The sequence below is a fragment of the Pseudofrankia sp. DC12 genome (assembly GCF_000966285.1).
Taxonomy (GTDB): Bacteria; Actinomycetota; Actinomycetes; order Frankiales; family Frankiaceae; genus Pseudofrankia.
This window is the reverse complement of the sequence record NZ_KQ031391.1, coordinates 823,968-879,540: the sequence shown is the minus strand read 5'-3', so window position 1 is coordinate 879,540 and position 55,573 is coordinate 823,968. Positions and strand designations below refer to the sequence as shown.

Below are 55,573 nucleotides of genomic sequence, written 5' to 3'. Positions count from 1 at the left end.
CGACGACCCGGCGGGCGTGCCCGGGGGCGGTGCGGATGCCCTCGCGGCCGCGGCCGCCGGACCGCTGACGCTGGTGACGCATGACGGCGCCACGACCCGGCTGCCGCTGCCCGCCGCGGGCGGGTCGCCGTTCTACCGGGACCTCGCCGACGGCCTGCTGTCGGGCTGGCCGCTGAGCCCGTACCGGGTGGAGACGGCTCGCAAGGTCGTCGCCGTCGCGGAGGCGGCCACCCGCTCGGCGGCCGCCGGCGGTGTCCAGATCGGCCCCGCCTGACCTGGCTGTCGTGGACCTGGGCACCCGGAACCCGTGAACGCGTCAATCGGGAGTGTTCACGGCCTTGAGGAGGCCTCCACGTCCTGTTTAATCTTGACCATGGACAGTTGGTTGCCGTTGCCCGATGTCGCCGAGGCGATGGGCGTCCCGATCACCCGGGTACGCCAGCTCGTGCGGGAGGGCAGCCTGCTCGCGCGCCGCCAGGACGACGGCGTACTGCGGATCCCGGCTGACTTCATTCACGGGGATGTCGTCACGAAGGGGCTTCCCGGCACGCTGACGCTGCTGGCCGATGCCGGCTACACGCCCGACGAGGCGATCGACTGGCTGATGCGCGAGGACCCGAGCCTTCCCGGCACCCCCCTGCAGGCGCTGCGGGACAACCGCGGCCGGGAGGTCAAGCGCCGGGCCCAGGCGCTTGGCTTCTGACGCCGTCGGTACCCGACGAGCGCCCTGGCCACTCGCAGCCGGCCAGCGGCGGCCGGCTCAGGCAGGCGTCGGCGCTCCCGCCGCGCGTAGGGTCGGAAGGGTGGTCGATGCGTCTGTGGCTGGTGCTCCTGGAGCGAGCGAGCCTCGCGCGGTGGTCGCCGTCGTGGTGAACGGCCGGGAACGGCAGGTGCCGGACGGCCAGCCGCTGCCGGAGCTGATCGTCGAGCTGGGGCTGCGGGTCGGCTCCGTCGTCGTCGAGTACAACGGCGAGGCGCTGACCACGGCGGAAGGCCGCGCCGTGCTGCTGCGCGCCGGCGACCGCCTGGAGCTCGTCCGGGCGGTGGCCGGTGGTTGACGACCTGACCGCTGGGGCCGGGCCGGAGGATCTCATGGACGCCCCGTCGGCGGTGGACCTGATCGCCGAGCAGGCGATCGTGGACCTGGCCCTGGCCGACGCGCCGGCCGCGTCGCTGACGCGCGCCGAGCGGCTGGCCCGCCTCGCCGACGCGCGGCTCTACCTGTGCACCCCGCGCCGGCCGGGGTTCGACGCCTTCCTCGACGGCGTGCTCGCGCCGGCCGGGGGGCCAGGCGTCGATCTCATCCAGCTGCGCGAGAAGGGGCTGGAGTGGCGGGCGGAGGCCGCGGCGCTCGGCCGGATGCTCGCCGCCGGCCGACGCCACGGCGCGCTGGTCAGCGGCAACGACAGGGCCGACCTCGCGTCCGTCGTCGGCGTCGACATCCTGCACGTCGGCCAGGACGACATCCCGCCCGCGACGGCCCGGCGGCTGCTCGGGCCGGACGTCGTCATCGGGCGCTCGACGCACGACGGGTACCAGCTCGCCGCGGCGGTCGAGGACCCGGACGTCGACTACTTCTGCGTCGGCCCGGTCTGGCCGACGCCGACGAAGGAGGGCCGGCCCGGCGTCGGGCTGGAACTGCTCGCCGCGGCCGTCGCCGCCGCGCCCCCGTTCGCGCCCGGCGCCAAGCCGTGGTTCGCGATCGGCGGGATCGACGCCGACCGCCTCGACGCGGTGCTCGCGACCGGCGCCCGGCGGGCCGTCGTGGTCCGGGCCATCACCGGCGCCGCCGACCCGGCCGCGGCCGCCGCCGCCCTGGCCGGCCGGCTGCGCGCCGCCTGCTAGCCCGCGGCCCCTGCGTGCGGCACCTGAGCTATCTCGCGGTGCTGGCCGCCTGCCTGCTCGGCACGGCGCCGCTGGAGATCTTGCTGCGGACCCGGGTCTACGCCCGCTGGCGGCGGCTGGTGGCCGCGCTCGTGCCGGTGCTGGTGGTCTTCACGGGCTGGGACCTCTACGCGGTCGCGCGCCACCAGTGGACGTTCGACCCGCGGAGCGTCACCGGAATCCGGCTGCCCGGCGGCCTGCCGATCGAGGAGGTCCTGTTCTTCGTCGCCGTGCCGGTCTGCGCGGTGCTCACGCTGGAGGCCGTCCGCGCCCGCCGGCCCGGCTGGCTCGTCGGTGACGAGTCGCCGCAGGCGCCCAAGGCGTGGCAACCTGAGGCCGGCGTGCGTGAGGCCGGCGTGCGTGAGGCCGGCGTGCCGGCGGGGGAGACCCGGTGAGCTACACGGCGCTGGCGGTCGCCGGGGTGGTGACGGCCGTCGCCGCGGACCTGGGGGTGTTCCGGGCCAGGCTGGTGGCCCGCAAGGCGTTCTGGACCGCCTACGCGATCATCTTCTGCTGCCAGCTGGCCGCGGACGGGGTGCTGACCGGGTTCGGCGTCGTGCGGTACGACCCGGGGACGATCCTCGGCCCGAGACTGGTCTTCGCCCCCGTCGAGGACCTGCTCTTCGGCTTCGCGCTGGTCCTGTGGACCCTCGACTGGTGGGTCTGGTGGGGCCGGCGCGGACTCGGGCGCTGACCGCGGGGCGTGGCTGGCCGGTGCCGGGCACACGACCCGGCACCGGCCCCCGGCGGCCTACGCCGACCGGCGGTTGCCCTGCATGTCCGCGTTGGTGGCGGCCTTGGCGACCAGGCCGGGGATGACCTCGCCGAGTTCGCCCGGCTCCCACTTGCCCTGCCGGTCCACCGACGGGCCGTTCACCCAGCCCTCGGCGACGCTGATGAAGCCGCCGGCGACCGAGAACACCCGCCCGGTCACCGCGCTCGACCGCGGCGAGGCGAGCCACACGACCAGCGGTGAGATGTTCTCCGGGCCGAGCGGGTTCCAGGCCTCGTCCTGGCTCGCCTCCCGGGCGTCCTCGTCCTGCTTCTTCACGAAGCCGAGGTCCTCGGTCATCCGGGTCAGTGCGGTCGGCGCGATCGCGTTCACGGTGACCCCGTAGCGGCTCAGCTCCATGGCGGCGATGACGGTGAACGCGGCGATGCCGGCCTTCGCGGCGCCGTAGTTCGTCTGCCCGACGTTTCCGAAGATCCCCGACGGCGACGAGGTGTTGATGATGCGGGCGTCGTTCACCTCGCCGGCCTTGGAGCGGTCGCGCCAGTAGGCGGCGGCGTGGTGCGCCGGGCCGAACGTGCCCTTCAGGTGCACCTTGATGACGGCGTCCCACTCGGCCTCGGTCATGTTCGTCAGCATCCGGTCGCGCAGGATGCCGGCGTTGTTGACCACCACGTCGAGGCCGCCGAATGCGTCGACCGCCCTCTGGACCAGGGACAGGCTGCCGTCCCAGGTGGAGATGTCCTCGGTGTGCGCGACCGCCTCGCCGCCGGCGGCCTTGATCTCCTCGGCGACGGCCTGGGCCGGGCCGGCGGAGGCACCGGTGCCGTCCCGGGAGCCGCCGAGGTCGTTGACGACGACCTTCGCGCCCTCGGCGGCGAACGCGAGCGCGTGCTGGCGGCCGATGCCGCCACCCGCCCCGGTGATGACGACGATGCGCCCCTCGCAGATCCCGCTCACTGTGCCCACCGGGCTCGCTCCGTCGCTTCACTCGCTCCGCGGCCGTCCTCGTCCCTCGGACGACCACTCCACTCGTTCACTCCTGCGCTCACGCCCGGACTCCCTCAGCCACGTGTTGCGTTCCGTTTCCTCGCTGCGTACCGATCATGCGCCCGAACGGCTGGCGACTGAGCGCCGCGCCGGCCCGCGGACCGCTGCGCCGGGCGGCAGGCGGGTCGTGTCATCGTGTCGCGCCGTGCGGTCACGGGCCAGCGAAGGGGGAGTGACCTTGGACGTCCCCAGCTGTCGGATGTGCGTCTGAGCGTCCGGGTAGGCAGGATGGACGCGGCGCATCCCGTGGGGCCGCGCGGCCGGCCTGCCGGCTGCCGACCCACCGGCGCACGGGGTTCCCGCCGGCCGCACCCACGCGGGGCCGGCGCGGAGCAGGTGTGCCGTGATGCTGGATCGAGACCAGATTCGGACGGGTGCCGTGCAGGAGAGTGACTTCACCGAGGTTCTGGCCTCGGTACGCCGGTTCGTGCAGCAGCGGGTCGTGCCGCTCGAGCCGGAGATCGAGGAGACGGACGCGATGCCCGCCTCGCTGCGGGCCGACGCGGCCGAGATGGGCCTGTTCGGGTTCGCGATCCCGCAGCTGTACGGCGGGCTCGGCCTGTCGATGAGCGAGGAGGCCCGGCTCGTCTACGAGCTGGGCTACACCACACCGTCGTTCCGGTCGATGTTCGGGACCAACAACGGCATCGCGGGTCACGTCCTGCTGGAAGGTGCGACCGAGGAGCAGAAGAAGACCTGGCTGCCGAAGGTGGCCTCTGGCGAGTGGACCGCGTCGTTCGCGCTGACCGAGTCCGGCGCCGGCTCCGACCCGGCCGGCCTCAGCACGACCGCCGTCCGCGACGGCGACGAGTGGGTGATCAACGGCTCCAAGCGGTTCATCACCAACGCGCCGCTCGCCGACGTCTTCATGGTCTTCGCGCGGACCGGCCCGGACGCCGCGCCCAGCCGCGGCATCAGCACGTTCATGGTCGAGAAGGGCACGCCGGGCCTGTCGGTGGGGCCGCGTGACCACAAGATGGGCCAGGCCGGCGCCTGGACCGCGGACGTGTACTTCGACAACGTGCGGGTGCCGTCGTCGGTGCTGATCGGCGGCGAGGCCGGCGTCGGCCGTGGCTACGCGACCGCGATGCGCTGCCTCGCGCACGGCCGCATCCACATCGCCGCGCTCTGTGTCGGCATGAGCCAGCGGCTGGTGGACGAGTCCGTCGCCTACGCGGCGACCCGTGAGCAGGGCGGCGGGGTGATCGGCTCCCACCAGCTGATCCAGGGGCTGATCGCCGACTCGGCGACCGACCTCTACGCCGCCCGGGCGCTGGTCTCCGACGTCGCGGCGAAGTTCGACGACGGGAGCGACAGGCGGATCGGCCCGTCGTGCGCGAAGTACTTCGCGTCCGAGGCGGTTGGGCGCATCGCCGACCGCGCGGTCCAGATCCACGGCGGCTCGGGCTACATCCGGGGCGTGCCGGTGGAGCGGTTCTACCGGGACGCCCGGCTGTTCCGGATCTACGAGGGAACCAGCCAGATCCAGCAGATCGTGATCGCCCGCGGCCTGCTCGCCCAGGCCGGCGGCTGACCGCAGGGCCGGCGTCGGACGTACCGCGTCCGGAGGCCTGCCCGCTGGGGCAGGCCGCCGGACGCGGCGACGGTGGAGCCGCCCTCAGCCCGGCAGGACGAAGGTGGCCTCACCGCGCAGGTGCGTGCCACCGGTCTGGCGGGTGACGAGGAGAGCCAGGTCGACGAGTTCCCTGCCGGCCTCCTCGCGCAGCGCGGTGACGGCCGCGGTGTAGGTGAGTACGTCGCCCGGCCAGGCCTGCTCGCGGAACTGGACCGTGAACCGGCGCAGGTTCGCCGCGCCGAGCCAGTCCGTCACGTAGGTGCCGAGGATGCCGGCCTGCAGCATGCCGACGGCGAACACCGTCGGGAAGCCGGCGGCGCGGGCGAACTCCTCGTCGTGGTGGATCGGGTTCAGGTCGCCCGAGGCGCCCTGGTAGCGGACGAAGTCGGTGCGGGTCAGCGGGCGGTCGACGAACGGCGCCGGACCGGCCCCGACGGCGAGGTCCGCGTGGCGGGGCGCGCGAGCGCCCGCGGTCGCGGCTGCCGGCGTCATCGGCCGGTCTCCGTGCCGGCCAGGGCAGGCGGCTGGCTGGTGACGATGAAGGTCTGGCGCATGTCGGCGACCTGGCGGCCGTCCGTGGTGCGGAACTCGTGGACGACCTCGATGAACCGCATCGAGCCGCCGCGTCGGCCCTCCTTCAGGTAGTCGGCGGCAACCCGGGCCCGGGCGACCAGCCGGGTGCCGGCACGCGGCGGCTCGCCGTGGAAGACGAACTCCTGGCCGCCGTTCAGCAGCCGGCCGAGCTCGATGTCCTCGCCGCCGTCGACCTCCTCCCAGGGGAAGGCCGCGCTGGAGGACCAGAGGGCCGCCGTAGCGAGGAAGGTGGCGGGCGAGACCGGCCGGTCGGCCGCCAGGTAGTCGGGATTGCTCGACTTCGTTGCTCGGGCGAACTCGCGGATCTTGCCGAGTTCGACCTCCATCGTGTAGCCGGGGCCGGGCATGCAGGGCTCCTTCCCGCGCCGCGCGTCGCCCGGCGGCCGGGTCGCGGCCAGGCCGGGCGGACGCGCGGGGCGATCCGGCGGGCCGCGGGTGGCGTGGACCCGCCAGGTTGGTGATCGACCGTTCGGGGCCGGGTCCTGCAAGGCTGCCATGGAGCCGGCCCGAATGCACCGAGATCGCCTACCTGGCCGCGAAACCCCGCGTTAATGTCGACGACATGCGCCGTTCGGCGAGGTATCTCCGCCCAGGCGTCGAACGTGTGGCGAGTCACGAAGCGTCCGACCAGGCAGGACGCCCAACGCCCGGCCGACACGCCGAAGGATCGTCACCGAAACGAGCAATCCGCCCACGGTGCGCCGGGAGCGCCCCTAGGCTCGGCGGCGATGGAGCAACGATCGGCGGGGGAGCAGCAACGCGTCGGGGGCCTCAACCGGCGCGGCAATGCCATCGGCAGCGACAGCCCGACGGTCAGGAGCGGTTCCACCGGCAGGTTCGGCACCGAGGGCGTACGCACGACCGGCGCACGGACCGGCCCACACTCCGTTCCGCTCGCGATGCGCTCCGGTCCCGGGTTCGAACCACCACCCGGGCGCCACCGCTCGCCGTGGGGACGGTCGGGCCGGATCCTGCCGATCCGCTGGGGCCGGATCGTGTTCGGCTGCCTGGTGGCCCTCGGTGTCGTGGTCGGGATCGTCGGCTTCGCGCTGGTCAGCCGGAGCGGTGGCGGCGGGCACGCCGCCGCCGCGGGCGCGGGAGCGACCGGCCGCCGGCCGGGCGCCAGCAGCCCGGTCGCCGTGGTGGCGCCGTCCCCGGCGCAGGCCGGCGCCCCGTCCGGGGAGACCAGCGGCGTCGCCAGCCCGGCTCCGGGCGCGCACGAGATCCTCCCGAGCCAGCTCTCGTCTGCGCCGCCGCCGCCGACGTCGCCGCCGAGCCCGGCTGTCCAGGTCAGCCAGCCGGGCCCGCGCCCCGCCGGCCCGGTCCTCACCCTCGGCCGGACCAGCGTCGACCTCGGGTCCGTCGACTCGACCGACAGCGTCGACCTGACCGCGTCGGGCACCGCGGCCGTCGACCTGCGGATCGGCGGCGGCCTCCCGTCCTGGCTCACGGCGGTCCCGCGGACCACCCACCTGGACCCGGGCTTCCGGACCGAACTGGTGATCACGCTTGACCGGTCGGCGGCGCCGGTCGGCCAGATCAGCGTCCCGATCGACGTCACGGCCGCGAAGGGCAGCGGCGGCGGGACCATCCAGGTCACGGGCTCCGTGACCGCCGGCCCGAAGATCCTTTCGGTGACTTCACCGTCCCTGCGCCCGCAGGCGTGCGCCACCGACCAGGCGCCCGCGACCGGCCCGCTGACGGTGCAGGTCCAGGACGCGGTCGGGATGGCCGGCGGGACCGTCACGGTCACCGCCGCCGACGGCACGACGACGACGCTCGCCCTCCAGCTCGCCTCGTCGACCGACGACCAGTCCACCTGGGCCGCGCTGCTTGGACCGGCGCCGGCCGGCACGCTGAGCTACACGATCAGCGTCAAGGACCTGAACAGCCGGGCCGCCTCCCAACAGGGCGCGGCCACCGTCGCCGCCTGTTAGCTGGGCCGTCGCCGGCGGGTTCGCCGGTTCCGGCGCCCCATGACCTCGGTTTCGCTCCCCTGGTGGTCGCGGCCGGGGCCGATTCGCAGCCGCGAGCGGGCGAAGACGCTGATCAGGACGCTGCGCCGGACCTTGGTGGTCGCGGTACTGGCTGGGCCACGCGCGGCAGCGGCTCCCTGCCGCGGGCGCGGGTCCACTCGGCGCTCAGGTGAGGCCGGTTGACAGTCCTTCAGTGGTCGGGCCGTCGGGTTTCCGGCGGGGGAACGGCCATGCATTCAGACATTGTGTTGTGGCCGTCCGGCACGCCGTGTGGAAACGTTGGCGGGAACGTCCTCGGTGGGCTGGAAAAGCGGGTCGAGGCTTGTCGGACCCCGGGCGAGGTGCCACTATCCAAGGCGAGTGCCGCCTGGTACCCCCCGAGCCAGGCGGCACTCCCTTTACGGGCAAGTCCCTGTCGCCCCAGTGCTTCCCACGCCGGCGCCGGCGGGGGCCACCGCCGGCCAGGCCCCGGCCAGGGCTGGTCATCGATGATGACGCGAATGCGGCCACCGCCGCCGATTCGATGGCCAGGGGCAATTGCTCCGGCAACGATTGCCCGTCAATTCAGAGCTCGATTCGAACCCTTTCCGCGGATCGTCCGCACGCCGGCGCGAGTACGCGTTACAGCGGTGTTGCTGGACCGGCCGCGACCGTCCGGGCATGCGTTCCTCGGCCCCTCGATCGTCGTGATCCCCGGAGCCCGTGGCCCGCGTGCGGGAGTGCCGCTCGACGGCTGATCGGCGATCATGGTCGGGACGGCCGCGGCGCTCGACCCGGTTCGATCGGTGCCCCGGGCGGACCGCTGGCCGTGCAGGGCGCCGGCCACCATCGGGCCGGCGCCCACCGCGCGTGGCACCCGGCGACGCGACGGCCGGGAGGCTGGCCTCGGCTTTTCCGGCGAACGGCTTTACAGCCCTGTAGTCGACCCGTTGACGACAAGGCCGCTGACCGACCGGGCGGGCGGGTTCCGTCGTCCGATTTGTATCGGCGGTACTAGGCTTTGTGGGCATGGCCTCCGTGTCTTTGTCCAAGGGCGGCAATGTCTCGCTGAGCAAGGCCGCACCGAACCTGACCGCAGTCACCGTCGGCCTTGGCTGGCAGGTGCGCCAGACGTCTGGGGCGGCGTATGACCTCGACGCGTCCGCGATCGTGCTGGACGACCGGGGCCGCGTGCTGTCCGACCAGTACTTCGTCTTCTTCAACAACCTGATCAGCCCGGACGGCAGCGTGCAGCATCTGGGCGACAACCTGGTCGGTGGTGGCGGGGGCGACGACGAGCAGATCACCATCGACCTGCACACGCTGAACGCGCAGGCGACCAAGGTCGTGTTCGCGGTGTCGATCTACGACGCCGAGCAGCGGCGGCAGACGTTCGGCCAGGTCAGGGACGCGTTCATCCGGGTCGTCGACTCGAACACCGGCCTGGAGATCGCCCGGTACGACCTCACCGAGGACGCGTCGACGGAGACCGCGATGCTGTTCGGCGAGCTGTACCGGTATGGCGGCGAGTGGAAGTTCCGCGCCGTGGGGCAGGGCTACGCCTCCGGGCTGCGCGGCATCGCGGTCGACTTCGGCGTCAACGTCGCCTGAGGGCGGGCGGCGCCGCGTCCGGCGGGCCCGTACGACGGGCCGGCCGGACCGGAGAGCCTTCGACTGTCCCGGGATGCGACCGGCGGCGCGCCGGCGACCGCCCGACCCGGCGTCCCGCGGTGGGACCGGCGCCGCCCGCGACCGGTCCGGCGACCCGCCCTGGTCAGCCGGCGGCGGCGCGGATTCAGGTGACCGTTGCCGGGAGATTTCCTCGCCCGCTGGTTACCGGTTCTTTACTGTCCTTTCCCTGACGGCTTCTTTGGAGAAACAGGAAAGGCGTCCGGCGAAATCGCCGGTAGCGTCCAGTCCGACGGGAAGCCGGGTGGTCCGCGATGACCGCGCGGCCGGTGACGGCCCCGCCGAGCGCGGGCCGGCCGGGTGGACTGGGGAGCTCCCATGGCGGACAAGGCGGCGCCGGCGGAGGTTGTGCGGGCGGCGGAGGCCCGCGACCTCGGCGGGCTGGAGAGCTGGCATACGCCGGCCTGGTCGGCGGTCGTTCCGCCGGTCCTGGGCCTGGGCATGATCGCGTTCGGCGTCGTTCTGTGCGTCGCGAACCTGACGATGCTCGCGACGGTTCTCGGGGTGCTGTCCGCGTGCGCCGGCGGTGTCCTGATCCAGGTGGGCGTGAAGACCGTCGAGTGGACGTATGTCCATGAGGGCGGGCTGGTCTCGTATTCGTTGACGAGGCGGACGCCCCAGGCGTTCGCCTGGTCGGACGTCGTGCATCTCGGCAGTTCCTGGACGAAGCGTTACGTGAACGGCTCCTATACCGGCATGTATGGCAGCTACGTGTTCTACCTGCCGCAGGGACGGAAGATCTCGCTGACGTTCAACGCGGCCCCGCGCGACGTCGAGAAGCTTCCCCGGCACGTCGAGGGCCGGATCGCCGTCCGGCAACTCCCGAGCCGGGTCGCCTGGCTGCGCGCCGGGCAGGACGTCGATTTCGGCGCCTTCACCCTCGGGCCGGCCGGGATCAGCGTTGGCGGCCGTGACCTCGCCTGGCCTGGGATCGCCGCCCAGGGCTGCGGCAAGATAACAGTCCGGATTGATCAAACTACGCTTCCAGTCTGGTCGGGCCTGGAGAAGTACTTTGAGTTGATCCGGAAACCCAGTAACCACAGGCGGTTCACATCGCTGCCGGCCTATCCGTGCCGACCGAATCCGACTACCTTGAGTTGCCACACGCTACCGAGAGCGATCTCGCCGCAGCCCTGGATCGCCGCCGCGTACGTGACGAAGGGCATGCTGGCCATCACCGCGCGGTCGGGCGAGACGCTGCTGACGAAACCGGTGAAGAAGGTGCTCGACTTCCAGGTCTTCTTCTGGCTGTTCGAGCGGTTCGTCGGGCAGCCCACCTGGCAGCACGCGCTGGCCCAGCTCGAGCAGACCCGCGGGGCGTCGTGAGCCCGCGGGCCGGTCACCGCGCCCGGTAGCCGGGCCGTGGACGCGGGGCCCGGGGGCTGCCGGCCGTGTGCCGACCTCCGGGCCCCGCCTACCTCCGGCACCGCTGCCGCCTGAGCGCGGGTGCGCAGGCGTGGTCGGGTGCCGGCCTCCGGCCCCCGGTTACCTCGGGCGCCACCCCTACGTGAGGCTCGTCCGCGCCTGGAGCGGGCCGGTCAGCGGAAGCGGTCGACGAACGGCAGCCCGGACCGTGGCTCGGCCAGCCGGCGCACGACCCGGGGACGGTGGCCGACGACCATGACCCGGATCGTGCGGGTGTTCGCGTCGACCCGGTAGAGGATGCGCCAGTGGTGCCCGGTCGCCTCGAACATCGTCGACGACGGGGTCGCGCCCCGCTCGCCGTGGTCGCGGTCGGTCCTCGCCGTCTGCTCGCCGAGCGGCCTGCCCGCCTTGTACGGGTCCCGCGGCAGCGGGCCGTCCAGGAGCCGCCGGACGTCGACGGCGACCAGCTCGGGCAGCCGTTCAAGGTCCTTCTGCGCCGACGGCGCGAGGACGATCTTGAACTTCTCGCTCACGGCCCGGCGATCCCGGACCGCGCCGACGCTCGCGGCGCCTCGACGGGGTGAACAGGCACGAGCCGATCATAGGTGAATCAGGGCGCTCAGGTCCTGGCCCTGGCCGAGAGCCCGTCGTCCTCACAGCGGCCGGCCTTCACCCCGCCCCTGGGCCTGGCTCGCCGGGCGGTCCTGGCACATCGGTCCTGGCACCTCAATCCTGGCCCGGCCGTAGGCGGCCCGGATCGTGGCCGGCGTCAGGTCGCGGACGTGCTCGACCCGGGCCGCAGTGAGCGCGACCGACTCGGCGGATGGTGGGAAGTGCCGGTTCGGGACGACGATCACCGGCATACCGGCGGCGACCGCGGCGCGCACGCCGTTCGTCGAGTCCTCCACGGCGACGCACCGGTCGGCCTCGACGCCGAGCCGGCGGGCGGCCTCCAGGTAGACGTCCGGCGCGGGCTTGCCCCGGCCGACCTCCTCGGAGGAGACGAACGTCCGGAACGTGTCGGCGAGCCCGGCGGCGCGCAGCACCCGCTCGATGATCACGCGTGGCGACGATGACGCGACGGCCAGTGGCAGCCGGGCGGCGATCGCCCGCGCGGCGCCGACCGCCCCGTCGATGAGCGGCGGCGCCTCGCCGTACCGCTCGCCGAGCCGGCGCAGCACCTCGCCGGCCGCCTCGTCGGCTGTCATCCCTATGCCCAGCCCCGCCAGGTAGCCGGCCCACTCCGGCGTCGACATGCCCATCATCGCCCGGGTGCTGTCCGGCAGCCAGGTCCCGCCGCGCTCGTCGACCAGGCCTCTGCGGATGTCGTCCCACACCTGCTCGGAGTCGATCAGCACACCGTCGAGATCGAAGATCACCGCTGCCGCGCCGCCGGGCTCGCTGTCCGCCGTCATGCCGCCGAGCCGCCCATCGTCATGGCCCCATCGTCGCGTGCCGGGACCGCTCGCCGGGCCGCGGGCCGGGCGGGCCGGCTACCAGCCGACGAGCGGGGCCTCGATCTTGGGGCAGGTGTCCATCACGACCCGCAGGCCGGCCTGCTCGGCGCGAGCCGCCGCCGCCTCGTCACGCACACCCAGCTGCAGCCACACGCCCCTGGCGCCGGCGGCGATCGCGTCGTCGACCACCGGTCCGGCGAGCTCCGAGCGGACGAACACGTCCACCACGTCGACCGGGAACGGGATGGCGGTCACCGTCGCGTAGCCCTGCTCGCCGGCGATCGTCGGCTTCGACGGGTGCACCGGGATCACCCGCTTGCCGTGCTCCCGCAGGTACCGCGCGATCTCGTAAGCGACCCGGCCCGTGTTGGCCGACAGCCCCACGACGGCCCAGGTGTGGCTGTCGGCCAGCAGCCCGCGGACCGTCTCGTCGTCTCCGTAGCGCATGTCGGGGCCAACCGCCGCGGCCCGCCGTGTCATCCCACGCGTGGCGCGGGCTGGCCGCGCCCGCCTCGCTCCGGCCGAAAGGCGCCCCGGCTCAGCCGAGCCGGCGGGGTGGCGGCGGGTCGGCTCGGCGGGACAGGGCGAACTGGCGGATCGCCAGGGCCGCGGCCGGCGGGAAGAGGACCAGCGCCGGCAGCAGGTAGCGGTAGTCGAAGCAGACCGTCGCGGACGGGACGACGAGCACCGTGACGCCCAGGGCGACCAGCAGTGCGCAGTCGGCGCTGAGCCGGCGGCGCTCGGTGACGGCCGGGTCCTGGCTGGCCCGGCGACCGCGCCGCGCGGCCCGCCGCTCGGCGCGGCGGGACGGCGGTGCGGACTCTTCGGCCCGCCGCGCCGCGCCGCCGTCACCCCGGTCCCGGACGACGGTCACCGGGTCGTCGGCGAAGGACTCGCCCAGCCCGAGGGCCGCCAGGCCCTCCAGCGCGGGCCTGGCGGGCTTCCGGGGAGCCGGCCCAGGCCGGGCGTCGGATCCCGCCGTGACGGTCGCTGGCGGCGCGGCCAGCACCCAGGGCCGGCGCAGGCGCCCGTGGGACAGGCGGGGGCGGGGGAGGCCGAGGCCGGTGGCGACCAGCGCGAGCACCACGAGAACCGCGAGCAGCGGGCCGGGCGCGTAGCCGAACCGCTGGTAGGCGCGCAGCCAGCCGGCCTCAGGCTCGTTGATCACCCGGGCCGGGTGCCCGCCGCCGAGGCCGAGCAGCGGGACGCTGGTATGCCAGTAGTCCGGCGGGTCCGCGGTTGGGAACTGCCAGGAGCCGACCGGCCAGTCCCGGTAGCCGGTGTTCCTTCCGGGCAGGAAGTAGTGCCCGACGTCGGCGGCGACCATCCGGGCGTAGTCCGCCGGCTGGCGCTGGATCACCTGGTGGGCGAAGCCGGCCAGCACCGCGTTCTTGTGCTGTTCGCTGCCCGTCACCTGGAACCGGGGGCTGGTATCGGCCCAGACGTAGTAGTTCGGGCCCGGCCGGTCTGCCGGCGAGTGCGGCGAGCAGAGGCCGAGCTGCTCGGTCGTCAGGTCCAGCCGGGAGCAGTCCGCGATCGGGGCGACCCGGCCGTACAGCCACGCGGCGTCGCCCCCGGTCAGCGCGTAGCTGCCGTGGTAGCTGTGGAACCAGCTCGCGTAGGCCACCAGCGGCACGGCGAGGAACACCCCGAACGCCCCGAGCCGCGGCCAGCCCAGCCGCCGCACCAGGACGTAGGCCAGCGCCAGCAGGCCGAGGACGACGCCGAGGGTCCGCACCAGGCCGGCTCCGGCGAGCACCAGGCCGGCCAGGCCACACGCGAGGACCGACGGCCGTGGCGACCAGAGCAGCGCCACCAGGGCCGCGACCAGCAGCGCCAGGAACAGCGTCTCTGCCATCACGAAGTGCTCGATGTCGATCAGGTACGCGTCCAGTAGTACAGGCGCGGTGGCCAGCGCGGCGACCACCGGTCGCACGCCGCGATGCAGGAGCAGCGCGTACAGCGCGACGGCGATGGCCAGCCCGACGGCGTGCTGGGCTGCCGGGACGATGGCGAGGCCGCCCGCGTCGCCGAGCAGCCGCAGCAGCAGCGGATAGCCAGCCGGGCGCATCGGGTCCGGCCGCGAGAGGTGGGCGAGCGTCAGGTACGCGTACGAGTCGCCGGAGAACTCGAACGCCGGCCGGTAGGCGTACATCAGCAGCACGCGCAGCGCCGCGCCGACGGCGAGCAGGACGGCGAACAGCCAGTGCCGCCGCGCCCCGCCCCCCAGCCGGGCCCACAGCGGGCGGTGCCGGCCCGGTAGTGGGCCGCCGGCCACCGTGGCCCCGGCGAGTGTCCTGGGGCTCGCCGTCAGGCCTATCAGCGTGGGCTCGTCGTGCGCGGGCCCGCCGGGCGCCGCGGCGCGGGCGTCGTGCCCGTCCGGGCCCGTCGCCACGGAGTCGGTGGTCATCGCGGGCCCTCCACCGTTCTCCCGGCCGAGGACTGCCGTCCCCGGGGCCGACCCACGCGCGTCTCGGCTGTGCCCCCGTGGCCGTCCGTCACCGGGCGGAGCGCACCCAGTCCGGCCGGCGCCGCGACGTGTCGTAGGGCGGCAGGTCGGTAACCTACCGTCGGCGCTCGGCGCGACCAATCGATGCGGCCCGCCTTGTGCCCGCGATGTTCTTCCGGCGGTTTGGTCCGGTTTCTCCGCGTCCCGTGCGGCTGCGCCCTGACCAGGGCTCGAACGAGATCGGTGCCGCCCAGGCCGGTGTGCGGCGCGTCGGGGCTGTCGGATTCGGGTCAGGGCCGGAACGAGGGCCAGCCGCCGTCTACTCCGCTGTGGTCCCACCGTTGGCTACGCACTGTAGTCAATTGACGATCTCTCTCGGGTCTACGGACACCCTCGGTGAGGGCCGCCGCGGCGCCGGCTACCCCTCTTTGGTGTGGTTTGGAACCCACCATGCAAACATGCCGACGGCGCAGGCAGCAGGTCGTTGTGACTGCTGTAACCGGTAGGCGTAACGTCTGTTGCCCGTGCAGGTGAGTTCTTCCGAGCGGACGGCTAGGGTGGGCGTCGCGAGCGGCGACTCCTCAGTCGCCGCCAACGCTGCCCATTGCTCCGCCCCTACGCCCAGTGACGATGCGGCGCGACACGGCCCCACCGGCGACACCGGTCACCCGTGTGCGCACCAGCCCGTCTGCCCGGCCGCGGACGCGCTCGACCGGGACGCCGCCCGGTCCGTGCGCACCCATCCCGGCCAGGGCTGGAGCCTGCTGTGCAACGGGGTGATCCTGTTCGAGGACACCGGCGAGATCCTCCCCACCGGCTGGACGGTGGAGCCCCGCCGCGGACCGGCGCGGCCCGCCGGGCCCCGTCCGGCGCGCCCGCCGGCCCCCCGCCGGTCGACGACAGGCGTGCCCGCCGCCGTCTGAGCCGGTCGTGGAGCGCGGCCAGCGGCGCGCGCGGTCCAGGGGGCGCGGGCTAGCGAACCGAGTGGTCCTGGAGCGGGATCAGCGCGGCCAGCGGCGTCGTCAGCCGGGCACACAGCACCGGGTCGAGCAGGTCCTCGACGAGCAACGCGCACGCCAGGTCGGCGCACAGCTCCATGACCCGCGCCTCCGACGACGGGTCCGCGGGCAGCAGCGCCCCACCGCGGCAGTCCTGGCAGGGCCGCCAGAAGCCCTCGGCGGCGCTGCGGCGCACCAGGGTCCACACTCGGCGGCGGCCGGTCAGCACGGCCGTGCCGAACGCGGCGTCCATCGCCTCCTGATGGTCGGACTCGTCCCGGGTCAGCGCCGCGACCAGGAGGCCCTCGAAGACCTCGGAGCTGCGCGTGTCGTGGCAGCGGACCGCCAGCTTCGGCAGCGCCGCCAGCACCCGCTTCACGTCCGCGGCGGACGGGCCCAGGTCGGGTTCGTGCGAGCGGACCCGCGGGTACACCGCCCGCCAGGGACGCATCAGCCCGGCGTACTCGGAGCGCGACAGGATCGGCCGGGCGTAGGCCGCGGCCAGGGCGTCGCGCATGGAACGCAGTGCCGTCGCTGTGACCGTCGGTTCGACCGACACGTAGTCGGCGCCGGACAGGTCGTCCGCGTAGATCGCGGACAGCGCGTCGAACGCGGCGAGTACCTCGACGACCAGCGGCGACTCGGGCGAGAGTGCCCGGTCGCGGGCGCCGGCGAGCGACGGTGAGTTGCGCCACTCGGCGGCGAGCTGGACCAGCTCGTCGTCGCTGGTGTGCACGAGCTGGGCGAGGATGCCCAGGATGCCGCGCAGGTTCGGGTGCTCCTCGAGCCGTTCGACACGGCGGGCCCGCAGGATCATGCGAACACTCCCGCCGCCGCCCGGCGCGCCGGCCCGCTCTCGGCGAGCACGGGGACCTCGATCCAGGTCACCCGTGGCGCCGCCACCGTCACCGCGCGCACCTTGTCGATGCGGGTGGCTGGACGGGTATCCGTCACGGCAGCCTTCACGTGGTCCTCCTCGCCATAGGCGCTTCCCCGCCGAGCGCTCCCTGCCGCGGACTCGAATGATCCGCCGCCAGGCCCGGAGGCTCCGACGGCTCAGCGAGGACGCGATCAATGACGCCGCACCGCCTAGGCTCTCGCCCTCATGAACACCGAGCCTCCGGTCCCATGAACACTGAGCGTCAACCTCGTCAGCGTAGTGCGGCGCCGATGTCATCGCACCCAAACCGGCCGACTGTGCTGTCCGCGGACCATCCGGGCTCATCGGGCCGATGAGCCGGGACGCCTACCGCCCGACGGATACTCATAGTAGCCAATCTCGGCGGGGTGAGGCCGGAGCCGACCAGTGGCCCAGGCCATGAAAGCGGCACGTGCGCAGCATGGGACTCTGCGTTGACCGGCGCCGTGTCACCGTGTCGATCTATGCCGTACTGGCCACCACCCAGATCCGCCGCCGCCCCGGCCCTGGCTACAGCGAGTCGTCAAACACGGCCCCGAGCGGACCCACTGCCAAGCCCGACAGCGCGACCCGACCACGAGACCGGCCCCTGTCCAGACCGGCCACCCGTCTCCACGCCACGTGACTCCCAGCGTCGGGAGGGCGCTCCGCGCCCGAGAGGCGGGCGCGGAGCGCCCGTCCTAACCCGAGATCGGCCGGTCGTCGGCCTCGCCCGCGGGGGTGCCGGCCACGGTGGACTCGCCGCGCAGGTCGTAGCGGGCGATGGCCTCCTCGACGACGCTCGCCTTGATCTCACCGGCGCGTACCAGCGACTCCAGTGTCGCCACGACGACCGACTCGGCGTCGACGTTGAAGTGGCGGCGCAGCGCCGCCCGGGTGTCCGACCGGCCGTAGCCGTCGGTGCCGAGCGAGGTGTACGGCTGCGGCACCCAACGGGCGATCTGGTCCGGAACCGCGCGCATCCAGTCGCTGACCGCGACCACCGGGCCCGCCGCGTCCGCGAGCATCCGGGACACGTAGGGAACGCTCTCCGGCTGCTCCGGGTTGAGCAGGTTCGCCCGCTCGGAGCCGAGCGCGTCCTTGCGCAGCTCGTTCCAGGACGTCACCGACCAGACGTCGGCCGCGACCCCGAACTCGGCGGCCAGTAGTTCCTGTGCCGTCAGCGCCCAGCGCATCGCGACGCCGCTGGCCAGCAGCTGCGCGCGGGGCGCGCCGTCCCGGCCGGGGGTCGGCGCGATCGACGTGCCGGCGTCCTCGGCCGCCCGGAACCGGTACATGCCGGCGATGACCTGGGCCGGGTCGAGTCCCGCCGGCTCGGCCGGCTGCGGGTACGGCTCGTTGTAGACCGACAGGTAGTAGAAGACGCTCTCGTCGCGCTCGCCGTACATCCGGTCCAGGGCGTCGCGGGTGATGTGCGCGATCTCGAAGCCGAACGCGGGGTCGTAGGCGACACAGGCCGGGTTCGTCGACGCCAGCAGCAGCGAGTGGCCGTCCTGGTGCTGGAGGCCCTCACCGTTGAGCGTGGTGCGCCCCGCGGTGGCGCCGAGCAGGAAGCCGCGGCCCAGCTGGTCGCCGAACGCCCACATCTGGTCGCCCGTGCGCTGGAAGCCGAACATCGAGTAGAAGACGTAGACCGGGATCATGTGCTGGGCGTGCGTCGCGTAGGACGTGCCGGCGGCGATCACCGAGCCCATCGAGCCGGCCTCGCTGATGCCCTCGTGCAGCATCTGGCCCTGCTGGGACTCCTGGTAGGACAGCAGCAGGTCCCGGTCGACGGCCTCGTACTGCTGGCCGTGCGGCGAGTAGATCTTCGCCGTCGGGAACATCGCGTCCATGCCGAACGTGCGGGCCTCGTCCGGGATGACGGGCACGAAACGGGCGCCCATCTCCTTGGTCTTCATGAGGTCCTTCAGCAGCCGTACGAACGCCATCGTCGTCGCGACCGGCTGTTTGCCGGAGCCCTTGCGCAGGATGTCGAACAGCGACGCGGGCGGCTGCGTGAGCGCCTTCGCGCGAGTCACCCGGCGCGGCAGCGAGCCACCGAGTGAGGCCCGCCGCTCCTTCATGTACTGGATCTCCTCGGAGTCCGGCCCCGGGTGGTAATAGGGCGGCAGGCCGCCCTCCAGCGCCGAGTCCGGGATCTCCAGGTAGAGCCGGTCGCGGAACTCCTTCAGCTCGGCCTTCGTGAGCTTCTTCATCTGGTGGGTCGCGTTGCGGGCCTCGAAGTCCTTGCCCAGCGTCCAGCCCTTGATGGTGTGCGCGAGGATCACCGTCGGCTGGCCCTCGTGCTCCGTCGCGGCCTTGTAGGCGGCGTAGAGCTTGCGGTAGTCGTGGCCGCCGCGGGACAGCTTGCGCAGGTCGTCGTCGGAACGGCCGGAGACCATCCGGCGCAGCCGCGCGTCCGAGCCGAAGAAGTTCTCCCGGATGTACTCGCCCGACGAGGTCGAGTAGGTCTGGAACTGGCCGTCCGGCGTCTCGTTCATCTTGTTCACGAGGGCGCCGTCGGTGTCCTGGGCCAGCAGTGGGTCCCAGTCGCGGCCCCAGACGACCTTGATCACGTTCCAGCCGGCGCCGCGGAAGAACGACTCCAGCTCCTGCATGATCTTGCCGTTGCCGCGGACCGGGCCGTCGAGGCGCTGCAGGTTGCAGTTCACCACGAAGATCAGGTTGTCGAGCTCCTCGCGGGCGGCGATGCCGAGCGCGCCGAGCGACTCGGGCTCGTCCATCTCGCCGTCACCCAGGAACGCCCAGACCCTGCTGCCGGCCGTGTCCTTGATCTGCCGGTTGTGCAGGTAGCGGTTGAACCGGGCCTGGTAGATCGCGTCCAGCGGGCCGAGGCCCATCGACACGGTCGGGAACTCCCAGAATTCCGGCATCAGCCGGGGGTGTGGGTACGACGAAAGGCCGCCCGGGGCGCCTTCCCGCCGGAACGCGTCCAGCTCCGTCTCGGTGAGCCGGCCCTCGAGGAAAGCGCGGGCGTAGATACCGGGGGAGGCGTGGCCCTGAATGAACACCTGGTCGCCGGAGCTGGAGCCGGGGGAGTTGCTCAGATGGTCCTTGCCGCGGAAGAAATGGTTGAAGCCGACCTCGTAGAGGCTCGCGCTCGACGCGTACGTGGCGATATGCCCGCCGACGTTGTACTCGGGCCGGTTGGCCCGGCTCACCATGATGGCTGCGTTCCACCGGATGTAGGCGCGGATGCGACGTTCGACGTGCTCGTCGCCGGGGAACCACGGCTCCTGCTCCGGCGGGATCGTGTTGATGTAGTCAGTGCTGGTCAGCGACGGGACGCCGACCGCGTTGGCCCGGGCGCGCTCCAGGAGCTTGAGCATGAGGAAACGTGCGCGGCCGCGCCCCTGCTCGGCGATGACCGCGTCGAGGGACTCGAGCCATTCGCTCGTTTCCGACGGATCCACGTCAGGCAGCTGGCTTGGCAGTCCGTCGGTAATGACCGAGAACTTCCGGTTGCTCTCCTGTGCCACTTTTCCTCTGCTCCTAGCCCTTGGATGCCGGCCGGCCCGGGCAGGTCGTGCCCGGGTACGGACATGCTGACGCCATGGTGCTCCGTGCCGTCGAAGACGTCACGCACACCCCGGTTACCGCCGAGTTCCGTCGCGCCGACTGTGACGAACGTCAACGAAACTGTTCAGTGAAAACAACGTGAGCTGCTCACCACCGTATGCCCCGGCGCGCCCGGTCGGTACGGACTTGCCCCCGCGATCCGGCTGGCCCTCCAGCGCCGGACCGGCCCGGAGCGGCCGCGGCGGACGCTGGATGATGCGGGGGTGGAGACGACGACGGTGACGGTGCGGACCGGGCGGCGGGAGCAGGTCCACGACCTGACCGGCGAGGCGAGCCGGTTCGTCGCCAGCCGCGGGGACGGGTTGCTGTCGGTCTTCGTGCCGCACGCGACGGCCGGTGTCGCGATCCTCGAGCTCGGCGCCGGCAGCGACGACGACCTGCTGGCCGCGCTGGCCAGCCTGCTGCCCGCCGACGGCCGCTGGCGGCACGCGCACGGCACACCGGGGCACGGGCGCTCGCACGTCATGCCGGCCAGCATCCCGCCGTCGCTGACCGTCCCGGTCTTCGCCGGCCGGCTCGCGCTGGGAACCTGGCAGTCGATCGCCCTCGTTGACCTGAACGTGGACAATCCCGACCGAACCGTCCGGTTCTCGTTCCTAACGGGCTGATCGTTGGCGGCGCCGGTTCCTCGATCCGGTAACACTGTCAGAACGGTCTCCGGAGGTGTAGGCAATACGTCATGCCCACGACGTGGGATTCCCAGCTCGCAGCGAACCGCGAGGCCCGAACGGACCTGGGCCCGCCGAGCGGTCCGCCGTGCCCGCTCGGCCGCGCGCAGCGGCCTGTCAGGCGCGGACTTCCCTGGTTCCCCGCGGTTCGGTCAAGCGGGATTGATGTGCCCACCGGGCGTGGCACTTGCGCTGCCACCACATGGTCCGGTGGACTTAGGCCACGGCGGGGCTCGCGGCCAGTAGGGCCGACGGGTTTGTCCGACCGGGACGCGCGGGTCTACGCTCGCCCGTCAGGAATACGAGCAGGAGGTAACGGAGGGTGAGTCCGACCGCGGCGAACGCCGAGGGTCAGCGCCGTGCTGAGCGTCTTGGCGTCGTCGCCGGAACCATGGTGCAGTCGATCAACGAGGACGACGACATCGCAGGAGACCTGCTGGAGGCGGTCACCGCCGCCAGCGGAACGGAGCTCGTGCCGGAGGACTCCGACGACGTCGTCGACATCGTGCTGCTGTGGTGGCGCGACGAGGACGGTGATCTCGCCAACGCGCTCATCGATGCCCGGCGCCAGCTCTCCGACCAGGGGATCATCTGGCTGCTGACCCCGAAGTCCGGCCGCGAAGGTCACGTCGAGCCGAGCGACATCCTGGACGCTGTGCCGACCGCTGGCCTGGTCCAGACGAGCACGCTCAGCGTCGCCCAGGAGTGGGCCGGCATGCGGCTCGCCGCCCCCAAGACCCAGCGGGTCCGGCACCGCTGACCCGGCACGGTCCCGTGGGCATGGCTGCCTCGGCAGGCATGCCGTGCCCACGGGCCTCGCGCGGGGCCCGAACGGGCCATACTGGGCTGCCTGGCGGTGCCGGGCTTCCAGGCGGGAGGGGACTTGGTCCGGAGTGGGCTGACCGTGGTCGTGACGAGGGCTGTTCGTTGACCGTGCGCGGGCTCAGCCAGCGATCAGGACGCGGGCTTCTCGCTGACCGCGTGTGGGGTCCAGAGCGGCGGTCCTGGGCGGCCTCAGGGCGCGAGCGGCACCTGCTGGCCCTCGACGGCGACAGGGTAACGTGCCCAGATCTTGTTGATCTCTGACTGCAGGTAGAGCGGCCCGAAGCCAACCAGGAACAGCAGGAAGGCGACCCCGGTGCTCAGCTCGGGCACCCCGGCCGCCTGCTGCGCCTGCGCCGCACGGGTTCCCAGCCGCCAGGCCGCGAGGAACGGCGGCACGATCAGGATCACGCCGAACGTGCAGGCCAGCACCGACAACGCCGGGTTGGCCGTGATCCGGCGGTCGTACTGGCTCAGCTCGCGGTTGGTCTTGTAGACCCAGACCAGGCCGTAGATCCCCAGCGTGATCAGCGGAAGTCCCAGCCAGGCGGCTACGGGGTTGCGGCGCTTGCCCAGCACGCCCCAACCGGACGTCACCGAGTCCGGCGCCGGCGGCTGGAGGCCGCCCCATTGCGTGGTTGCACCCGGGTTTGTCACTGGATCTCTGCCCTCCCACGCGGCCCGGCTCGCGCCCGCACCGCGCTCAGAGTAGCGCCGATGGGGTCAACTGGCCGGATTTGGACAGCGGGCCGCGCCGATCGCCCGGGCGCCGCGCGAACGCCGCCGGCGGCTGAGGCCCGGCGCGACGACCTCTGGCCGCCGGTGCGCGAGCCAGGCTTGGGGCCGCCGCCCGCCAGACGAGGAAGGGAAGGTGTGCCGGCCGTCCCGGGGCTCTGGTCGGCGACCTCGCGGTGGCATGCTTGGCTGGGAACGCGCATCGAGCACGGGTGCCCGTGGCTGGCCCAGGCCAGCGCGCGCCCGCGCCTGGGCCATCGGCAACGGGCATGAGCCTCGCCCCGCGCCATCAGGCCCACAGCTGGCCCCACGCCAACCAGGCCATGACCGGAGGATGATCACGTGACCGTCGAGGTGGGCGCCGCCGCCCCCGACTTCTCGCTCAAGGACCAGAACAACGAGGTTGTCACCCTCTCGCAGTTCAAGGGGAAGCGCAACGTCGTCCTGATCTTCTACCCGCTGACCTTCACGGGCGTCTGCCAGGGCGAGCTGTGCTCCGTCCGGGACGACCTGGCCTCGTTCCAGAACGACGACGTCCAGGTGCTCGCCGTCTCCGTCGACTCGGCCTTCGCGCACAAGGTGTGGGCGACCGAGCAGGGCTACGAGTTCCCGCTGCTGGCCGACTTCTGGCCGCACGGCGAGGTGGCGAAGGCCTACGGCATCTTCGACGAGGCGAAGGGGCTCGCCGTGCGCGGCACCTTCGTCATCGACAAGGAGGGCGTCGTGCGCTGGAAGGTCGTCAACGCGATCCCCGACGCCCGCGACCAGGCCGAGTACCTCAAGGCGCTCGCCGCCCTGTAGGACACCGCGCGGGCGCTCGGCCAGCGCGACGGTCCCCGCTGACGGGACGCAGGCCGGCATCCGGACGCGCGAGGGTTCGGATGCCGGTCAGCCTCTCGTCGTCAGGGTCTCGGGCGAGCGGTGGGCCTCATTGGTTGATCATTGTGGTGGGACGACGGGCGGGCCGACATGCCGTGCTATCGCTGCGACACGCGCCAGACCGACCCTGCCCGCGGTGCCAGCCCGTGGGCCAGGGCGGTCGTCGGCGGCGAGCAGGTACTTGTGTGCCCGGAATGCCAGCGTGACCCCGGCTGGCGCCACCCGCTCGACCGGTGTGTCGGCTGCGGCTCGGCCCGGCTGGCGAAGGCGCTGGGCCTGGTCGTCTGCCGAGACTGCGGCCGCCGGACAGAGCCGGGAGGCCAGCAGCCCGGCCCCGGCGATCCCCTGATCCAGGGTTCAGCCCACGAACCTGGCCGGGGCGACCCACCTGGGGCCGGGAACGCCACCTTGGCCGGCGACGTCGCGGCAGCGCTTGCCCGGATGTTCGGGCAGCCCACGACCGTGGTGCCGTCCCCGGACGAGGCCACGGACCGGTAAGATCACAGACCAGTCACTCCGCCGGGTGCGCCCGATTGCGTACTCTTGCGGAACTCCCGGGCGTGTAGCTCAGCGGGAGAGCGCTCGCCTTACAAGCGAGTGGTCGCAGGTTCGATCCCTGCCACGCCCACCTACGACCTCTAACCTGCGGCGATGCTGTCTGCTGGAGGTCAGGTTCCTGCGGACGCCCACAGGCTGGCGATGGGTACAGCTGTGATTCGGTCCGTTAGCTGGAACATGCGTGGTCCTGTGTGGATGAGGAGCCCGGCCGCGAGCCTGGTGTCTGTCTGTTCCTGAAGCCAGGCGAGATGGCGTGCATCGTTGAGCGAGGGCGCCGCGGATGCCTTTATCTCGATGGCGACGAGCTGGCCGTCGCGGGTTTCGACGAGGAGGTCGACTTCGTGCCGGCCGGCCGGGTCCCGGAAGTGGTAAAGATCGGCTCCGATGACGCTGAGAGCGCACTCGGCACGGAGCTGGGCGGCGACGAGTGTGTCGATGGCGCGGCCAAGGAGGTCTCCGTCTCGTAGCGCGCGACGTTGGTCGATCCGCAGGAGCGGACCGAGCAGGCCAGGGTCGATGACATATCGCTTGGGAAGGCGGGTCGCGCGCAGGGTGCGATTTCCCGCCCAAGCGGGCACCCGGCTGGTGATCATGAGGGTGTCGAGGAGATTGTCATAGGCTGTGGCCGTCTCGCGATTGATTCCCGCCGCGTCGTACAGGAGCTTGTGGGTCGGCACCCCGGCAGTGTTGGCGGCGATCGCCTGGAGATAGCGCCGCATTCGCAGAGGATCGCGGGCGACTCCCAGAGCCGGCGCCTCTCGGGTTGCAAGGTGATCTACATAGCCGGTCAGCCAGCGATCGCGGGAGCGTCCCGTGGGAGCGTTGAGAGCCTCAGGCCAGCCGCTGGTCAATGCTTCGTCCACGTAGCTAGCCAAATCCCACTCAGGGGCCGGATTAGCGAGGCTCGCGGCGCCTTCTGCAACTATGCGGTCAATCAACGGCGGAGCCGTCGGGTCGCCATGCCGCTCGCGACCGACGAGCGGATACATGGTCAGCCGGACGATCCGACCCGTCGCGGGCCAGCCGGACGCGGTCAGATCCGCCTGCGAGGAGCCAGTCAGCACGAATCGACCCGGTCGAGGGTCGTCGTCCACAGCGCGCTTGACCGCACCCAGGACCTCGGGAACCAGCTGCCACTCATCGATCAGGATGGGCTCGTCGAGCCCGCGCAGCGCGACGTCAGGGTCGGCGCGGACGACGGTGGCCTGCGCGGGCACGTCCAGGCGGAGCATCGAGCGGCAGAGCCGTCGGGTGGTGGTGGTCTTGCCGCAGGCGCGGGGACCGACCACGAGGACGGCGGGATGCGTGGCGATCACATCCTGCAGCTCCTGGTCGATCAGGCGAGGAACGTACCTGCTCACGGAGCTCCCGTCGGCCTCTTCGACGAACCTGCGATCGCATGATAGCACGTAGATCAATCGCTATTTAGCACGTAGATCACCCGCGAAATTTGGCATAGATCGACCGCGTGGAGCGGGGTGAGGTGGGCCGTCGCGGTGGTGGTCGCGACCGACGTGTCGTCGCCTCCAGCCGCCACCGATCGGGGTGAGCGCGGGATGCGCCTGATCACTCGGAGTATCGGCGCTTGAAAGGGGAAGCGATGCACGAACAGGAGCGACCGGGCGGCTCGCGAGCGGGATCGCGTTCGTCCGGTACACGCGCGCTTACGGGCGCCGGCGGTGTGTGACGGCTTGCACCCGCCGCCGCTACTGTGATTGAAGGCAGTTCGCCTGTTGCGTCTTCGCTCGCGTATGAGGTGCGAGAAGGCTGGTCAGGACAGCGCTTGGAGGCTTCGGCCTTACAAGCGAGTGGTCGCAGGTTCGATCCCCGCCACGCCCACAATCGCTTACGCCGCAGGGGTGTTCTGGCCCGCGGGTCGCTGCCGGATGCAAGCACACCGCTGTCGCGACCTCTCGACGACGCCCATCCTTGACACTCGTGGGGCCCGGCGCAAGGAGCACTGCGGCGACGTGATGTTTAGTCTGAGCTATAGTGCGAGTGTGTCCGCAGGCTTGTCCCCTCGGTGGACGGTCAAGACGACCCGCGAGGTGCGGAACTGGCTGCGCGCGCTGCGGCAGGCTGATCCGGCCACCTACCGATCGGTGAACGTGGCGATCGACATGCTCGCCGATGCAGGCCCAGCGCTTGGCCGGCCGGTCGTCGACACGTTGGCCGGTTCGGAGATCAAAAATCTCAAGGAGCTACGGCCGCGGTCAGGTCGCACAGTGGCGATCCGGATCCTGTTTGTCTTCGACCCGTGGTCGCAGGCTGTGTTGTTGGTTGCAGGCAACAAGGCCGGCGACTGGTCGGGCTGGTACGAGAATGCGATACCGGTTGCCGAGGCGGCGTATGACGGATGGCTGGCGGCCGAGAGGAAACGGAGGGGCGGCTCGTGACTGAGTTCTATGACTGGGACGACCTTCGCGCCGAGTTGCACGATGGCGACGATGAAGCACTCGCTGCGGAGCGGGCACGTACGGAGGCTTGGATCAGTGCGTTTCACCTGGCTGAGGAGCGCACTCGCCTCGGTCTCACACAGCGCCAGGTAGCCGAGTCCATGGGCGTGTCTCCAGGCCGGGTCAGCCAGATCGAGAACGGTGACCTTGATGCCAACGAGGTCGCCACCCTAAGCCGGTATGCACGGGCACTTGGAGCCCGACTACGGATCATCTTTGACTACGGGAACGAACTGCACCAGATTGCCTGAGACGGTCTCTCCGGCACGTGGGCGTGCCGCTCCCGTGAGCGATCTATGTTTCGGAAGTCTCGTGGCAGGGCGGCATCAAACGGTCGTAGCGACGCCCCGATAGGATGATCGCGATGGTGTCGAGGGGCTGGATGGTGGATGGGCGTACGGGAGCGGTTGACGGTGGAGGACCGCGAGGTCATCTCGCGGGAGTTGAGTCAGGAGCGTTCGGCTCGGTATATCGCCGCTGTGCTCGGTCGTCATCATTCGGGGATCTCCCGGGAGATCGAGCGTAACGGCGGTGCCGCGGCGTATCGGGCGGTGGATGCGCAGGCACGGTGTGATCTGATGTGCGCCCGCCCGAAGGAACGGAAACTCGTCGCGTCGAAGGAGCTGCACGACGCGGTGAACACCGGCCTGGTCGAGAAGTGGTCGCCGAAGCAGATCAGCGAGAGACTGCGCACGGACTTTCCCGACGACGAGAGCATGCGCGTGAGCCACGAAACAATCTACGAGTGCCTCTACCTCCAGGCGCGCGGCGAGCTGCGGACGGAACTGAAGATCGCGCTGCGTAAGGGCCGGGCCAGGCGGGTCAACCGGTCGCGCAGCACCCTGACCAGGGGCGGGATCGTCGGCATGGTCAACATCAGCGAGCGGCCGAAGGAGGCCGAGGACCGCGCCGTCCCCGGTTTCTGGGAGGGCGACCTGATCATCGGGAAGGGCAACAAGTCGCAGATCGCCACGCTGGTCGAGCGCACGACCCGGTTCGTGATGTTGGTGCGAATACCGTACGACCGTAACGCCGACAAGGTCGCCTACCTGCTGGGCAAGAAGATGGAGACCCTGCCCGAGTTCATGCGGAACTCGGTGACCTGGGACCAGGGAAAGGAGATGGCCCGGCACGCCGATTTCACCGTCCGCACCGGTATTCCCGTGTATTTCTGCGACCCGCACTCACCGTGGCAGCGCGGCTCGAACGAGAACACCAACGGGTTGCTGCGCCAGTACTTCCCGAAGGGCACAGACCTGTCCTTGCACACACAGGAAGAACTTGATATGGTGGCCACGCAGCTGAATGGGCGGCCACGGCAGACGCTCAAATGGGCGACGCCGCTCGAGGTCTTTACCGAGCTGCTGGAAAGTCATGTGTCGCCATGACCGCTTGATTCCGCCCAGGTTCGAGTCGTGATCGGCATCGTCGTTGATCGGCAAGCACGCCAGCCCCGTGTCGACAGGCTCCCTGATTTTGGTCATACTTTTGACTATGACTCCGTCGGCTGCCACGTCGTCGGCTGCCAGCGGGCAGAAGGGCTCCGCAGCCGGCGGGAAGGCGACCAGCGCTGTCACGGATCCCTGCGCGCTCGTAACCAGGCAGGAAGCCGAGTAACTCGCTGGCACCTCACTGAACAGTGACGTCACGCAGCCAGAAACGTGCACCTACACCGCGCCGCCCAGCGGGCCGACCGCCCAGGTCGAGGTCTTCGCCGGCAGGACGGCCGAGAGCTACCTCGCCGCCGAGCGCGGTGTCGGCCACGTGCTGCGGCCGCTGTCCGGCATCAGTGACGAGGCCTATGCCGAGGATTACGCGGTCTTCGTGCAGAAGCACGATTTCTGGGTGTCGATCGACCTCACCCGTAGCAACGACCCGGCCGAGAACCGCGGCCCCCTGGAGAACCTGGCCCGCACTGTGGCCAGCCGACTCTGACCGGAATGCGAGTTTTCGCCCGGAAACGGGTGGTCGCCGCGCGGTCGCGCGGTCGGCGATTCGGCCAACAGCCGGTCCACGGCGTCGCGATGCGCGGCCAGGTACTCGGCACGAAAGAGCAGACGCGGACGTAGTCCCAGCAGTGATCTATCGACCGAGTGGCGCCGGGTCCGAGGTCCCCGGGCCTGGCACCAATGAGCCCGGAACAAGGCGCCAACCTGGGAGAACGCTCCGGTGGCAACGGCGCCACGGCCGCTCGGCGCACCAGCTTGGCGAGGCTCGCCGCGAGGAGGAATTCGCCTTCCGTGGTGGGCTCCAGCCGACGGTCCCCGCCTTCGGGCGAGCCCATTTCCCTGCGGGGCCCAACCCGGCTGTACCCCCGGATCCATTGCTGGCGAGTATGGAGTTCCGGGAGTCGTTATTCCCTGGGCAGTGCGGGATGGGGCGACTACGGTTGGGTTGTGATCGACGCCGGTCGGTCACCTTGACGTAGTACCTGGGAGACGCGATGCGAGGACGAAACATCGCGCGCCCGGCCGGCTGGGCTGGGCTCGGTCGTCGCGGCGCCGTGGTCGCCGTTTTGGTACGGGTCGCGTTCGTGGCGGCGGTGGCCTGCTGCGCGTTGACCTGGGCACCTGTGACTTCCGCGGGGAATGCCGCCGTGGTTGAGGATGCGCCTGCGGCGGACCACACGGTGAGCGCGGCCGCCGCGAGCCCGGCGCGACAGTCGAGCGGCCGCGTCGACCTGCCGCTGAGCGGGATCAGGGCGATGACCGTGTCGCTGGCCGCGGCGCCGGCGGACCAGGCTGCCAGCTCGCCGGCAGCTGTCGGGGCCAGTCCGGTGCCCACCGAGCCTGGGGCTGACGCGGCCAGCCCCACCGCCACCGTGCCGGCCGCCGGCGGAGCCAGCCCGGCCGCCACCGCGCCGCCCGACGACGGGGACGGCCCGACCGCGACCGCGTTGAGTGGCGACTACGCCGCCTACGTCACCGCCGTCGACCCGGCGAACGGCAGCGTCACCTTCGACGTCGTCGAATGGTTCACCGGCACCGCGGCCCAGCAGGCCTGCACCGAGGACGGCAATCCGGGGCCATGGCCCGCGGAACAGTGCAACGACTACTACGTCCGCGACAAGAACGTCGTGTCGCGTACCCTCCCGGTCGCGCCGCGGGCCAACCTGCGGTACGTGGACGAGAACGGCCCTGCCGCCGGGGTCAGCCTGGAGGACCCGAGCGGGGGAGACGTGCCGGCCACGTTGTCCGCACTGGCGGGAAAGCTGGCCCAGCTCGGGCCGGACGGGCGGCTCAAGGCCTTCATCAAGGTCGGGTCAGGCGCGCTGACCTCGATCGAGGAGATCTTCACCCCGTGAGGCCTGCGGGCCAGGACCGGCGCTGACAGGACCGCCGCGTTCGACCGTGCCAGCAAGCTGGCGTCCGCGGCGTCGCCTTGGCGGACCACCCGACGCGCGTCGTTGCCGGCGGGTCCTTGATGTGGTTTCCAGAATCGGAAAGTATTGGCACCGTGGGCGAACAGGTGTTCACGTCGAGTGTGCACCACCGGGACCCGAAGGCGGCCCTCGCCTGGCTGGAGCGCGTGTTCGGTTTCGAGATCACGATGGCCATCGACGGGCCGCCCGAAGCGCCCGAGATGTGCCACTACGAGTTGAGCTGCGCCGGCGCTGGACGGATCATGGTTGGCGCCGAGTGGGCCGACTGGATCCGCTGCCCCGCCAGCAACGGCGGGTCGAACAGCCAGGTGGTGCACGTGCAGCTGCCGGGCGGGCTCGACGAGCACTGCGAGCGGGCCCGCGCGGCCGGCGCGGAGATCGCGGCTGAGCCGACGGACCAGTTCTATGGCGACCGCACCTACCGTGCCGTCGATCTCCAGGGGCACCGCTGGTCGTTCGCGGCCCACGTCTGCGACGTCTCCCGCGCCGAGGCCGAGGCCGCCCTCGGGCAGCCGATCATGGCCACCGACTGGAAGTGAGCGAGCCCGCGCCCGAGGCGAGCCTCGACGAGACCCTGTCCGCGCTGGCCGACCCGGTCCGGCGGCGGGCCGTCGAGCTGCTCGCGGCGGGGCCGCGGCGCGCCGGCGAGCTCGCGTCGGCCCTCGGCGCCACGCCGTCGACGATGAGCAAGCATCTACGGGTGCTGCGCCAGTGTGGCCTGGTCAGCGAGACACACCCCGAGTTCGACGCGCGGGTCCGGATCTACACGCTGCGGTCGGTGCCGATGACCGAGCTGCGCCGCTGGATCGACACCGCCGAGCAGGCCTGGGCGGGCCAGCTCGCGGCCTTCGCCGCGCATCTTGAGCGACACCTGGAACGGTGACGGAGGGCTTACGCGTTCTCGTCGCGCTGCGGGTGCCGGTCGCCGCGGCCCGGGCCTTCGGGGGCGTTCACCGCCCAGATCGGCCAGTGGTGGCAGCCCAACGGCCTGTTCCCGTTCACCGGGGGGCGCACCGGAACGCTCGCCTCGAGCCCGGTCCCGCCGGTCGTCCGGGTCAGAGCCGGCCGAAGTCCTGCGTCCAGTAGTAGCGGTAGGAACCGCCCTCGGCGTAACCGACGCCGATCCGGGTGTAGGAGCAGTTGAGGATGTTCGCGCGGTGCCCCGGGCTGTTCATCCACATGTCCATGGTCTGGGCGGCCGTCGCCGCACCCGCGGCGATGTTCTCCCCGACGGCGGTCAACGGGAACCCGGTCGCGCGGATGCGGTCAGCCATGGACCGGCCGTCGAGGCTGGTGTGGCTGAAGTAGTTGTTCTGCGCCATGTCCGCGGTGTGCGCCTGCGCCGAGGCGGCGAGGCGCGGGTCGGCGGCGAGCGGGCCGCAGCCGGCCTTTCCCCGTTCGGCGTTGGTCAGCCGGACGACCTCGTCGGTCTTCGAAAGGGCGGGCGGCGGCGTCGTGGCGGGCGGACGTGTCGTCGCGGGCGGTGTCGAGCGGGCGGGCGGCTGGGCCGGGGTGGACGGTGTCTCGGCGGCCGGCACGGTCGTGGGCGGCGCCGACGGTGGGACCGGGTCCGGATCGGCCGACGGAGCGTGTGCTGACGGAGTCGCGGCGGCCGGCAAGGTGGTGGCGGCCGGCAAGGTGGTGGCGGCCGGCAAGGTGGTGGCGGCCGACACGGTTGGCTGTGGGGGCTCGCCGCCGGCGGAGGGTGACGAGACGAGACCGGGCTTGCAGGAGGCCAGCATCGCGGCCAGGCCCAGCGCGGCCAGCGCGCCGGTGACGGTCCTACGGGCAAGAGGCATGACCACTCCTTGGTCGCCCCCCCAAGGAACGGTCAGAAGCCTATCAAACCGGACAGGAAGCGCCGATCGGGTGGCCCGTGAGCGGGTGAACCTCGCCAGTGCCCACCGCGGCGTGGGGGCGGCATGGCGCAGGGTCCCGAGGGGGACCCAGGCCAGCCGCGATGCCGGCGCCCACGGAGCCGGCGCCCACGGAGCCGACACACCTGACCCGGCAGAAGGGGGTGCTGCCACACCCCTCGGGTGGTCGGCGGAGGTGGTCTGCCAGGGCGCTGCCCGTGGCGGCGCGCGTCATCGCGTCAGGTGATCCGGCGGTCGGCGGCCCAGCGGGTGAGCTGATGACGGCTGGACAGGCGCAGCTTGCGCAGGACGTTGGACGCGTGCGTCTCGACGGTCTTGACCGAGATGAACAGCTCGGCGGCGATCTCCTTGTACGCGTAGCCGCGGGCCAGCAGCCGCAGCACCTCCCGCTCGCGCGGGGTGAGCTGGTCGAAGTCCGCGTCGGGGGCGGCCGCGGCGGGCGGGGCGTTCGGCGCGTCCCGGAAGGCGTCCAGGACGAAGCCGGCGAGGCGAGGGCTGAACACGACGTCCCCGCCCGCCACCCGTTCGACGGCGTCGGCGAGCTCGTCCGCGGAGATCGTCTTCGTGACGTAGCCGCGGGCGCCCGCGCGGATCAGGGCGATGACGTCCTCGGCCGCGTCCGAGACGGAGAGCACCAGGAAGCGGGTGTCCGGCACGCGCTCGCCCACCTGTCGCAGCACGGCGAGGCCGCCGCCGTCCGGCATGTGCACGTCGAGCAGGACGACCTGCGGCCGGCTCGCCACGATGCCGGCGACGGCGGCGGCGGGCGTCGCCGCCTCACCGACTACCTCGACCCGGCCGCCGAGCTCGGCGCGGACGCCGGCCCGGAACATCGCGTGGTCGTCGACCAGGTACACCGTCGTCATCGCCGCATCCTTATCGCCACCTCTGTTCCCCCGCCGGGGCTGCTGCGGAGCGAGACCGTCCCGCCGTTGCGCTCGACCCGGCCGATGATCGAGCCGCGCACGCCCTGACGGTCCTCGGCGACCGCGTCCGGCTCGAAGCCGACCCCACGGTCCCGGACGAACACGCTGACCGCGTCGGCCTCGACCTCGGCGTAGAGCGAGACGTCGGTGGCCCCGGAATGCCGGGCCGCGTTGACCATCGCCTCGCGGGCGGCGGCGCAGGCCGCCGCGAGCGCGTCGTCGAGGGCGAGGTCACCGACCACGACGACGTCGACCTTGACCGCATAGGCGTCCTCGACCTCGGCGGCGGCCGTGCGCAGCTCCGCGCCGAGCTGGCCGCCGGCCGCGCGGGTCCCGTAGAGCAGGCCGCGGAGCTCGCGTTCCTGGCCGCGGGCGAGGCGGGTCACCTCGCGCGGCGAGTCCGCGTTGCGCTGGATGAGGGCGAGCGTCTGCAGGACGGAGTCGTGCAGGTGGGCGGCGATGTCGGCCCGCTCCTGGCCGCGGATCCTTTCGGCACGTTCGGCGCCGAGCTGGGACGTCAGCCGGATCCACCACGGCCCGCCGAGCAGGGCCAGGCCGACCGCCGTCACCCCGGTCGCCCACAGCCCGTCCCGCAGCGTGTTCACGTTCGCCCGATGCAGGACGAGGACACCCCCGGCGACTACCAGGGCGGCCCCGAGGAGCAGGCGCAGCCGGCCCATCCGGTCGGCGGTCGGCGCGCCGAACGTGCTGCGCGACGCCCGCAGCCAGCGTTCGCGGTCCGGGCTGGCCGCCTGGCGCCAGATCGTCGCGCCGCCGAGGCAGGCGAGCAGGGTGGGCACGAACAGGGAGCCGCCGGCGATCCGGCTCGCCAGCACCGCGAAGGCCGCGAGGACGACCACCCCGAGCAGCACGAACTCGACCGGCCGCGGCAGCCGCGAGGGCCGGACGCCGGCGGGCGTGGGCAGCACGATCCAGTACGTCGCGTAGAGCGCGACGCCGAGCCCGCCGCTGATCACCAGGACGAGGAAAAGCAGAGTGACCGTGCGTCGCCGCAGGCCCGTGTGCAGCGCGATCCCGGTGATGACCCCGCCGGCCAGGCCCACATCAGGACGCCGGTAGAGGACGCGGGTGGTGGGCTGGGGCCGGGTCACACAGCCATGATTCCGGCTCCGGCGGTTCTCGGGTATCGGGAGTCGCCCCGAGCCCCGCCCTCAGGGTCGAAATCAGGGGTTCACCGGATGCGCTGACCCCGTCACGTCGGCAACCTGTACCCACTATGAGCACAGAACCCGAACCCCCGGTGACACCGCCAGCCGCCCCGCTCACTGCCCCGCCGGCCGTTCCGCCGGCTGCTCCGCGGCGCCAGCTACGCCGCAGCGCCACCGACCGCGTCCTGTCCGGTGTCTCCGGCGGGCTCGGGGAGTACGCCGGCGTCGACCCGGTGCTGTTCCGGGTCCTGTTCGCCGTCGCCGCGATCTTCGGCGGCGCCGGCGCCCTCGCCTACCTGATCGCGTGGGCGGTCATCCCGGCCGAGGGGACCGGCCACACACCGCTCGACGGCTGGGTCGAGCGGCTGCGCCGCCGCCACATCCCGCCGTGGCTGGTGGCGGTCGTCTGCGGGCTGCTGCTGTGGAGCCTCGCCTTCAGCTGGTGGTCGCCGCACCCGGCCTGGCCGCTGCTCGTGATGGTCGTCGTGCCGCTGGTGCTGCTCGGGTCTCGGGATGGCGGCTGGCGGCGTCCAGTCCGGACCGCGCCGCCAGCCTCAGGCGAGCCGCCGGCCGCTTGGGCCGGGGCGGGCTCGGGAGAGGCCGTCACCTCGGAAGAGCTGCGGACCTCGGTCGACGCGCCGGCCCTGCGCCTGGACAAGGGCCCAACGGCGCCGGCCTGGGCCACCGAGGCTCGCGCCTGGCTCGGTGAGGCCCGAGGCGCGGCGCGGGAACGCCACCGACGGTCCTGGCCGCTGCGGATAGCCGCGCTCACGACGCTGGTGGCGACGCTGACCGTCCTTGGGGTGACCGACGCGCTCGTCGGGATCTGGCTGCCGGTCTACTTCTGGGTCATCGGCGGGATCGCCCTGGTCGCGCTGCTGGTCGGTGGGGTGCTGCGGCGCCTCCCGTGGTCGCTGCTCCCGCTGCTGCTCCTCGGTGCGCTCGGCACCGCCGCGTTCGGCGGTACCCACGCGAGCCTGCACGACGGGACCGGGCAGCAGGTCTGGACGCCGGCGACGGCCGCCGACGTGCGCGGCGACTACCGCCTCGCCTTCGGCCAGGGCGTGCTGGACCTGCGCCGCCTCACGCCGACGTCGGCCCACGAGATCCACGTCACGCTCGGGGCGGGCCAGGTCCGGGTGCTCCTGCCCGCGGGGATGAACGCGACCGTCCGGGCCGACGTGCGCTTCGGCGACGTCACCGTCGACGGCCTCAACTCCTTCACGAGCGCCGGCCGCGGCTGGGGCGAGCGGCACCGTGGCATCGGGACCAACGAGACGGTCCTGCCGCCGTACGGCACCGAAGGCGCCCCGGTGACGATCTACGTCAAGGTCGCCGACGGCAACGTGTCGGTCTCGCACGGCTGACCCGGCCGGCCCGGTCGCGGGTGCTCGGGCGCTCCGAGCACCCGCGCGAGCCGGTCACCCGGTGTTGCGCAGGCCGGCGGCGATGCCGTTGATGGTCAGCAGCAGGGCCCGGCGCAGGCGTGGGTCGATCTCGCCACCGGGGTCGGCCGCCGCGGCGGCGCGGGACCGGGCGAGCAGTGACACCTGCAGCGCGTGCAACGGGGCGAGGTACAGGTCGCGCACCTCCAGCGTCTGGCGCAGCACCGGGGCGTGCTCCAGCAAGGTCGAGGACCCGGTGACGGTCAGCACCTCGGCGACGGTGCGCTCGTGCTCGGCGCGGATCACCTCGAACGGTCCGGCCTTCTCTGCGGGGACGAGCGTGGTGACGTAGTCGGCGGCGATCCGCAGGTCGGTCTTCGCCAGCGTCATCGACACGTTGCTCAGGAACGTGCGGAAGAAGTGCCACGACCGGTACATCTCGGCCAGCGTGTCGCCCGCGCCGGCCGCCCGGGCGGCCGCGAGCCCGGTGCCGAGCCCGAACCAGCCGGGCAGGATGATCCTCGACTGCGTCCAGCCGAACACCCACGGGATCGCGCGCAGGTCGTCCAGGCCACCAATGCCGCCGGGCCGCCGGGACGGCCGGGAGCCGATGTTGAGGTGGCCCAGCTCGTCGACGGGTGTCGCCGCCAGGAAGAACGGCACCAGTGCCGGGTCGGCGGTCAGCGCCCGGTAGGCGGTGCGCGCCGAGTCGGCGACCGCCTCCATCGCCTGGTCCCACTCGGCCAGCACGCCCGCTGGCTGGCGGGACTCGCGGTGCAGGATCGACGCCTCCAGCACGGCGGCCAGCGCGATCTCCAGGTTGTGGCGGGCCAGCTGGGGGAGCGTGTACTTGTCCGAGATCACCTCGCCCTGTTCGGTGACCTTGATCGGGCCGTCGAGGGTGCCGAACGGCTGGGCGAGGATCGCCTCGCCGGTCGGCCCGCCGCCCCGGCCGACCGAGCCGCCGCGGCCGTGGAACAGCCGCAGCACGACGCCGTGCCGGCGGGCCACGTCCCGCAGCTCCCGCTGGGCCCGGTGGATCTCCCACTGGGACGCGGCGATGCCGGCGTCCTTGGAGGAGTCGGAGTAGCCGAGCATGATCTCCTGGAGGTCGCCGCGGGCGGCGACCACGGCCCGGTAGGACGGGTCGGCGAGCATGCCGTCGAGCAGCCGGCCGGCGGCGCGCAGCTCGGCGACGGTCTCGAACAGCGGCACGAACCCGATCCGCGCCCGCGCGCCGGCGCCGGGGGTGATCTCGACGAGACCGGCCTCCCGGGCGAGCACGACGACCGCGAGGATGTCGTCGACGTCGCGGGTCATCGACACGATGTAGCTCTCGATGACGTCCTCGCCGAACCGGTCGAGCGCGACCCGGATCGTGGCGAACAGCTCCAGCACGGCCGCCGCCGTCGGGTCGGCGGGGACGGGCGCCGCCGCCCCGGACAGCGGCCGGCGTCCGGCCAGCTCGCGGGACAGCAGCGCGATCCGCTCGGGCCGGTCGAGGTCGGCGTACGGGCCGGGCAGCTCGCCGAGCCGGTCGTAGAGCGCGCCGAGCGCCGCGTGGTGGCGCTCGGCGTGCTCGCGGATGTCGAGGGTCGCGAGCGACATCCCGACCGCCGAGGCCACCCGGATCGCGCGCCGCAGCGGGCCGTCGGCCACCAGCTGGCCCCGGTTCTGCGACAGCGACCGGTGCATGACGGTCAGGTCGGCGAGCAGGCCGGGCAAACTCAGGTAGTCCCGGCCGGGCACGTGCGCGGCCCCGGCGGCCAGCCGGTCGCGGGTGGCCGCCAGCCTGGCCCGGATGTAGCTGGCCTTCAGCCGGTACGGCTCGGTGGCGTTCAGGCGGATGAACCGGTCGTACACCTCGGGATGGGCCGCCCGGTCGGCGTCGAGGCTCGCCACCAGCTCGTCGCTGACCTCGACGACCCGCGTCGAGGCCGTCAGGTCCTTGATCAGGCCGTCGACGGCGCCCAGCAGCACGCGGATGCCGAACTCGTGCTGCAGCGTGAGGACGTCGAGGGTCACGGCCGGGGTGACGTTCGGGTTGCCGTCCCGGTCGCCGCCGGCCCAGGTGCCGAACCGCAGCGGCCGGGCGGTGACCGGCAGCCCTGCCCCGGCCTGCGCGAGCGCGCCGTCGAGCTCCTCGAGCAGGCCGGGCAGCACGTCGGTGGCGATCGAGGTCAGGTAGTAGGCGGCCGAGCGGGCCTCGTCGGTGGGCTTCGGGCGCTCCACCCGCAGCTCGTCGGTCTGCCAGAGCACGTCGACGGCCTCGGCGAGCCGGCGGTCGACGACGTGGCGGCGGGACGGGTGCGCGCGCGGGTCGTCGGCGGCGTCGAGCAGCTCGGCGATCCCGCGCAGCACGTCGAGCACCGAGCGGCGGCTCGCCTCGGTCGGGTGCGCGGTGAACACCGGGCGCAGCTCCAGGCGGCTGACGACCTGGGCGGGCAGCTCCGGGTCGAGCAGTCCCGCGGACACGGCGGCGGCGATCCGGCCGCCCGTCTCCTCGATCGCGCCCCGCGGGCGGTCGGTCAGCTCCCGGGCCCGGTGCAGCTGCTCGGTGATGTTGGCGAGCTGGAAGTACGCGGTGAACGCCCGGGCCAGCACGATCGCGGTTGGATGGTCGACGTCCGCGAGCACGCGGTGCAGGTCGCCGCGGTCGCCGCTTCCGCGGGCCAGCGCGCGCACCCGCTCGACGAGCTCCAGCAGCTGGGCGCCCTCGTGGCGGGTCAGCGACTCGCCGAGCAGCCCGCCGAGGCGGCGCACCCCGGCCCGCACCCCGGCGTGCCGCACATCCGAGGCGACCCCGCCGGCGAACGTCCCGGCGTCCAGGCCCTGCTCGGTGTCCGGCTCGGGGCCGGTCCCGTCGCCGCTGGTCCGTGCCTCGCCGCGGTGGTCCATCGCCGTCACGCCGCCTCCGGTGGTCTCGTGTGCGCGGGGCGCGGTCGGTACCCGCGCGGGGCGCGCTGGCCATGCTCGCGCCTTCAGGTGTCCGGCCTGTTTCAGGACCGCGGGTCCTCGCGATCAGGAGCGGAAAAGGCGCGGGTCTCGTCGTACAGCCGCTGGTGGGCGGCGCGGACCCGGTCGGGGTCGACCTTCAGGACGGTCCGGTCGTAGGTCAGCAGGCCGTTGCGCTCGCCCTCGACGTCCGTCACCTGGGTGTAGACGGCGATGCTGAGGCCCTGGTCGCGGGCCAGCGCGCGCAGCTCGTCGACCATCCCCAGATAGCGGTCGGTGAGCCCGTCCGGCGAGGTGGCCCACTCGTAGCTGAACCCGGTTGCCCGGCCCCAGTCGTGGCCGGTCAGGGCCAGCCCGAGTCCGCCGAACTCGCCGAGCGCCCGGCACCTGCCGGCCGAGGCCGCGACGGCGGCCGGGCCGGGATAGGCGTGCAGGTCGGCGACGTGGCCGGCGCCCCCGTCGACCCAGTCGTTCCCGGGGTCGGCGCTGCCGCTGTTCTCGCTGACCAGGCGGGTCGGGTCGAGGTCCCGGACCGTCCGGGCGATCCGCGCGACGTCGTACTGGCCCCAGCCCTCGTTGAACGGGACCCAGCCGACCACGGACGGGAAGGCGCCGCACTGTTCGACGAGTGCCCGCAGCTCGGCCTCGAACTGGCGGCGGGCGGCCTCGTCCGGCTGCCGGTCGTGCGGCATGGACGGCATGTCCTGCCAGACGAGCAGGCCGAGCCGGTCGGCCCAGTGGTACCAGCGCGCCGGTTCAACCTTCGCGTGCTTGCGGATACAGGTGAAGCCGAGCTCCTTCGCCACCTCGAGGTCGCGCCGGAGGTCGTCGTCGGTCGGGGCCGTGTAGCCGCCGTCCGGCCAGTAGCCCTGATCCAGCAGCCCGAGGTGGAAGACGAAGCGTCCGTTCAGCAGTGGCCGCGGCTCGCCGGCCACCTCCGTCACCTCGACGGACCGCATGCCGACGTAGCCGTCGACCCGGTCGGGCGCGCCGGTTGGGCCGGGCTGGCTGTCGGCGAGGGTGACGGTCACGCCGTAGAGGAAGGGGTCGTCGGGCGACCAGGGCCGGACGTTCGGTATCTCGACGGTGAACGGCTGCCCGCTGGTGCCGAGACCGGTCGCCACCGTGTCGGCTTCGGCCGCGAGGCCGGCGCGCACCTCGACCCGGACCGGGACCGCGGCGGCAGGCCCCGGCTGGCCCGCCTCCGCGGCCGCGGGCGCCTGGACCGCGTGCACCAGGACGTGGACGGCGCCGGCGGCCAGGTCCGGGGTCAGCGTGAGCCGGGCGATGTGGCAGGACGGGGTCGGCTCCAGCCAGACGGTCTGCCAGATCCCCGAGGCGGCCGTGTAGAAGATCCCGCCCGGGTTCCGCCGCTGCTTGCCGAGCGGCTGCCCACCGCCGTCCGTCGGGTCCAGGACGTGGACGAGCACCTCTTCCTCGTCGTGCCAGGCCAGGGCGGGTGTGATGTCGAAGCTGAAGGCGTCGTAGCCGCCGCGGTGCGCGCCCACCTCGACGCCGTTGACCCACACCCGGCATTCCCAGTCCACCGCGCCGAAGTGCAGGTGGACCCGGCCGCCGGCCCAGCCGGGCGGCACCCGGAACGTGCGGCGGTACCACATCCGCTGGTACCCGGCCTCGATGCCGGACAGGCGCGCCTCGACCGGGAACGGGACCATGACCCGGCGCGGCAGCCGGCGCCCGACCGGGGGACCGCCGGGCTCGTCGAGATCCTCCGCTTCCCGGCCGCCCCAGAACTCCCACCGGCCGTTCAGCGACAGCCAGGACGCTCGGACGAGGTGCGGGCGCGGGTACTCCGGCAGTGGCCGGCGCGCGGCGGCCGCGCGCGACCAGGCGGCCGAGAGCCTTCTACCGGGCACTCCCGAATGCTAGAAGGTCGCGCCCGGCCGGCCGTCCTGGCTGGCCGTATCCGGCGGGCCGGGTCTGGCTGGCCGGGTCCTAGTACGGGTGGCGGTCGGGCTTGCCGCTCCACGTCGCGTAGGCCTGCCCGCCCAGTTCGGGGCTGAGCTGCTCGACGTGGATCGAGCGCTCGGCCAGCGGCCGGCCGAAGTCCTCGTACTGGAAGGCGTCGTCGAAACCGATCTCGCGGGTCGCTTCGAGGTCGCTGCTGTAGTAGACGTCATCGATCCGGGACCAGTAGATCGCGCTCATGCACATCGGGCACGGGATGCCGGCCGTGTAGAGCGAGTACCCCAGCAGCATCCGGGCCCGTTCGGGAACCCGGTCCGGGGAGCCGGGCGGGCGGGGGACCAGCTGCAGCGTCGCGTGGTTCTGCTCGTCCGGGCTGATCGTCGGGCCGTCCGGGTTCAGCACCTGGATCGCCTTGCGGATGCACTCGACCTCGGCGTGCGCGGTGGGGTCCCCGGTCAGCAGGACGCGGTTCTGGCCGCGCGCGACGATGTCCCCGTTCTTGGCGATCACGGCGCCGAAGGGGCCGCCCCAGCCGTTCTCCACCGACTGGACCGCCAGCCGCGTGGCCTCGTTCATGAGCGCCTTCTTGTCCATGCCCGCCCCATTTCCGCTGTTCGTCGCTCCCGGTGGGCCGGTGTTTTCCGGAACCATCCGGCCACAGCAGTGGCATACCCATCCGGGCGCCGGGCGTAGCGCCGCCGGGACCGAACGAACAAAACGGGCAAGAGGCAACGGTGGCGCGCCGTGATGCTTTCCACGACCTACGCTCCGAATGGTGGATGGCTCGCGGAAAGATGACGTCGGCCGGGAATCGGATGGCGCGGCCGCGACCGCCGTCGTCACCGTCGACGTGCGCGAAGGCTGTGAACGCGACTATCTGCGCTGGCAGCGCAGAACGGACGATGTGGCCCGCCGGCGCCCCGGTTTCGAGGCGGCCGAGCTCTACCCGCCGGCGTCGGTCGACGACCACTCCTGGGTGGTGCTGTTCCGGTTCGGGACGGTCGGTGACCTGCGCGGCTGGCTGGACTCACCGGACCGCAGGCGCCTGCTGGACGAGGGCCGGGAGCTGTTCAGCGGCCCGGGCAGCCAGGAGATCCTCGCGGGTGAGCGACCCGAGAAGGACACCGTCACGGCGGTCGTCGCGCATGACGTACGGCCGGGCCATGAGGCGGCCTTCCTCGCCTGGCAGGAGAAGGCGCACAAGGTCCAGAAGACGACGGCCGGGTTTCGGGGCTACGAGCTTTTCCAGCCCGTTCCCGGGGTTCAGGAAAGGTGGGTCGCAGTCTTCCGGTACGACTCGATGCGCCACCTGGAGGAATGGCTCGGCTCGACCGCACGGCAGCGGCTGATCGAGGACGGCCGTGCGCACATCACCGGATTCGACGTCCGGAAGGTGGGCTCCGCGTTCAGCGGCTGGTTCCGGTTCGGCGAGGCCGGCGGCCGGGACGAGGGAGCGCCGCCGAGCTGGAAGCAGGCGATGATGGTCCTGCTCGCGCTCTATCCCACGGTTATGGTGCTGAGCATCACGGTCAGCGACGCGCTGACGGGCGCCGGGCTACCGGAGTTCCTGGTCTTCTTCGTCGGCAACATCCTGAGCGTGGCCACGCTGACCTGGATTCTGATGCCGCTCGCGAACCGGGTGTTCGGGTTCTGGCTGATGCCCGGGGTGCCCAGGACCCGGTGTCGCCAGGCCCTGGGCGCGGCCCTCGTCGTCGGCTGCTACGGGCTTTCCCTGCTGGTCTTCGGGCTGGCGACCGCCTGAGGGCCGCGCCGCCGCTCCGCCCGGGTCACTGCTGGCGGCGCAGCTTGCCGGACGGCCGGCCCCCGGGCACGTCCTCGGACGTGTAGGTCAGCTGGCCGTCGGAGCCGAGGGACAGCCGGGTGGTGCCGCCCTCGGTGCAGGCCTGCACACCGAGCATGGTGACGTTCTTGCCGGAGCCCGGGATGTCGGCCACGACCACCTCGTCTCCGGACGGGCCGCCGAACCCGACGAGCCGGAGATCCCCGGTGCAGTCGAGCGAGTCGACCGGCACGCCCAGGACGGTGGTCACTGCCATGTCCGCATGGCCGACGGTCTGGCCGGTCTGGCCCGCTCGCAGGGTGATCACCGCGTGGTAGATGATCGCGCCGTCCTCGGTGGTCACCGTCCCCTGCCAGGTTCCGAGGTACCGGGTGGGCAGGGGACCGGGCCGGGTCGTTCCGGTACCCGCGGGCGGCGCGGAGCCGTCTGGGAGGGAACCGTCAGGAATGGACCCGTCGAAGGTGGCCGGCGGGCCGGAGGTCTCCACGGAGATCGCCGGACCGGAGCTCTGACGACCGATGGTCCCGTCGTCGCTGGCGGCCGAGCTGTGGGCCTGCCGCACCAGGAGGACGACGAGCAGGATGATGACCACCAGGCCGAGGAAGCCCGCCGTCGCGGCCGCGATCAGGCCGCGGCGGTTCGACCCGCCTGCCGGCGGCCCCGGCGGGGTTGCCCCCAATGGACCAGGCGGGGTGGGCGGCAGACCGGGGAAGGGCGCCGGGGTCGCGACCGTCACGAGGCCCGACGGTGCGCCGCTCGGCGGGCCCGTCCCGGGACCCGAGCCCTGGCCGGCCGCCGGGACGTAGCCGGCCGGCGGCGGGTACCCGGCTGGCGGGGTGTATCCGGCTGGATCCCGCGACGCGAACCCGGCCGCTGGCGAGTACCCGGGTGGCGGCGGGTAGCCGGGCGGCGGGTTGTGCTCGGCTGGTGTGGCTTGGCCGGCTGGCGTGACGGGTCCAGGCGGCGTGACGGAGGTGTAGGGCGGGCCGGGCTCGCCGGGTGTGTCGAGGTCGAGGAGGGCGACGGCCTGCCGGCTCAGGCTCGTGACCAGGTCCGTCGGCAGCCAGCCGGCCGCCATCAGCGCGGCGGCGCCGTCGGGCGCGAGCGCGGACACCACCTCGCGCGGGGTGGGCCGCGCCGCCGGATCCTTGCGCAGGCAGGCGCGGACCAGCTCGCGCAGGTCGGCGGGCAGCTCGGCGAGGTCGGGCTCGCGGGTGAGCACCCCGTGCAGCACGGAGGCCATGACCGGGCCGTCGAACGGCCCGGCGCCCGTCGTGGCGAACACGAGCACGGACCCCAGCGAGAAGACGTCGCTGGCCGGGCCGATCTCGGCGCCGTGCACCTGTTCCGGGGCCATGAAGGCGGGCGAGCCGACTACCGCGCCACTCGTGGTCAGCACCGAGGCGTCGATCGCCCGGGAGATCCCGAAGTCGATGACGCGCGGCCCGTCGGGGCTGAGGATCACGTTCGACGGCTTGAGGTCGCGGTGGACCAGCCCGGCGCTGTGCACGGCGATCAGCGCCTCGGCGAGGCCGGCGCCGAGCGCGCGCACGCTCGTCGCCGGCAGTGGGCCGTGGTCCGCCACCGCCCGCCCCAGGGATGGGCCCGGGATGTACGCGGTGACGAGGTAGGGCTGCTCGGCGTCGGGGCCGGCGTCGATCAGCGGTGCCGTCCAGGGGCCGCCGACCCGTCGGGCCGCATCGACCTCACGGCGGAACCGGGTCCGGAACGCCGGCTCGTCCGCGTACTCGGGGCGGATCACCTTGACGGCCACGGTCCGGCCGCCCTGGTTGCGGGCCAGGTAGACCCGGCCCATCCCGCCGGCGCCGAGGGTGCCGAGCAGGCGGTAGCCGCCGACGGCGACGGGGTCCCCGGCACGGAGCGGTCTCACGCGCGGCCGTCCTCCTCCTCGACGCGGGGGTCAGCGGCAGCTGCAACATCCTCGGTTCCCCGACGAGGTTAGCGATGAGCGCGCCGACGTGTCTCGGCCGGATGCCGGCGACGGACCGTCGATCCGGCGGTCAGCGCGCGGAGCCTGCCGACTGCCCGGCCGAGTCGGCGGGGCTCGTGGCCCAGCGGATCCCCGCCACCGCGCCCCAGCCGGCCAGCCGGCCGACGGTGCCCTCGAGGACGGGCAGGTAGGGCAGCCGCAGCGGCCACCGCGTCCACACCGGCATCAGGCCGACGGCCGCGGCCGCGAGCGCGCTGTACGGAGCCCGGGCCGCGAGCGGCAGCGGCGCGCTGACCAGCAGGTACCGGGCGGCCTGGCGGGCCTGCGGTGTACCGGCGAGCTCCGGGCGGTACGCCGCCAGCTGCTCGCCCAGCGCGGCCATCGTGCGCGGCGGGTCGTCGATGCCGAGCTTCTCGGCCACCAGCCCCGTGTCCAGCACGTAGCCGTCCTGCTCGGCCGTGGTCAGCGGGGCCGAGCCGTAACGCTGGTAGGCGGCGAGGAAGCTGTCGATCTCGGCGAGATGCACCCAGCGCAGGAGGTGTGGGTCGTCCGCCGCGTAGGGCCGCCCGTCGGGCGCCGTCCCGCGGACCCGGCGGTGCACACCCCGTACCCGGGCGACCGCTCGCTCCGCCTCGTCGTCCGGGCCGAAGGTCGTCGCGGCGAGGAAATAGCTGGTCCGCTGCAGCCGGCCCCACGGGTCGGCGCGGAAGTCCGAATGAGCGGCCACCCCGGCCATCGCGAGCGGATGCAGCGACTGGAGCAGCAGCGCCCGCAGGCCGCCGACGAACATCGCGCTGTCGCCGTGTACCCGCCGGATCGGCCGGTCCTCGGCGAACCACCGCTCGCCGGCTGCTTCGAAGATCTGCTCGCGCCGGCGCGCGCCGTCCGGCCCGGAGACCCGGGCGAAGACCTCGCCGCCGACCCGCGCGCGGAGCTCGGCCGCGTCGACGGGCAGCCTCGGCAGCACCATTACGCCATCATGCGCGCCGCCGCGTTCACCCGTCTGATCCGCACAATGATCGTGAGGACCGACACGCGTATTCGCGGGTGTGCCGTTCGGGCCGGGGCCAGCCCCGTCCAGGCACCGGCATGATCGCCATTTCAGGCTCCAGATGGTTGTAGCCGTGGCATTTCCGCGACCACTTGAGGGCGCAGTCGGCGATCACCTAAACGGGCGGGCCGGTCACGGCACTAGGATTTGATCGCATGAAATGCGGTTCCGGCGCTGCGAAGCACCTGCTGTCCAGGTATCAGCCGGCGGACGGCGGCGAGGCGGCGGATGTGGCCCAGGCGCTGGCCATGGTCGAGGGAACTCCCGACCCCTGGTCACGCGACGCGCCGCTGCATCTCACCGCGTCGGCGGTGGTCGTCCATCCGGAGACCGGGCGGGTCCTGCTGCGCTGGCACGAGCGGATGGAGAGCTGGCTGCAGGTCGGCGGCCACGGCGACCCGGGCGAGGACGACCCGGTCGCCGTCGCCCTGCGGGAGGGCCGCGAGGAGACGGGCCTGACGGACCTGCGGCCCTGGCCGACGGCCGAGCTGCGCCACGTCGTCGTGGTCCCGGTTCCCGCGAACACCCGGGAGCCGGCGCACGAGCACGCGGATCTGCGCTTCGTCCTGGCGACCGCGGCGCCGGCGCAGGCTCGGCCGGAGAAGCCGACGGCGCCGCTGCGCTGGCTCAGCCTGCCCGACGCGCTGGACGCCGTCGCCGAGGACAACCTGCGCGAGACCCTCGTCCGCACCGGGCGGCTCCTCGGTTCCTGAAGCTGCGAGGGTTCCTGAGACTGGGAGGGTTCCTGAGGCTGGGAGCCAGTTGCGAGAGTCTCGCAACAACGAGATAGTGGCGTAGTGATGACCACCCCCAGCACCAGGGAGGTGTCGTTCGGGACGCGGCTGGCGCAGTTCCGCGACAGCCTCAGCAGCGCGGACAAGCGGTCGCTCGCCGGGATGGCCGCCGTCATCGTCGTCCTGCACGTGGCCGGCTTCGTCGTGCTGCTCACCCTGGTGGCCCCGCACGGCTATCAGCTCGGCGGTGACCACCCGGTCTTCACCGCCGGGGTGGGCGTGCTCGCCTACACGTTCGGGCTGCGGCACGCCTTCGACGCCGACCACATCGCGGCCGTCGACAACGCCACCCGGAAGCTGGTCGCCGACAACGCCGCCGCCGAGGCCGCCGGGCAGGAACGACGGCGCCGGCCGCTGTCGGTCGGGTTCTGGTTCTCCCTCGGCCACTCGACGATCGTCTTCGTGTTGGCCTTCCTGCTCTCCGTCGGCGTCAAGTCCCTGGTCGGCCCGGTCTCGAACGACAGCTCCGAGCTGCACACCATCACCGGGGTCATCGGCCCGTCGGTGTCCGGCGTCTTCCTCTGGATACTCGGGATCCTCAACCTCGCCGCCCTGGTCGGCATCCTGAAGATCTTCCGCGAGATGCGCCACGGGACCTACGACGAGCAGGAGCTGGAGCGGCGCCTCGACTCCCGCGGCTTCATGAACCGCTTCCTCGGCCGGCTCACGAAGACCGTCACCAGGCCGCTGAGCATCTACCCTGTCGGGGTTCTGTTCGGGCTCGGGTTCGACACCGCGACCGAGGTGGGCCTGCTCGTCCTCGCGGGCGGCGCCGCGGCGTTCAACCTGCCCTTCTACTCGGTGCTGGTGCTCCCGATCCTCTTCGCCGCCGGCATGTGCCTGATGGACACCATCGACGGCGTCTTCATGAACGCCGCCTACGGCTGGGCCTTCGCCCGCCCGGTCCGCAAGGTGTTCTACAACCTGACGATCACGACCATCTCGGTGGTCGTCGCGCTGGTCATCGGCAGCATCGAGCTCATCGGTGTCGTGGCCGACCGATTCACGATCCGGTCCGGGCCGATCGCCTGGGTCGCCAACATCAACCTCGACTACGCCGGCTACGGCATCGTCGGCCTCTTCTTCGTCGCGTGGGCGATCGCGCTCGCGGTCTGGTACTTCGGCCGCGTCGAGGAACGCTGGTCGAGCAACCTGACCTATGAGCCCACCCAGTCAACCGAGCCGGCCTGACTCCCCTCGGGGCGGGAGGGAAAGCCCAGGTCACGCGCGGTCCACCCGCGGCGCGGACGCCCCGGGTGCCGCTCGGGTCACGCGTCATCGCGTGGGCGCCGGGTAAGCGGGAGGCCCCGCCGGGGGCTGGCCGGGGCACCTCCGCACCTCAGCCAGAGCAAGCGCGGACACCGCGTCGACGACAGCTTCTGGGTCACCTGGATGGACGCACCGCCCAGCAGCCCGCGTTCCACCAGCGCGGCCCGCAGCTCGCCCCTGGGCCCTGAGGAAGGTCGAGGATTGACCGGGTTCGAACATTCCGCTCACACACCTCTCGTCTCGAACGGACACGTTGGTCCTCGTCACCGATGCCTACGACGAGGAGCCTCATGTCCCGCCACAACCGCCCGCTGGCCGTGACCCTCGTGAGCCTGGCCGTCGCCGGCCTGACCGCCTGCCAGGCAGGCACCCTCGCGGCACAGGCCGCGCCCTCCAGCGCGGCCACGACGACACCGGCCGCGGGCCAGACCGCCATGGCCGGCGGCGAGACCGGCGGTTCCGCACCGGCCATGGCCCAGCCCGCGCTCGCGGCCGCTCCGGCGGCCGCGGCCGGTGCGTCGCCGGCCGGTGCGTCGCCGGCCGGTGCGTCGCCGGCCGGTGCGTCGCCGGCCGGTGCGTCGCCGGCCGGTGCGTCGACGTCCCCCGGCGCCGACGACGCGCGCCAGAACCGCTGCTCCGTGCCGCTGCCCGACCAGGTCATCGGCGCGCCGAGCGTCACCCCGGGCGGCGTCGACGGCGCGTGGGTCTGGCATGACGGCGCCGGCTGGCATCTGCGGGTCACGCACCCCTCGACCAACGCCGAGGTGTTCACCGGGACCGTCCGCAGCGCCCAGACCATCACCGCCAACCCCTTCGCGCTGGAGAAGGGTGACAGCTTCCACCTCTCGGCCGACCGGCACGTGCTGACCTTCAGCCTGACCAACCACGGCCGGATCGACGGCCTCGACCTCACCGACCAGTGCGCGATCTACACCCAGTTCGGCTTCCAGCTCGCCGGCTCCGAGCTTCCCGCCAGCGCGGTACACCTCGGCGCCCAAGGCGTCGCCGCGGCGACCGACCCGTTCATCGTCCGGCGAAAGAGCTGATCATCGGCCGCCGCGCGGTCAGCCCCGCGCGGCCAGCGTGTCGGCGACGAGGGCGTTGGCGTGGCCGTGCCCCAGGCCGTACTCCTTCTTCAGCCAGCCGACCAGCTCCATGTGATGGGTGACGCCGCTCGCCCTGATGATCGTCTTCCATTCGGCGATCGGTTGGCCGTACTTCTTCTCGATCGACGGGAAGTAGGACGCCGGTCCGCGCACCTTCGCGGCGGTGGGCTCGGTGGCCATCGGGCTGCTCCGCTCTCGTCGGGTGCGCCGCCGGTGTCGCACCGGCACGCTCACCTCGTTCAACCGGGCGACCCGCTCCCACTCATCGGCCGCCGGCCCGGGAATCGGCCCGCGACCGGCCCGGCGGTCAGTGGTGAAAGCCGGCGGCGGCCTCGGCGTGCGGCGGCCCGGGGCGGCTCGCGTCGGTGAGGCGCTCGACGACGCGGCGAAGGTCGGCGGCCAGCAGGTCGGCCAGGTCCGGGCCGAACCCGTTGCGGACGACGACGCGCAGCACGGCCAGCTCCTCCAGCGCCGGTGGGAGCCGGTAGGCGGGGACCTGCCAGCCGCGGGTCCGCAGCAGCTCCGACAGGTCGAACACGCTGAACCCCGCCGCGTCGGCATCGCGCACTGTGAACGCGAAGGCGGGGATGCCGCCGCCGGCACCGTCGGAGACCAGCTCAAAGGGTCCCATCCCGGCGATCAGGCCAGAAAGGCGGGTCGCGACGTCCCGGCAGCCCTGGATCACCTGGCGGTATCCCTCGCGGCCGTGGCGTAGCAGCGAGTAGTACTGCGCGACGACCTGAGCGCCGGGGCGGGAGAAGTTGAGCGCGAACGTCGGCATCGTCCCGCCGAGATAGTCGACGTGGAAGACCAGCTCCTCGGGCAGGTGCTCGTGGTCGCGCCACAGCACCCAGCCGACGCCTGGGTAGACGAGGCCGAACTTGTGTCCCGACGCGTTGATCGAGACCACCCGGTCGAGCCGGAAGTCCCAGAGCAGGTCCGGATCGCAGAACGGGGCCACGAAGCCGCCCGACGCGGCGTCGACATGTACCGGCACGTCAGGCCCGCCGCCGGCGGCGAGCCGGTCGAGCGCCGCCGCGATCTCGGCGACCGGCTCGTACGTCCCGTCGAACGTCGAGCCGAGGATGGCGACGACGCCGACGGTGTTCTCGTCGCAGTGGCGCACGGCCTCGTCGGCGGTGAGGTGGGTGCGCCCGGGCGCGAGCGGCACCAGCCGGGCCTCGACGTCCCAGTAGCGGGCGAACTTCTCCCAGCAGACCTGCACGTTCGCGCCCATCACCAGGTTCGGCCGGTCGGCCGGGAGACCCGCCGCACGGCGCGCGGCCCGCCAGCGGCGGGTCATCGCCAGGCCGGCGAGCATGCCCGCCTCGGACGAGCCGGTCGTCGAGCAGCCGACCGCGTCCGCCGCGTCCGCCGCGTGCCAGAGGTCGGCGAGCATGCTCACGCAGCGCGCCTCCAGCTCGGCGGTCTGCGGGTACTCGTCCTTGTCGATCATGTTCTTGGCGGCGCACTCGGCCATCAGCCGGTCGGCGTGCGGATCCATCCAGGTGGTCACGAAGGTGGCGAGGTTCAGCCGGGCGTTGCCGTCGAGCATCAACTCGTCGTGCACCAGCTGGTAGGCCGTCTCCGGGTCCATCGGCGCCGCCGGGATGCGGTAGCGCGGCAGTTCGCCGCTGGTCTCCTCGCCGGGGCGCGGCTGCCCCGCGGGCCACCGGAACTGCGGACGGACCGCCAGCCGCGCGTTCGCCTGGTCTCCCACCGTTTGCCTGTGCAGTGCCACGGGGCAAAGGCTATGCGGTCGCAACCAGCGTGGCGACAGGGCGTGGCCGGGTCCGGGCCGTCGAGGAACGCGCTTGGGTCGTCTAATGATGCTATGATCTGTCGGCTTTCGTGCTACGCGACCGCGCCGCACCGAGCCGACCAGCTGTCCGCGAACCGCCAGAGCCTGTGAACTATCAGAGCCTGTGAACAGGCAGAGTCCGCGGACCAGGCCCGCCCCGAGAGGTCCACCTCGACCGGCGCCGGCCGCTGCGCGGCGCGCCGGCGGTCAGGTGTGGCCGAGCCGACGCATCCGGGACCCGTCACCCCGCCGGCTGAGCGCCCGTTGCGCCTCGGTCGCGAGGTATGCCCGATGAGCGTCACAGCTGACCTCAGCACGTCCGCACCGAGTCACATCCCTACGACCACCGCCGCCCCGGACAGGCCCGCAGCCGCCGGGCGCGGGGAGCGGGCGCGTCCCCAGCCCGCGTCCGTCGCCGACGCGTCGCCCGAGTCTGGTGGCGCCGCCTATCGCTGGCTGGTCAGTCAGCCGGGCACCCGGCCGATGATGGCGGCGGGGCTGCTGGCCCGGCTGCCGGTCGCCATGATCGGTGTGGGCGGCATGCTGCTGGTGGCGGCGAGCACCGGCTCGTACCGCCTCGCCGGCCTGACGACCGCCGCGGTCGCGCTCGCCGGCGCCGCGTCCGGCCCGGCGATCGGCCGGCGCATCGACCGGCTCGGCCCCCGCGCGGTGCTTCCCGTGCTCGCCGCCGCCCACGTCGCCGCCGGCATCGCGTTCCTCGCGGCCGCCGTCGTGGCCGCGCCGGTGCCCGTACTGCTCGGGACCGCGGTCGCGACCGGCGCGACCCTTCCGCAGGTCGGCCCGGTGGCCCGGCAGCGATGGGCCGCCAGGCTTCCGGCCGGCGCTCGGCTGGACGCCGCCTACGCGCTGGAGTCGGCCATCGACGAGATCACCTTCGTCACCGGGCCGGCCGCCGCCAGCGCGCTCGCCGGCCTCACCCCGTCGGCCGGTACCGCTGCCGCGCTGGTGCTCGCCGCGGTCGGCACCGCCGCCTTCACAGCGCTGTCCGGCTCGGCTCCCGCGGCTGGGAAGTCAGCCGTCCCGGACCTTTCCGCGTCGCCGGACCGGCTCGCCTTGCCGGCCAGCGCCGGCGCGTCGGCAGCCGGCGAGCCCATGGCCGGCCCGTTGCCGGCCGGTGAGCCGGTGGTCCGCGAGCCGGCCCCGGGTGAGCGGTCGATGGCGCGGATCCACGGGCTGGTCCCGCTGCTGGCCTCGGCGGCCGCGCTGGGAATGTTCTTCGGCGCCTCGGACGTCGCCCTGGTCGCCTACGGCCGCGCGCATGGCTGGGGAGCCGCGTCGGGGCTGCTGCCGAGCACGCTGACGGCTTCCAACCTGTGCGCCGGGATCTGCTACGGGATGGTGCGCTGGCGGTCGAGCCTGCCGCGTCGGTTCGCCGTGGCCGCCGGCCTTTTCGCCCTCACCGCCTCGGTGGCGCCGCTGGCGGCCTCGGTCGGCGGTATCGACGCGGTGGTCGTCGCGGTCGTGATCGCCGGCCTGCCGCTGACTCCTCTGATCATCAGCTCGACCACGATCGTCGGCGAGCTGGTGCCCGCGCACCGGCGGACCGAGGGCTTCGGCTGGACGGTGATCGCGAACGGAGTCGGCGTCGCCGCCGGGGCCCCGCTGGCCGGCGCGCTCGTCGACCACGCCGGCGCGACGTCCGCCCTAGTGGTCTTCCCGGTGTGCGGGTGCGCGACGGGGGCCACCGCCCTGCTCGCCGCCTGCCGGCTGTCGGGCCGCCGCCACGGCGCGGCGGGGGCTGGTCTTCCCCCGCCGCGCCGTGGCGGCTGACGGGTCGGCGGTCGATGATGCACGCGGGCCGGGCCCAGGCCCGCGCCGTCCGGGCAGGCTGGCGGCGCACGACCGACGAGGAGCGCGGTGCCGCATGTGTCGTCTGTTCGGGATGAGCAGCTCGCCGCTGCGCACGCACGCGACGTTCTGGCTGCTGGACGCCCCTGACAGCCTCAGCGACCAGAGCCGGCGGGAGCCGGACGGCGCCGGGATCGGCTTCTTCGGCGCCGACGGCTCTCCCGAGCTGTACAAGGCCCCGATCGCGGCCTGTGAGGACCGAGGCTTCGCGCAGGAGGCCCGGAACGTCGAGTCAGCCACCTTCCTCGCGCACATTCGGTTCGCCTCGACCGGAGCGGTAAAACAGCGCAATACCCATCCCTTCGAGCAGGAGGGGCGCATGTTCGCGCACAACGGGGTGGTCGAGGGCCTGGACCAGCTCGATGCCGAACTAGGCCTGGACCGGTTCCTGGTGAAGGGTGATACGGACTCCGAGCGGTTCTTCGCCCTGATCACCCGGGAGACTAGGATTTCCGGGGACATGGCCAGCGGCATCGAACGCGCCGCCCAGTGGGTCGCGGCGAACCTGCCGCTCTATGCCCTGAACCTGATTGTCACGACGCCTCGGGAGCTCTGGGCGTTGCGTTACCCCGACACCCACCAGCTCTACACGCTCGAACGTCAGCCTGGCGGCCACCACGGCGACCGCCACCTCGATCACAGTGGCACGAATGGCCGGATGCGGGTCCAGTCCCATGACCTGGCCGCCGCCCCCGCGCTCGTGGTCGCCAGCGAACGGATGGACGACAGCCCTGGGTGGCGCCCGATGGAGCCCGGCGAGCTGCTCCACGCCGGGCCGGACCTGCGGGTCACCCGCAGGATCGCCCTGCCCGACAAGCCGGCGCATCAACTCAGCCTGGCGGAGCTAAGGCCCGACGCTGCCGCTTCCCAGAAGGCGAAGTAGTTGGCCCTGATGCCCGCAACCCTCTGGAGCCGGAGTCGTGATCACCCCCGGCGAGGCCAGGGTGATCAGTTGCGGACCCGGAGCGCGTCCATGAGCAGGTCCAGCAGGCGGCCGGCCTGGCCGCGGTCGCCGCGGTCGGCGGAGGCGAGGGACATGGCGCTGAGGCTGACCAGGACGTCGTCGGGAGCCACGTCCGCGCGCAGCGTCGCGGCTGCCGCCCCGGCCCGCAGCAGGGTCTCGACGGCGTTGGTCAGCCGGTCGCGGCTGTGCGCGAACGGGTCACCGCCGGAGGCGATCAGCGCGCGCAGTGCGTCGCCCATGCCGCGCTTGGCGGCCAGGTAGTCGACGAACCGGTCCATCCAGGCGCGCAGGGCCTGGTCGGGCGGGAGGCCGCTGAGCAGGTCGTCGACGGCGTCGGCCAGCCGGTCCAGCTCGTTGCGGTAGGCCGCGTCGACCAGCGCCTCGCGGCTGGGGAAGTGGCGGTAAAGCGTGCCGATCCCGACACCGGCCTCCTTCGCGATCGCCTCCAGCGGCACGTCGGGACCGGCCTGGGACAGCACCCGGACGGCGACCTCCAGCAGCCGCTCGCGGTTGCGCCGGGCGTCGGCGCGCAGCGTGCGCGTGGCGGCCATCACATCACCTCCGGAATGAAGCGGAGGAGCCTCCGGTTAGTGTGGGCGATGGGCCGGAGGAAACTCCGGTTGAGCGTACCGACGGGAGCACGCCATGACCGACCGGATTACCACCTCGTTCTCCGCCGAGTCGACCGCCGCGGAGGTGATCGAGGGCATCGACCTCACTGGCCGGCGCATCGTCGTCACGGGTGGTGCCTCGGGGATTGGCGTGGAGACGGCGCGGGCACTGGCCGGCGCCGGGGCAGAGGTGACGCTGGCCGTCCGCAACGTCGAGGCCGGCGGCCGCGTCGCCGCCGAACTCACGGCCGCCACCGGCAGCAAGCAGATCCTCGTCGCCCCGCTCGACCTCGCCGACCAGGCCTCGGTCGCCGCCTTCGTCGCGGGCTGGGACGGCCCGCTGGACATCCTGGTCAACAACGCCGGGGTCATGGCCTCGCCGCTTGGGCGCACGCCCGAGGGCTGGGAGATGCAGTTTGCGACCAACCACCTGGGCCACTTCGCCCTCTCCGTCGGGCTGCACGACGCGCTGGCCGCGGCCGGCGGGGCCCGGGTCGTCTCGGTCAGCTCCAGCGCGCACCACCGGTCCCCGGTGGTCTTCGACGACATCCACTTCGAGCGGCGCCCCTACGACCCGTTCTCGGCCTATGGGCAGTCGAAGACGGCCAACGTGCTGTTCGCCGTCGAGGCCAGCAAGCGCTGGGCGGCCGATGGGATCACCGCCAACGCGCTCATGCCGGGCGGGATTCGGACCAACCTGCAGCGTTACGTGCCCGACCGGGTGCTCGAGCAGATGCGGACCGCTGCCGGCGGCGGCGGCCTGAAGTGGAAGACCCCTGAACAGGGCGCCGCCACCTCGGTCCTCGTCGCGACCGCCCCGCTGCTTGACGGCGTCGGCGGCCGCTACTTCGAGGACTGCAACGAGGCGGAGGCGGGCGTACTCACCGCCCGCAATGGCGTGGCCCCGTTCGCGCTCGACCCCGAGGCCGCCGCCCGCCTGTGGGAGGTCTCCGTCGAGACCCTGGCCGGCTAGCTCCCGGCACAGGCCGGACGGCCGGTGGACGGTGTGGGCGAGGCGGACCGTGGGCGGCGCTGGCACCGCCGTCGCGCCTGGCCGCGCCGCGCGGACCGGCCGAAATGGTCGCTCGCGGCCTGTAACGTCTACGGCATGGCCGAACGCCTCCCGCAACTGGAGCTCGGCAACCAGCTGTGCTTCGCGCTGTACAGCGCGAGCCGCTTCGCGATCCGGGCCTACGGGCCGGTCCTGGCCGAGATCGGGCTGACCTACCCGCAGTACCTCACGATGCTGGTGCTCTGGGAGGCCGAGAAGCCCCTCACGGTCGGTGACATCGGCGCGAGCCTGCATCTGGACAGCGGCACCCTGACCCCGTTGCTCAAGCGCCTGGAGGATCTCGGCCTGGCCGACCGGGCCCGCGATCCCTCGGACGAGCGGCGCGTTCTCATCTCGCTGACCGAGCAGGGAACGGCGCTGCGTGCCAGGGCCGCCGACGTCCCCCAGCGGGTGTTCCAGGGCTACGGGATCGACATCCCCACGGCGCTGCGGCTCATCGGCGAGCTGACGACGATCGTCGAGTCGCTGAGCCGGGCCTAGCCGCCTCCGCGCTGGCCCGCTGGGGCGGGCGCCGGTGCTAGGGGCCCGTGGTCCGGGCGCGGGCACCGTCCAGCAGCTCGGTGAGGCCGCCGGGGGCGTAGGGGCCGATGACGACCTGTTCGAGGACGCCGAGGCCGGTCCGGTCGCCCCAGGTCGCGCGCATGACCTGCTGCACGTGAATCGTGTCGAACGCGAGGACATCCAGGTCGGCGCATTGGTGGCTCTCGGCGCCGACGGCCAGCTCACCGTGCCATTTCCCGTGGCCCCAGGTGGGATGCAGGTAGCCGACGCCCTTCATCCGGAACGTGCGGATGGGCTCCAGCTCGACGGTCTCGCCGGGCCCGAGCACGATCGTGGCACTTTCGGAACGGCGCAGGCCCGGGGCCCAGCGGATCTTGTGGTGAACCCCGTCCAGCCGGCGGATTCCGGTCTCGGCGCCGAAGACCGGCGCGGCGTCGCCCAGTACGGGTAGAACGGCCGCGGTCTCGGACCACGGGACGCCGTGCGCGTCCTCGAAACGCAGATAGTGCAGGCACCGGTCGGGGAAGTTCAGCGGGGCCCAGAAGAAGCAAAGCTGCGGTGGCACGTTTCGGGGCGCCGCCGGGGCGGGATCACCGACACCGCGGATGCCCCAGGAACGGTCCTTGGTGCCGTAAGCGGGCGCGCCCATCGGGATATCGGTGCCGCCGGAGGAGAGGGTGCCCGACCAGGTGACCAGCTGGGTGGCCCGAGTGACGTCCATGATCATCACGGTGCCGGCGTGGCGGGTCTGGCGGGGTTCCTCGTACGCGGAGGTCCTGGCGGTCGCGGTCAGG

At 72.7% G+C, this 55,573-nt stretch carries 55 protein-coding genes and 1 tRNA gene (2 of these 56 only partly in view); 32 read left to right on the top strand and 24 right to left on the bottom strand.

All coding sequences use genetic code 11. The features are described 5' to 3' along the window. The 6 genes from FRADC12_RS03560 to FRADC12_RS03535 form a co-directional block, all read left to right on the top strand. On the top strand, positions 1 to 274 hold the 3' end of the coding sequence (locus tag FRADC12_RS03560) for a Gfo/Idh/MocA family protein (protein WP_045875540.1). 1,289 nt of this gene lie to the left of the window's left edge; 274 of the gene's 1,563 nt are visible here — the last part of the coding sequence; its start codon lies beyond the left edge, outside the window; it ends in the stop codon at positions 272 to 274. Positions 275 to 373: 99 nt separating this feature from the next. After that, positions 374 to 703 (top strand): Rv2175c family DNA-binding protein, encoded by a 330-nt coding sequence (locus tag FRADC12_RS03555; RefSeq protein WP_045875539.1) that lies wholly within the window; start codon positions 374 to 376, stop codon positions 701 to 703. Positions 704 to 803: 100 nt separating this feature from the next. Further along, the gene (gene thiS / locus FRADC12_RS03550; RefSeq protein WP_232303593.1) at positions 804 to 1,058 is read left to right on the top strand and encodes a sulfur carrier protein ThiS; all 255 of its coding nucleotides are present in this window, start codon (positions 804 to 806) and stop codon (positions 1,056 to 1,058) included. Continuing rightward, positions 1,051 to 1,845, top strand: a complete 795-nt coding sequence (gene thiE / locus FRADC12_RS03545; protein WP_232303592.1) for a thiamine phosphate synthase — start codon at positions 1,051 to 1,053, stop codon at positions 1,843 to 1,845. Before thiS ends, thiE begins: the two co-directional genes overlap by 8 nt. A 14-nt stretch (positions 1,846 to 1,859) precedes the next feature. Further along, positions 1,860 to 2,279 (top strand): lycopene cyclase domain-containing protein, encoded by a 420-nt coding sequence (locus tag FRADC12_RS03540; RefSeq protein ID WP_045875537.1) that lies wholly within the window; start codon positions 1,860 to 1,862, stop codon positions 2,277 to 2,279. After that, complete coding sequence (locus tag FRADC12_RS03535; RefSeq protein WP_045875536.1) at positions 2,276 to 2,578, top strand: lycopene cyclase domain-containing protein; 303 nt, start codon at positions 2,276 to 2,278, stop codon at positions 2,576 to 2,578. The genes FRADC12_RS03540 and FRADC12_RS03535 overlap by 4 nt, the downstream gene beginning before the upstream one ends. Before the next feature lie 57 nt (positions 2,579 to 2,635). On the opposite strand, the gene FRADC12_RS03530 is transcribed toward FRADC12_RS03535, so the two are convergent. After that, a complete protein-coding gene (locus FRADC12_RS03530; protein WP_045875535.1) occupies positions 2,636 to 3,574 on the bottom strand; it encodes an SDR family oxidoreductase in 939 nt (312 codons plus the stop codon). A 436-nt stretch (positions 3,575 to 4,010) separates the two neighbouring features. On the opposite strand from FRADC12_RS03530, the gene FRADC12_RS03525 reads away from it, so the two are divergent. Next, positions 4,011 to 5,198: an acyl-CoA dehydrogenase family protein gene (locus FRADC12_RS03525; protein ID WP_157488677.1), complete on the top strand. Its 1,188-nt coding sequence runs from the start codon at positions 4,011 to 4,013 to the stop codon at positions 5,196 to 5,198. 84 nt (positions 5,199 to 5,282) lie between these two features. Here FRADC12_RS03525 and FRADC12_RS03520 read toward each other — a convergent pair whose 3' ends face one another. Together FRADC12_RS03520 and FRADC12_RS03515 are read right to left on the bottom strand one after the other, a co-directional pair. Further along, entirely contained in the window at positions 5,283 to 5,732 is a 450-nt protein-coding gene (locus FRADC12_RS03520) for a MaoC/PaaZ C-terminal domain-containing protein (protein ID WP_045875534.1), read from the bottom strand. After that, positions 5,729 to 6,181 (bottom strand): FAS1-like dehydratase domain-containing protein, encoded by a 453-nt coding sequence (locus FRADC12_RS03515; protein WP_198152764.1) that lies wholly within the window; start codon positions 6,179 to 6,181, stop codon positions 5,729 to 5,731. Before FRADC12_RS03515 ends, FRADC12_RS03520 begins: the two co-directional genes overlap by 4 nt. 381 nt (positions 6,182 to 6,562) lie before the next feature. Here FRADC12_RS03515 and FRADC12_RS03510 point away from each other — a divergent pair, with 381 nt between their 5' ends. The 3 genes from FRADC12_RS03510 to FRADC12_RS03495 all read left to right on the top strand — a co-directional run bounded on the left by FRADC12_RS03510 (position 6,563) and on the right by FRADC12_RS03495 (position 10,804). Then, a complete protein-coding gene (locus FRADC12_RS03510) occupies positions 6,563 to 7,771 on the top strand; it encodes a hypothetical protein (RefSeq protein ID WP_045875533.1) in 1,209 nt (402 codons plus the stop codon). A 1,047-nt stretch (positions 7,772 to 8,818) separates the two neighbouring features. Beyond that, positions 8,819 to 9,400, top strand: a complete 582-nt coding sequence (locus tag FRADC12_RS03500; protein ID WP_045875531.1) for a TerD family protein — start codon at positions 8,819 to 8,821, stop codon at positions 9,398 to 9,400. Positions 9,401 to 9,796: 396 nt separating this feature from the next. Continuing rightward, the gene (locus FRADC12_RS03495) at positions 9,797 to 10,804 is read left to right on the top strand and encodes a DUF6585 family protein (RefSeq protein WP_045875530.1); all 1,008 of its coding nucleotides are present in this window, start codon (positions 9,797 to 9,799) and stop codon (positions 10,802 to 10,804) included. A 212-nt stretch (positions 10,805 to 11,016) separates the two neighbouring features. On the opposite strand, the gene FRADC12_RS03490 is transcribed toward FRADC12_RS03495, so the two are convergent. From FRADC12_RS03490 to FRADC12_RS03475, 4 genes are all read right to left on the bottom strand, one after another. Beyond that, entirely contained in the window at positions 11,017 to 11,376 is a 360-nt protein-coding gene (locus tag FRADC12_RS03490; protein WP_045875529.1) for a type II toxin-antitoxin system RelE family toxin, read from the bottom strand. A 120-nt stretch (positions 11,377 to 11,496) separates the two neighbouring features. Further along, the gene (locus tag FRADC12_RS03485; RefSeq protein WP_045875528.1) at positions 11,497 to 12,258 is read right to left on the bottom strand and encodes an HAD family hydrolase; all 762 of its coding nucleotides are present in this window, start codon (positions 12,256 to 12,258) and stop codon (positions 11,497 to 11,499) included. A 78-nt stretch (positions 12,259 to 12,336) separates the two neighbouring features. After that, the gene (locus tag FRADC12_RS03480) at positions 12,337 to 12,747 is read right to left on the bottom strand and encodes a CoA-binding protein (protein WP_045879033.1); all 411 of its coding nucleotides are present in this window, start codon (positions 12,745 to 12,747) and stop codon (positions 12,337 to 12,339) included. Positions 12,748 to 12,838: 91 nt separating this feature from the next. Next, positions 12,839 to 14,710: a hypothetical protein gene (locus FRADC12_RS03475; RefSeq protein WP_045875527.1), complete on the bottom strand. Its 1,872-nt coding sequence runs from the start codon at positions 14,708 to 14,710 to the stop codon at positions 12,839 to 12,841. 596 nt (positions 14,711 to 15,306) lie between these two features. Between FRADC12_RS03475 and FRADC12_RS03470 the strand changes: the two genes are divergently transcribed. Then, positions 15,307 to 15,672 carry a DUF5999 family protein gene (locus tag FRADC12_RS03470; RefSeq protein WP_045875526.1) on the top strand — a complete coding sequence of 122 codons (366 nt, stop codon included), beginning with the start codon at positions 15,307 to 15,309 and terminating at the stop codon, positions 15,670 to 15,672. 49 nt (positions 15,673 to 15,721) lie between these two features. On the opposite strand, the gene FRADC12_RS03465 is transcribed toward FRADC12_RS03470, so the two are convergent. The 3 genes from FRADC12_RS03465 to aceE all read right to left on the bottom strand — a co-directional run bounded on the left by FRADC12_RS03465 (position 15,722) and on the right by aceE (position 20,148). After that, positions 15,722 to 16,564: a hypothetical protein gene (locus tag FRADC12_RS03465; protein ID WP_045875525.1), complete on the bottom strand. Its 843-nt coding sequence runs from the start codon at positions 16,562 to 16,564 to the stop codon at positions 15,722 to 15,724. Then, positions 16,561 to 16,713: a hypothetical protein gene (locus FRADC12_RS30840; RefSeq protein ID WP_157488676.1), complete on the bottom strand. Its 153-nt coding sequence runs from the start codon at positions 16,711 to 16,713 to the stop codon at positions 16,561 to 16,563. The genes FRADC12_RS03465 and FRADC12_RS30840 overlap by 4 nt, the downstream gene beginning before the upstream one ends. A gap of 633 nt (positions 16,714 to 17,346) precedes the next feature. Next, positions 17,347 to 20,148, bottom strand: coding sequence for a pyruvate dehydrogenase (acetyl-transferring), homodimeric type (aceE, locus tag FRADC12_RS03460; protein ID WP_045875524.1), 2,802 nt, complete (start codon positions 20,146 to 20,148; stop codon positions 17,347 to 17,349). A gap of 303 nt (positions 20,149 to 20,451) precedes the next feature. On the opposite strand from aceE, the gene FRADC12_RS03455 reads away from it, so the two are divergent. Then, entirely contained in the window at positions 20,452 to 20,856 is a 405-nt protein-coding gene (locus FRADC12_RS03455) for a secondary thiamine-phosphate synthase enzyme YjbQ (RefSeq protein ID WP_045875523.1), read from the top strand. 382 nt (positions 20,857 to 21,238) lie between these two features. Beyond that, positions 21,239 to 21,676, top strand: a complete 438-nt coding sequence (locus tag FRADC12_RS03450; protein ID WP_045875522.1) for a DUF3052 domain-containing protein — start codon at positions 21,239 to 21,241, stop codon at positions 21,674 to 21,676. 254 nt (positions 21,677 to 21,930) lie between these two features. On the opposite strand, the gene FRADC12_RS03445 is transcribed toward FRADC12_RS03450, so the two are convergent. Further along, complete coding sequence (locus FRADC12_RS03445) at positions 21,931 to 22,335, bottom strand: DUF4234 domain-containing protein (protein ID WP_198152763.1); 405 nt, start codon at positions 22,333 to 22,335, stop codon at positions 21,931 to 21,933. 480 nt (positions 22,336 to 22,815) lie between these two features. Between FRADC12_RS03445 and FRADC12_RS03440 the strand changes: the two genes are divergently transcribed. From FRADC12_RS03440 to FRADC12_RS03430, 3 genes are all read left to right on the top strand, one after another. After that, positions 22,816 to 23,274: a peroxiredoxin gene (locus tag FRADC12_RS03440; protein ID WP_045875520.1), complete on the top strand. Its 459-nt coding sequence runs from the start codon at positions 22,816 to 22,818 to the stop codon at positions 23,272 to 23,274. 168 nt (positions 23,275 to 23,442) lie between these two features. After that, positions 23,443 to 23,850, top strand: coding sequence for a hypothetical protein (locus FRADC12_RS03435; RefSeq protein WP_045875519.1), 408 nt, complete (start codon positions 23,443 to 23,445; stop codon positions 23,848 to 23,850). A 58-nt stretch (positions 23,851 to 23,908) separates the two neighbouring features. After that, a tRNA-Val gene (locus tag FRADC12_RS03430) sits at positions 23,909 to 23,980 on the top strand. A gap of 40 nt (positions 23,981 to 24,020) precedes the next feature. Here FRADC12_RS03430 and FRADC12_RS03425 read toward each other — a convergent pair. After that, on the bottom strand, positions 24,021 to 25,271 hold the full coding sequence (locus FRADC12_RS03425) for an ATP-binding protein (RefSeq protein WP_045879032.1): 1,251 nt from the start codon (positions 25,269 to 25,271) through the stop codon (positions 24,021 to 24,023). 687 nt (positions 25,272 to 25,958) lie between these two features. On the opposite strand from FRADC12_RS03425, the gene FRADC12_RS03420 reads away from it, so the two are divergent. The 7 genes from FRADC12_RS03420 to FRADC12_RS03390 all read left to right on the top strand — a co-directional run bounded on the left by FRADC12_RS03420 (position 25,959) and on the right by FRADC12_RS03390 (position 30,631). Further along, a complete protein-coding gene (locus FRADC12_RS03420; RefSeq protein WP_232303591.1) occupies positions 25,959 to 26,306 on the top strand; it encodes a type II toxin-antitoxin system RelE/ParE family toxin in 348 nt (115 codons plus the stop codon). After that, on the top strand, positions 26,303 to 26,617 hold the full coding sequence (locus tag FRADC12_RS03415; protein WP_013423029.1) for a transcriptional regulator: 315 nt from the start codon (positions 26,303 to 26,305) through the stop codon (positions 26,615 to 26,617). Before FRADC12_RS03420 ends, FRADC12_RS03415 begins: the two co-directional genes overlap by 4 nt. A 138-nt stretch (positions 26,618 to 26,755) precedes the next feature. Then, the gene (locus FRADC12_RS03410; protein ID WP_045875091.1) at positions 26,756 to 27,754 is read left to right on the top strand and encodes an IS30 family transposase; all 999 of its coding nucleotides are present in this window, start codon (positions 26,756 to 26,758) and stop codon (positions 27,752 to 27,754) included. A gap of 376 nt (positions 27,755 to 28,130) precedes the next feature. Then, entirely contained in the window at positions 28,131 to 28,301 is a 171-nt protein-coding gene (locus FRADC12_RS31970) for a hypothetical protein (RefSeq protein WP_198152762.1), read from the top strand. Between the two features lie 661 nt (positions 28,302 to 28,962). After that, positions 28,963 to 29,670: a hypothetical protein gene (locus FRADC12_RS03400; protein WP_232303590.1), complete on the top strand. Its 708-nt coding sequence runs from the start codon at positions 28,963 to 28,965 to the stop codon at positions 29,668 to 29,670. Positions 29,671 to 29,822: 152 nt separating this feature from the next. After that, the gene (locus FRADC12_RS03395; protein ID WP_232303589.1) at positions 29,823 to 30,287 is read left to right on the top strand and encodes a VOC family protein; all 465 of its coding nucleotides are present in this window, start codon (positions 29,823 to 29,825) and stop codon (positions 30,285 to 30,287) included. After that, positions 30,284 to 30,631 (top strand): ArsR/SmtB family transcription factor, encoded by a 348-nt coding sequence (locus FRADC12_RS03390; protein WP_045875516.1) that lies wholly within the window; start codon positions 30,284 to 30,286, stop codon positions 30,629 to 30,631. The genes FRADC12_RS03395 and FRADC12_RS03390 overlap by 4 nt, the downstream gene beginning before the upstream one ends. 172 nt (positions 30,632 to 30,803) lie before the next feature. On the opposite strand, the gene FRADC12_RS03385 is transcribed toward FRADC12_RS03390, so the two are convergent. The 3 genes from FRADC12_RS03385 to FRADC12_RS03375 all read right to left on the bottom strand — a co-directional run bounded on the left by FRADC12_RS03385 (position 30,804) and on the right by FRADC12_RS03375 (position 33,663). After that, positions 30,804 to 31,547, bottom strand: coding sequence for a CAP domain-containing protein (locus FRADC12_RS03385; RefSeq protein WP_045879030.1), 744 nt, complete (start codon positions 31,545 to 31,547; stop codon positions 30,804 to 30,806). Between the two features lie 296 nt (positions 31,548 to 31,843). Continuing rightward, on the bottom strand, positions 31,844 to 32,491 hold the full coding sequence (locus FRADC12_RS03380) for a LuxR C-terminal-related transcriptional regulator (RefSeq protein WP_045875515.1): 648 nt from the start codon (positions 32,489 to 32,491) through the stop codon (positions 31,844 to 31,846). Continuing rightward, positions 32,488 to 33,663, bottom strand: coding sequence for an ATP-binding protein (locus FRADC12_RS03375; RefSeq protein WP_084010425.1), 1,176 nt, complete (start codon positions 33,661 to 33,663; stop codon positions 32,488 to 32,490). Before FRADC12_RS03375 ends, FRADC12_RS03380 begins: the two co-directional genes overlap by 4 nt. A 125-nt stretch (positions 33,664 to 33,788) precedes the next feature. Between FRADC12_RS03375 and FRADC12_RS03370 the strand changes: the two genes are divergently transcribed. Continuing rightward, entirely contained in the window at positions 33,789 to 35,087 is a 1,299-nt protein-coding gene (locus FRADC12_RS03370) for a PspC domain-containing protein (RefSeq protein WP_045875513.1), read from the top strand. Between the two features lie 54 nt (positions 35,088 to 35,141). Here the strand turns inward: FRADC12_RS03370 and ppc are convergent, their stop codons facing one another. The 3 genes from ppc to FRADC12_RS03355 all read right to left on the bottom strand — a co-directional run bounded on the left by ppc (position 35,142) and on the right by FRADC12_RS03355 (position 40,565). Continuing rightward, on the bottom strand, positions 35,142 to 38,003 hold the full coding sequence (gene ppc, locus FRADC12_RS03365) for a phosphoenolpyruvate carboxylase (RefSeq protein ID WP_232304103.1): 2,862 nt from the start codon (positions 38,001 to 38,003) through the stop codon (positions 35,142 to 35,144). Positions 38,004 to 38,104: 101 nt separating this feature from the next. Beyond that, a complete protein-coding gene (locus FRADC12_RS03360; protein ID WP_045875512.1) occupies positions 38,105 to 39,937 on the bottom strand; it encodes a glycoside hydrolase family 2 protein in 1,833 nt (610 codons plus the stop codon). A 79-nt stretch (positions 39,938 to 40,016) separates the two neighbouring features. Continuing rightward, entirely contained in the window at positions 40,017 to 40,565 is a 549-nt protein-coding gene (locus tag FRADC12_RS03355; RefSeq protein WP_232303588.1) for a nucleoside deaminase, read from the bottom strand. Positions 40,566 to 40,764: 199 nt separating this feature from the next. Here FRADC12_RS03355 and FRADC12_RS03350 point away from each other — a divergent pair, with 199 nt between their 5' ends. Beyond that, positions 40,765 to 41,751, top strand: a complete 987-nt coding sequence (locus FRADC12_RS03350) for an antibiotic biosynthesis monooxygenase (protein ID WP_052711246.1) — start codon at positions 40,765 to 40,767, stop codon at positions 41,749 to 41,751. A gap of 25 nt (positions 41,752 to 41,776) precedes the next feature. On the opposite strand, the gene FRADC12_RS03345 is transcribed toward FRADC12_RS03350, so the two are convergent. Together FRADC12_RS03345 and FRADC12_RS03340 are read right to left on the bottom strand one after the other, a co-directional pair. Beyond that, positions 41,777 to 43,681, bottom strand: a complete 1,905-nt coding sequence (locus tag FRADC12_RS03345; protein WP_045875509.1) for a serine/threonine-protein kinase — start codon at positions 43,679 to 43,681, stop codon at positions 41,777 to 41,779. Positions 43,682 to 43,811: 130 nt separating this feature from the next. Then, entirely contained in the window at positions 43,812 to 44,711 is a 900-nt protein-coding gene (locus FRADC12_RS03340) for an oxygenase MpaB family protein (RefSeq protein WP_045875508.1), read from the bottom strand. A gap of 236 nt (positions 44,712 to 44,947) precedes the next feature. Here FRADC12_RS03340 and FRADC12_RS03335 point away from each other — a divergent pair, with 236 nt between their 5' ends. From FRADC12_RS03335 to FRADC12_RS30835, 3 genes are all read left to right on the top strand, one after another. Then, a complete protein-coding gene (locus FRADC12_RS03335; RefSeq protein WP_045875507.1) occupies positions 44,948 to 45,505 on the top strand; it encodes an NUDIX hydrolase in 558 nt (185 codons plus the stop codon). A gap of 87 nt (positions 45,506 to 45,592) precedes the next feature. Beyond that, positions 45,593 to 46,777, top strand: a complete 1,185-nt coding sequence (gene nicT, locus FRADC12_RS03330; protein ID WP_045875506.1) for a Nickel transporter NicT — start codon at positions 45,593 to 45,595, stop codon at positions 46,775 to 46,777. Between the two features lie 368 nt (positions 46,778 to 47,145). Next, complete coding sequence (locus FRADC12_RS30835; protein WP_052710664.1) at positions 47,146 to 47,901, top strand: hypothetical protein; 756 nt, start codon at positions 47,146 to 47,148, stop codon at positions 47,899 to 47,901. Positions 47,902 to 47,919: 18 nt separating this feature from the next. On the opposite strand, the gene FRADC12_RS03315 is transcribed toward FRADC12_RS30835, so the two are convergent. Next, positions 47,920 to 48,141 carry a DUF4287 domain-containing protein gene (locus FRADC12_RS03315; protein WP_045875504.1) on the bottom strand — a complete coding sequence of 74 codons (222 nt, stop codon included), beginning with the start codon at positions 48,139 to 48,141 and terminating at the stop codon, positions 47,920 to 47,922. A 127-nt stretch (positions 48,142 to 48,268) separates the two neighbouring features. Then, entirely contained in the window at positions 48,269 to 49,702 is a 1,434-nt protein-coding gene (gene gad, locus FRADC12_RS03310; protein ID WP_045875503.1) for a glutamate decarboxylase, read from the bottom strand. Between the two features lie 351 nt (positions 49,703 to 50,053). Here gad and FRADC12_RS03305 point away from each other — a divergent pair, with 351 nt between their 5' ends. Together FRADC12_RS03305 and FRADC12_RS03300 are read left to right on the top strand one after the other, a co-directional pair. Next, complete coding sequence (locus tag FRADC12_RS03305) at positions 50,054 to 51,553, top strand: MFS transporter (protein ID WP_045875502.1); 1,500 nt, start codon at positions 50,054 to 50,056, stop codon at positions 51,551 to 51,553. A 94-nt stretch (positions 51,554 to 51,647) separates the two neighbouring features. Further along, positions 51,648 to 52,514 carry a class II glutamine amidotransferase gene (locus FRADC12_RS03300; RefSeq protein WP_045875501.1) on the top strand — a complete coding sequence of 289 codons (867 nt, stop codon included), beginning with the start codon at positions 51,648 to 51,650 and terminating at the stop codon, positions 52,512 to 52,514. A gap of 65 nt (positions 52,515 to 52,579) precedes the next feature. Here FRADC12_RS03300 and FRADC12_RS03295 read toward each other — a convergent pair whose 3' ends face one another. After that, a complete protein-coding gene (locus FRADC12_RS03295) occupies positions 52,580 to 53,146 on the bottom strand; it encodes a TetR/AcrR family transcriptional regulator (protein WP_045875500.1) in 567 nt (188 codons plus the stop codon). A 94-nt stretch (positions 53,147 to 53,240) separates the two neighbouring features. On the opposite strand from FRADC12_RS03295, the gene FRADC12_RS03290 reads away from it, so the two are divergent. Then, positions 53,241 to 54,179, top strand: a complete 939-nt coding sequence (locus tag FRADC12_RS03290) for an SDR family NAD(P)-dependent oxidoreductase (protein ID WP_045875499.1) — start codon at positions 53,241 to 53,243, stop codon at positions 54,177 to 54,179. Positions 54,180 to 54,212: 33 nt separating this feature from the next. Next, a complete protein-coding gene (locus FRADC12_RS03285; protein WP_283215113.1) occupies positions 54,213 to 54,758 on the top strand; it encodes a MarR family winged helix-turn-helix transcriptional regulator in 546 nt (181 codons plus the stop codon). 37 nt (positions 54,759 to 54,795) lie between these two features. Here FRADC12_RS03285 and FRADC12_RS03280 read toward each other — a convergent pair whose 3' ends face one another. Continuing rightward, positions 54,796 to 55,573, bottom strand: the 3' portion of a protein-coding gene (locus FRADC12_RS03280; protein ID WP_045875498.1) for an Rv3169 family protein. The gene runs 338 nt beyond the window's last position; 778 of the gene's 1,116 nt are visible here — the last part of the coding sequence; its start codon lies beyond the right edge, outside the window; it ends in the stop codon at positions 54,796 to 54,798.

Excerpts from the sequence above, each read along its gene's own strand:
- FRADC12_RS03525 (WP_157488677.1), top strand. The coding sequence starts at position 4,011 with ATGCTGGATCGAGACCAGATTCGGACGGGTGCCGTGCAGGAGAGTGAC.
- FRADC12_RS30835 (WP_052710664.1), top strand. The coding sequence starts at position 47,146 with ATGTCCCGCCACAACCGCCCGCTGGCCGTGACCCTCGTGAGCCTGGCC.
- FRADC12_RS03500 (WP_045875531.1), top strand. The coding sequence starts at position 8,819 with ATGGCCTCCGTGTCTTTGTCCAAGGGCGGCAATGTCTCGCTGAGCAAG.
- FRADC12_RS03295 (WP_045875500.1), bottom strand. The coding sequence starts at position 53,146 with ATGGCCGCCACGCGCACGCTGCGCGCCGACGCCCGGCGCAACCGCGAG.
- FRADC12_RS03300 (WP_045875501.1), top strand. The coding sequence starts at position 51,648 with ATGTGTCGTCTGTTCGGGATGAGCAGCTCGCCGCTGCGCACGCACGCG.
- FRADC12_RS03340 (WP_045875508.1), bottom strand. The coding sequence starts at position 44,711 with ATGGTGCTGCCGAGGCTGCCCGTCGACGCGGCCGAGCTCCGCGCGCGG.
- FRADC12_RS03370 (WP_045875513.1), top strand. The coding sequence starts at position 33,789 with ATGAGCACAGAACCCGAACCCCCGGTGACACCGCCAGCCGCCCCGCTC.
- FRADC12_RS03475 (WP_045875527.1), bottom strand. The coding sequence starts at position 14,710 with ATGACCACCGACTCCGTGGCGACGGGCCCGGACGGGCACGACGCCCGC.
- FRADC12_RS03355 (WP_232303588.1), bottom strand. The coding sequence starts at position 40,565 with ATGAACGAGGCCACGCGGCTGGCGGTCCAGTCGGTGGAGAACGGCTGG.
- FRADC12_RS03555 (WP_045875539.1), top strand. The coding sequence starts at position 374 with ATGGACAGTTGGTTGCCGTTGCCCGATGTCGCCGAGGCGATGGGCGTC.
- FRADC12_RS03520 (WP_045875534.1), bottom strand. The coding sequence starts at position 5,732 with ATGACGCCGGCAGCCGCGACCGCGGGCGCTCGCGCGCCCCGCCACGCG.
- FRADC12_RS03495 (WP_045875530.1), top strand. The coding sequence starts at position 9,797 with ATGGCGGACAAGGCGGCGCCGGCGGAGGTTGTGCGGGCGGCGGAGGCC.
- FRADC12_RS03380 (WP_045875515.1), bottom strand. The coding sequence starts at position 32,491 with ATGACGACGGTGTACCTGGTCGACGACCACGCGATGTTCCGGGCCGGC.
- FRADC12_RS03480 (WP_045879033.1), bottom strand. The coding sequence starts at position 12,747 with ATGCGCTACGGAGACGACGAGACGGTCCGCGGGCTGCTGGCCGACAGC.
- FRADC12_RS03485 (WP_045875528.1), bottom strand. The coding sequence starts at position 12,258 with ATGACGGCGGACAGCGAGCCCGGCGGCGCGGCAGCGGTGATCTTCGAT.
- FRADC12_RS03335 (WP_045875507.1), top strand. The coding sequence starts at position 44,948 with ATGAAATGCGGTTCCGGCGCTGCGAAGCACCTGCTGTCCAGGTATCAG.
- FRADC12_RS03435 (WP_045875519.1), top strand. The coding sequence starts at position 23,443 with ATGCCGTGCTATCGCTGCGACACGCGCCAGACCGACCCTGCCCGCGGT.
- FRADC12_RS03305 (WP_045875502.1), top strand. The coding sequence starts at position 50,054 with ATGAGCGTCACAGCTGACCTCAGCACGTCCGCACCGAGTCACATCCCT.
- nicT (WP_045875506.1), top strand. The coding sequence starts at position 45,593 with ATGACCACCCCCAGCACCAGGGAGGTGTCGTTCGGGACGCGGCTGGCG.
- FRADC12_RS03510 (WP_045875533.1), top strand. The coding sequence starts at position 6,563 with ATGGAGCAACGATCGGCGGGGGAGCAGCAACGCGTCGGGGGCCTCAAC.
- FRADC12_RS03410 (WP_045875091.1), top strand. The coding sequence starts at position 26,756 with ATGGGCGTACGGGAGCGGTTGACGGTGGAGGACCGCGAGGTCATCTCG.
- ppc (WP_232304103.1), bottom strand. The coding sequence starts at position 38,003 with ATGGACCACCGCGGCGAGGCACGGACCAGCGGCGACGGGACCGGCCCC.
- FRADC12_RS03515 (WP_198152764.1), bottom strand. The coding sequence starts at position 6,181 with ATGCCCGGCCCCGGCTACACGATGGAGGTCGAACTCGGCAAGATCCGC.
- FRADC12_RS03385 (WP_045879030.1), bottom strand. The coding sequence starts at position 31,547 with ATGCCTCTTGCCCGTAGGACCGTCACCGGCGCGCTGGCCGCGCTGGGC.
- FRADC12_RS03465 (WP_045875525.1), bottom strand. The coding sequence starts at position 16,564 with ATGATCCTGCGGGCCCGCCGTGTCGAACGGCTCGAGGAGCACCCGAAC.
- FRADC12_RS03290 (WP_045875499.1), top strand. The coding sequence starts at position 53,241 with ATGACCGACCGGATTACCACCTCGTTCTCCGCCGAGTCGACCGCCGCG.
- FRADC12_RS03315 (WP_045875504.1), bottom strand. The coding sequence starts at position 48,141 with ATGGCCACCGAGCCCACCGCCGCGAAGGTGCGCGGACCGGCGTCCTAC.